The organism is Rhodomicrobium sp. R_RK_3, assembly GCF_002198715.1.
GTDB lineage: Bacteria > Pseudomonadota > Alphaproteobacteria > Rhizobiales > Rhodomicrobiaceae > R-RK-3.
In genome coordinates, this window is record NZ_MWLK01000016.1 from 150001 (window position 1) to 204496 (window position 54496).

Annotated in this window: 46 protein-coding genes (1 of these 46 cut by a window edge); 22 read left to right on the forward strand and 24 right to left on the reverse strand. The window is 66.7% G+C overall.

Features of this window, described 5'->3' with window-relative positions; translation table 11 throughout:
• Positions 1-1492, forward strand: the 3' portion of a protein-coding gene (locus tag BLEFHOIH_RS09085; RefSeq protein WP_088344571.1) for an acyltransferase family protein. Its footprint begins 416 nt before the window's first position; only the last 1492 of its 1908 coding nucleotides appear in the window; its start codon lies off the left edge, out of view; it ends in the stop codon at positions 1490-1492.
• 54 nt (positions 1493-1546) lie between these two features.
• Here the strand turns inward: BLEFHOIH_RS09085 and BLEFHOIH_RS09090 are convergent, their stop codons facing one another.
• From BLEFHOIH_RS09090 to otnK, 3 genes are all read right to left on the reverse strand, one after another.
• A complete protein-coding gene (locus BLEFHOIH_RS09090; RefSeq protein WP_088344573.1) occupies positions 1547-2413 on the reverse strand; it encodes an alpha/beta hydrolase in 867 nt (288 codons plus the stop codon).
• Positions 2414-2565: 152 nt separating this feature from the next.
• Entirely contained in the window at positions 2566-3225 is a 660-nt protein-coding gene (gene otnC / locus BLEFHOIH_RS09095; RefSeq protein WP_088344575.1) for a 3-oxo-tetronate 4-phosphate decarboxylase, read from the reverse strand.
• Positions 3222-4484 carry a 3-oxo-tetronate kinase gene (gene otnK / locus BLEFHOIH_RS09100; RefSeq protein WP_088344690.1) on the reverse strand — a complete coding sequence of 421 codons (1263 nt, stop codon included), beginning with the start codon at positions 4482-4484 and terminating at the stop codon, positions 3222-3224. Before otnK ends, otnC begins: the two co-directional genes overlap by 4 nt.
• Positions 4485-4595: 111 nt before the next feature.
• On the opposite strand from otnK, the gene ltnD reads away from it, so the two are divergent.
• The 3 genes from ltnD to BLEFHOIH_RS09115 all read left to right on the forward strand — a co-directional run bounded on the left by ltnD (position 4596) and on the right by BLEFHOIH_RS09115 (position 8100).
• A complete protein-coding gene (gene ltnD / locus BLEFHOIH_RS09105) occupies positions 4596-5525 on the forward strand; it encodes an L-threonate dehydrogenase (protein ID WP_088344577.1) in 930 nt (309 codons plus the stop codon).
• 10 nt (positions 5526-5535) lie between these two features.
• Positions 5536-6312: a 2-oxo-tetronate isomerase gene (gene otnI / locus BLEFHOIH_RS09110; RefSeq protein ID WP_088344579.1), complete on the forward strand. Its 777-nt coding sequence runs from the start codon at positions 5536-5538 to the stop codon at positions 6310-6312.
• A gap of 159 nt (positions 6313-6471) precedes the next feature.
• Positions 6472-8100, forward strand: a complete 1629-nt coding sequence (locus tag BLEFHOIH_RS09115) for a GMC family oxidoreductase N-terminal domain-containing protein (RefSeq protein WP_088344581.1) — start codon at positions 6472-6474, stop codon at positions 8098-8100.
• A 313-nt stretch (positions 8101-8413) separates the two neighbouring features.
• Here BLEFHOIH_RS09115 and BLEFHOIH_RS09120 read toward each other — a convergent pair whose 3' ends face one another.
• On the reverse strand, positions 8414-9796 hold the full coding sequence (locus BLEFHOIH_RS09120) for an LLM class flavin-dependent oxidoreductase (RefSeq protein WP_088344583.1): 1383 nt from the start codon (positions 9794-9796) through the stop codon (positions 8414-8416).
• Positions 9797-10080: 284 nt separating this feature from the next.
• On the opposite strand from BLEFHOIH_RS09120, the gene BLEFHOIH_RS09125 reads away from it, so the two are divergent.
• From BLEFHOIH_RS09125 to BLEFHOIH_RS09140, 4 genes are all read left to right on the forward strand, one after another.
• Positions 10081-11190, forward strand: a complete 1110-nt coding sequence (locus tag BLEFHOIH_RS09125) for a methionine ABC transporter ATP-binding protein (RefSeq protein WP_088344585.1) — start codon at positions 10081-10083, stop codon at positions 11188-11190.
• On the forward strand, positions 11180-11881 hold the full coding sequence (locus BLEFHOIH_RS09130; RefSeq protein WP_088344587.1) for a methionine ABC transporter permease: 702 nt from the start codon (positions 11180-11182) through the stop codon (positions 11879-11881). The genes BLEFHOIH_RS09125 and BLEFHOIH_RS09130 overlap by 11 nt, the downstream gene beginning before the upstream one ends.
• Positions 11881-12687 carry a MetQ/NlpA family ABC transporter substrate-binding protein gene (locus tag BLEFHOIH_RS09135; RefSeq protein WP_088344589.1) on the forward strand — a complete coding sequence of 269 codons (807 nt, stop codon included), beginning with the start codon at positions 11881-11883 and terminating at the stop codon, positions 12685-12687. The genes BLEFHOIH_RS09130 and BLEFHOIH_RS09135 overlap by 1 nt, the downstream gene beginning before the upstream one ends.
• Before the next feature lie 190 nt (positions 12688-12877).
• Complete coding sequence (locus tag BLEFHOIH_RS09140; RefSeq protein WP_088344591.1) at positions 12878-13714, forward strand: cytochrome c; 837 nt, start codon at positions 12878-12880, stop codon at positions 13712-13714.
• 9 nt (positions 13715-13723) lie between these two features.
• Here the strand turns inward: BLEFHOIH_RS09140 and BLEFHOIH_RS09145 are convergent, their stop codons facing one another.
• The 11 genes from BLEFHOIH_RS09145 to BLEFHOIH_RS09195 form a co-directional block, all read right to left on the reverse strand.
• Entirely contained in the window at positions 13724-14428 is a 705-nt protein-coding gene (locus BLEFHOIH_RS09145) for an ABC transporter ATP-binding protein (RefSeq protein ID WP_088344593.1), read from the reverse strand.
• A gap of 1 nt (position 14429) precedes the next feature.
• A complete protein-coding gene (locus tag BLEFHOIH_RS09150; RefSeq protein ID WP_088344595.1) occupies positions 14430-15185 on the reverse strand; it encodes an ABC transporter ATP-binding protein in 756 nt (251 codons plus the stop codon).
• A complete protein-coding gene (locus BLEFHOIH_RS09155) occupies positions 15182-16171 on the reverse strand; it encodes a branched-chain amino acid ABC transporter permease (RefSeq protein WP_088344692.1) in 990 nt (329 codons plus the stop codon). Before BLEFHOIH_RS09155 ends, BLEFHOIH_RS09150 begins: the two co-directional genes overlap by 4 nt.
• Before the next feature lie 10 nt (positions 16172-16181).
• Positions 16182-17066: a branched-chain amino acid ABC transporter permease gene (locus tag BLEFHOIH_RS09160; protein ID WP_088344597.1), complete on the reverse strand. Its 885-nt coding sequence runs from the start codon at positions 17064-17066 to the stop codon at positions 16182-16184.
• Between the two features lie 277 nt (positions 17067-17343).
• Complete coding sequence (locus BLEFHOIH_RS09165; protein WP_088344598.1) at positions 17344-18594, reverse strand: ABC transporter substrate-binding protein; 1251 nt, start codon at positions 18592-18594, stop codon at positions 17344-17346.
• A gap of 54 nt (positions 18595-18648) precedes the next feature.
• The gene (locus BLEFHOIH_RS09170; RefSeq protein ID WP_088344600.1) at positions 18649-21042 is read right to left on the reverse strand and encodes a xanthine dehydrogenase family protein molybdopterin-binding subunit; all 2394 of its coding nucleotides are present in this window, start codon (positions 21040-21042) and stop codon (positions 18649-18651) included.
• Positions 21039-21524, reverse strand: a complete 486-nt coding sequence (locus BLEFHOIH_RS09175; RefSeq protein ID WP_088344602.1) for a (2Fe-2S)-binding protein — start codon at positions 21522-21524, stop codon at positions 21039-21041. Before BLEFHOIH_RS09175 ends, BLEFHOIH_RS09170 begins: the two co-directional genes overlap by 4 nt.
• Positions 21521-22390 (reverse strand): xanthine dehydrogenase family protein subunit M, encoded by an 870-nt coding sequence (locus BLEFHOIH_RS09180; protein ID WP_088344604.1) that lies wholly within the window; start codon positions 22388-22390, stop codon positions 21521-21523. The genes BLEFHOIH_RS09175 and BLEFHOIH_RS09180 overlap by 4 nt, the downstream gene beginning before the upstream one ends.
• A gap of 213 nt (positions 22391-22603) precedes the next feature.
• Positions 22604-23143 (reverse strand): hypothetical protein, encoded by a 540-nt coding sequence (locus BLEFHOIH_RS09185; protein ID WP_125461636.1) that lies wholly within the window; start codon positions 23141-23143, stop codon positions 22604-22606.
• The gene (locus BLEFHOIH_RS09190) at positions 23136-24308 is read right to left on the reverse strand and encodes a pyridoxal phosphate-dependent aminotransferase (RefSeq protein WP_088344608.1); all 1173 of its coding nucleotides are present in this window, start codon (positions 24306-24308) and stop codon (positions 23136-23138) included. Before BLEFHOIH_RS09190 ends, BLEFHOIH_RS09185 begins: the two co-directional genes overlap by 8 nt.
• 22 nt (positions 24309-24330) lie before the next feature.
• On the reverse strand, positions 24331-25128 hold the full coding sequence (locus BLEFHOIH_RS09195) for an alpha/beta fold hydrolase (protein WP_245296932.1): 798 nt from the start codon (positions 25126-25128) through the stop codon (positions 24331-24333).
• Between the two features lie 104 nt (positions 25129-25232).
• Between BLEFHOIH_RS09195 and BLEFHOIH_RS09200 the strand changes: the two genes are divergently transcribed.
• Positions 25233-25637 carry a carboxymuconolactone decarboxylase family protein gene (locus tag BLEFHOIH_RS09200; protein WP_245296933.1) on the forward strand — a complete coding sequence of 135 codons (405 nt, stop codon included), beginning with the start codon at positions 25233-25235 and terminating at the stop codon, positions 25635-25637.
• A gap of 87 nt (positions 25638-25724) precedes the next feature.
• Here the strand turns inward: BLEFHOIH_RS09200 and BLEFHOIH_RS09205 are convergent, their stop codons facing one another.
• The 3 genes from BLEFHOIH_RS09205 to BLEFHOIH_RS09215 form a co-directional block, all read right to left on the reverse strand.
• Positions 25725-26714, reverse strand: a complete 990-nt coding sequence (locus BLEFHOIH_RS09205; RefSeq protein ID WP_088344612.1) for a tripartite tricarboxylate transporter substrate binding protein — start codon at positions 26712-26714, stop codon at positions 25725-25727.
• Positions 26715-26807: 93 nt separating this feature from the next.
• A complete protein-coding gene (locus BLEFHOIH_RS09210; RefSeq protein ID WP_088344614.1) occupies positions 26808-27626 on the reverse strand; it encodes a response regulator in 819 nt (272 codons plus the stop codon).
• 538 nt (positions 27627-28164) lie between these two features.
• Positions 28165-28557, reverse strand: coding sequence for a hypothetical protein (locus BLEFHOIH_RS09215; protein ID WP_088344616.1), 393 nt, complete (start codon positions 28555-28557; stop codon positions 28165-28167).
• Between the two features lie 406 nt (positions 28558-28963).
• Between BLEFHOIH_RS09215 and BLEFHOIH_RS09220 the strand changes: the two genes are divergently transcribed.
• On the forward strand, positions 28964-30220 hold the full coding sequence (locus BLEFHOIH_RS09220; protein ID WP_088344618.1) for a cyclopropane-fatty-acyl-phospholipid synthase family protein: 1257 nt from the start codon (positions 28964-28966) through the stop codon (positions 30218-30220).
• A gap of 205 nt (positions 30221-30425) precedes the next feature.
• Here BLEFHOIH_RS09220 and BLEFHOIH_RS09225 read toward each other — a convergent pair whose 3' ends face one another.
• Together BLEFHOIH_RS09225 and BLEFHOIH_RS09230 are read right to left on the reverse strand one after the other, a co-directional pair.
• The gene (locus BLEFHOIH_RS09225; RefSeq protein WP_245296934.1) at positions 30426-30974 is read right to left on the reverse strand and encodes an isochorismatase family protein; all 549 of its coding nucleotides are present in this window, start codon (positions 30972-30974) and stop codon (positions 30426-30428) included.
• On the reverse strand, positions 30974-31564 hold the full coding sequence (locus BLEFHOIH_RS09230; protein ID WP_245296935.1) for a TetR/AcrR family transcriptional regulator: 591 nt from the start codon (positions 31562-31564) through the stop codon (positions 30974-30976). Before BLEFHOIH_RS09230 ends, BLEFHOIH_RS09225 begins: the two co-directional genes overlap by 1 nt.
• A 118-nt stretch (positions 31565-31682) precedes the next feature.
• Here BLEFHOIH_RS09230 and BLEFHOIH_RS09235 point away from each other — a divergent pair, with 118 nt between their 5' ends.
• Positions 31683-33206 carry a 4-hydroxyphenylacetate 3-hydroxylase N-terminal domain-containing protein gene (locus BLEFHOIH_RS09235; RefSeq protein ID WP_088344622.1) on the forward strand — a complete coding sequence of 508 codons (1524 nt, stop codon included), beginning with the start codon at positions 31683-31685 and terminating at the stop codon, positions 33204-33206.
• Between the two features lie 238 nt (positions 33207-33444).
• On the opposite strand, the gene BLEFHOIH_RS09240 is transcribed toward BLEFHOIH_RS09235, so the two are convergent.
• Complete coding sequence (locus tag BLEFHOIH_RS09240) at positions 33445-37275, reverse strand: AAA family ATPase (protein WP_170937077.1); 3831 nt, start codon at positions 37273-37275, stop codon at positions 33445-33447.
• Positions 37276-37795: 520 nt separating this feature from the next.
• Here BLEFHOIH_RS09240 and BLEFHOIH_RS09245 point away from each other — a divergent pair.
• Positions 37796-38413 carry a bifunctional 4-hydroxy-2-oxoglutarate aldolase/2-dehydro-3-deoxy-phosphogluconate aldolase gene (locus BLEFHOIH_RS09245; RefSeq protein ID WP_088344626.1) on the forward strand — a complete coding sequence of 206 codons (618 nt, stop codon included), beginning with the start codon at positions 37796-37798 and terminating at the stop codon, positions 38411-38413.
• 199 nt (positions 38414-38612) lie between these two features.
• Here BLEFHOIH_RS09245 and BLEFHOIH_RS09250 read toward each other — a convergent pair whose 3' ends face one another.
• Positions 38613-39554: a Tim44 domain-containing protein gene (locus BLEFHOIH_RS09250; RefSeq protein WP_088344627.1), complete on the reverse strand. Its 942-nt coding sequence runs from the start codon at positions 39552-39554 to the stop codon at positions 38613-38615.
• 329 nt (positions 39555-39883) lie between these two features.
• Here BLEFHOIH_RS09250 and BLEFHOIH_RS09255 point away from each other — a divergent pair, with 329 nt between their 5' ends.
• From BLEFHOIH_RS09255 to BLEFHOIH_RS09300, 10 genes are all read left to right on the forward strand, one after another.
• Positions 39884-40573 (forward strand): cysteine hydrolase, encoded by a 690-nt coding sequence (locus BLEFHOIH_RS09255; protein ID WP_088344698.1) that lies wholly within the window; start codon positions 39884-39886, stop codon positions 40571-40573.
• Between the two features lie 197 nt (positions 40574-40770).
• Positions 40771-42363, forward strand: a complete 1593-nt coding sequence (locus BLEFHOIH_RS09260) for a regulator (RefSeq protein WP_245296936.1) — start codon at positions 40771-40773, stop codon at positions 42361-42363.
• Between the two features lie 423 nt (positions 42364-42786).
• Positions 42787-44403 carry an ABC transporter substrate-binding protein gene (locus tag BLEFHOIH_RS09265; protein ID WP_088344629.1) on the forward strand — a complete coding sequence of 539 codons (1617 nt, stop codon included), beginning with the start codon at positions 42787-42789 and terminating at the stop codon, positions 44401-44403.
• A 179-nt stretch (positions 44404-44582) separates the two neighbouring features.
• Entirely contained in the window at positions 44583-45596 is a 1014-nt protein-coding gene (locus BLEFHOIH_RS09270; RefSeq protein ID WP_088344631.1) for an ABC transporter permease, read from the forward strand.
• Positions 45593-46471 carry an ABC transporter permease gene (locus tag BLEFHOIH_RS09275; RefSeq protein ID WP_088344633.1) on the forward strand — a complete coding sequence of 293 codons (879 nt, stop codon included), beginning with the start codon at positions 45593-45595 and terminating at the stop codon, positions 46469-46471. Before BLEFHOIH_RS09270 ends, BLEFHOIH_RS09275 begins: the two co-directional genes overlap by 4 nt.
• 160 nt (positions 46472-46631) lie before the next feature.
• Positions 46632-48341, forward strand: a complete 1710-nt coding sequence (locus BLEFHOIH_RS09280; RefSeq protein ID WP_088344635.1) for an ABC transporter ATP-binding protein — start codon at positions 46632-46634, stop codon at positions 48339-48341.
• A 14-nt stretch (positions 48342-48355) separates the two neighbouring features.
• Positions 48356-48547 (forward strand): DUF4089 domain-containing protein, encoded by a 192-nt coding sequence (locus BLEFHOIH_RS09285; RefSeq protein ID WP_088344637.1) that lies wholly within the window; start codon positions 48356-48358, stop codon positions 48545-48547.
• Positions 48548-48550: 3 nt separating this feature from the next.
• Positions 48551-49942 (forward strand): AtzE family amidohydrolase, encoded by a 1392-nt coding sequence (locus tag BLEFHOIH_RS09290; protein ID WP_088344639.1) that lies wholly within the window; start codon positions 48551-48553, stop codon positions 49940-49942.
• Positions 49939-50325, forward strand: a complete 387-nt coding sequence (gene hpxZ, locus BLEFHOIH_RS09295; protein WP_088344641.1) for an oxalurate catabolism protein HpxZ — start codon at positions 49939-49941, stop codon at positions 50323-50325. The genes BLEFHOIH_RS09290 and hpxZ overlap by 4 nt, the downstream gene beginning before the upstream one ends.
• On the forward strand, positions 50322-51038 hold the full coding sequence (locus tag BLEFHOIH_RS09300) for a GntR family transcriptional regulator (RefSeq protein WP_088344643.1): 717 nt from the start codon (positions 50322-50324) through the stop codon (positions 51036-51038). The genes hpxZ and BLEFHOIH_RS09300 overlap by 4 nt, the downstream gene beginning before the upstream one ends.
• Before the next feature lie 174 nt (positions 51039-51212).
• On the opposite strand, the gene atzF is transcribed toward BLEFHOIH_RS09300, so the two are convergent.
• Positions 51213-53006 carry an allophanate hydrolase gene (gene atzF, locus BLEFHOIH_RS09305; RefSeq protein WP_088344645.1) on the reverse strand — a complete coding sequence of 598 codons (1794 nt, stop codon included), beginning with the start codon at positions 53004-53006 and terminating at the stop codon, positions 51213-51215.
• Positions 53007-53129: 123 nt separating this feature from the next.
• Complete coding sequence (locus tag BLEFHOIH_RS09310; protein ID WP_210191844.1) at positions 53130-54398, reverse strand: TAXI family TRAP transporter solute-binding subunit; 1269 nt, start codon at positions 54396-54398, stop codon at positions 53130-53132.
• Between the last annotated feature and the right edge of the window lie 98 nt (positions 54399-54496).

A 54496-nucleotide genomic window follows, 5' to 3' on the forward strand; every position in this document is an offset into this window, starting at 1 on the left:
GCTGCTGCATCTCTGGTCGCTTTCGGTCGAGGTCCAGTTCTATGTGCTCTACCCCCTGCTCCTGATCGCCGCCTGCCGGCTGAAGCGGCTGGCCCTGCTGCTGCTCCTGCTGGGCGCGGCGTCGCTGGCCGCGAGCGTCGCCGTTACGCCCCATCACCAGTCGGCGGCGTTTTTCCTTTTACCGGCGCGCATTTGGGAATTCGTGCTCGGCGGCCTCGTCTGGATTTATGGGCGCCACCTCCCGCCCCGGTGGGGGAAGCCGGCCGCCGTCGCGGGCCTCGCCCTGATTTTCCTCAGCATTATGACTTTCCGCGAGGCCATCGCGTTTCCCGGCTGGATCGCGCTTCTTCCCGCCGCCGGGACGGCGCTGGTGATCGCGGCGCGCCAGCAATTCCGGCTGTTCGACTCCCCGCTGACGCAATGGCTCGGGGCAATCAGCTATTCCCTCTATCTGTGGCATTGGCCGGTATGGATCGCCGCCCAGCATTACGGCCTGCCGCCGGCGCCGCTCACCGCCGGCCTGCTGATCCTGGTCTCGGCGGGGCTCGGCGCGGCCTCCTATCATTTGATCGAGCGCCGTCCCCTGGGCTTCCGCCTGCCGGCGCGTCGGATTCCCGGCTTCGCGGTCAATGGCGGCGCCTTCGCGCTGGTCGCCTGCTCGGCCTTCACCGTCACCGCCAATCAGGGATTTCCCGGACGCGTGCCGGAAATGATCCGCGACGTCGTCCCGCATTTCGTTGCCGACCGCGAGAGACTCACCGGCTCGCGCGTCTGCTTCCTGAAACTGGACGAAGGCCCGAGCGCATTCACCGACCGCTGCTTCGAGCGGCGGCATGGCGGTGCGGGGCCGACGGTCTTCGTGTGGGGCGATTCCTATGCCGCCCATATCGGGCTCGGCATCGACGCCGCACCCGGTTTCGACGACATCAACCTGATCGGCACCACCTCGCCCGGCTGTTTTCCGGTGCTGGACGCCCCCGCCAAATTCAACCGCCACTGCACGGAGAACAATGCGCGCACGCTGGCGGAGATCGATCGCGTCAAGCCCGATACGATCATCCTCGGAGGGCGCTGGCTCTACGCCGCGACGGATGGCTTCGACATCGCGCCCGCTTTGGCGAGGACGGCGGATTTTCTGCTGGCGAAGGGCATCAAGGTCGTCGTCATCGGACCGAATCCGGAATGGCTGCCGACGCTGTCGGCGCGCCTGCTGCAGGAAAGCTTCGCCAGGGGCGGGGTCATTCCGGACCGAATGACGGACGCCTCGCAAAAGGACGGCTGGGCGCTCGACAGGCGGATTGCGGAGGCGCTGACCGGGCGCGCCGTGAAATACGTCTCGCTCTACAAGCTGCTCTGCTCGGCCGAGGGCTGCCGCACCACCGTCCCGCGCGAGGGCGAGCGCGAACTCACCGTCTATGATTACGGCCACCTGACCATTCCGGCCGCCGCCTTCATCGCCGCTGCCTCATTCGGCGAAGCCGATCTGCGATAGGAGGTACGCTCTCCGCCGGCGCAAAGGCCGGCGGAGAGGCGTGAGCACCGGCGGTCAGGCCGCCGCACCCGCCATGGGGCGGTCTGCGCTCTGCTTAGCCTCGGCCTGGATGAAAGCGAGGAGGTCCGCATTGACCCTGTCCTTCATGGTCGAGCACATGCCATGCGGACCGCCTTCATAGATCTTCAGCGTCGCGTCCTTGATCAGCTTCGACGACAGCATCGCCGCGGCGGCGATAGGAACGATCTGGTCGTCATCGCCATGCAGGATCAGCGTCGGGACGTCGAATTTCTTCAGATCCTCGGTGAAATCCGTCTCCGAGAAGGCTTTGACGCAATCGTAGACGCCCTTGAAGCCGGCGAGCATTCCCTGCAGCCAGAAGGACTCGCGCAGCCCTTCTGAGACTTTTGCGCCCGGCCGGTTGAAACCGTAGAACGGCATGCTGAGGTCCTTGAAGAATTGCGCCCGGTCGGCCTGGATGCCGTCGCGGATCTGGTCGAAGACCTCGATGGGCGTGCCCTTGGGATTGGCCGATGTCTTCAGCATCAGCGGCGGCACGGCGGCGATCAGCACCGCCTTGGCGACGCGCCCGGTGCCGTGGCGGCCGATATAGCGCGCGACCTCGCCGCCGCCCATCGAGTGGCTCACCAAAATCGCCTTCTTCAGGTCGAGCGTATCGACCAGTTCCGCCAGGTCGTCGGCGAAAGTGTCGTAATCATAGCCGTCCCAGGGCTGGCTGGAGCGGCCATGGCCGCGCCGGTCGTGCGCGATACAGCGGAATCCGCGGGATGCCAGGAAGAACATCTGGTCCTCGAAAGCGTCCGCGCTGAGCGGCCAGCCATGGCTGAAGACGACAGGCTGTCCCTTGCCCCAATCCTTGTAATAGATCCGGGTGCCGTCCTTTGTGGTGATCCTTGGCATGAAGGCTTCCTTCGTCGCTGGGGGTGAATACGACGCCGCTTCGCCCCGGACAGGGGCTGGGGGGAAGCGTAAGCCGACGAGGATGATGGCGATTGCCGATGATTGAGCCGATTTGCCCGATCCTTGCGCGATTTGCGCTGAGAACCGGCGCCTTAAGGCCCGGGCCGCTCCCAGGGCTCGAGGCCGAAATGGTCGACGAGGTCGCGGATCTGCTCGGGCGACAGCAGGCGCGGATTGAGGCCGCGCAGCAGGAGATGCAGCTTGGCGGTCTCTTCCAGCTCTTCGGTGGCGTAGATGGCGGCCTCCAGCGTCTCCCCCGCGACGACCGGGCCGTGATTGGCCAGCAGGACGGCGCTGTGGCGTCCGGCGAGGCCGCGAATGGCGTCGGCGACCGCTGGATCGCCGGGGCGATAATAGGGCACCAACGCCGCCCGTCCGACGCGCATGATCGAATAGGCCGTCAGTGGCGGGAAGACATTGGCCGGGTCGATCCCCGGCAGCATCGAGACGGCGACCGAATGCGTCGAATGCAGATGCACCACGGCGCGTGCGCTGCCCCGCGTTTCGTAGAGCGCGCTGTGCAGCGGCATCTCCTTGGTCGGGGCGGGACCACTGATGAGGCGGCCATCGGCGCCGAGATGCGAGAGTTCGGCCGGATCGAGAAAGCCGAGCGAGGCGTTGGTCGGTGTCGCCAGCAGGCCGCCATCGTCGAGACACAGGCTGATATTGCCGGACGCGCCCGGCGTCAGCCCGCGCTCGAACAGCGAGCGCGCGAAACGCACGATGGCTTCGCGCTCGCGGCTTTCGCTCATGGCGCGCGCCCCGCCAGGGTGGCGGCGGCCTTCTCGAAGAAATCCGCCGCGCCGAAATTGCCGGATTTGAGGGCAAGACCGAGGGGCTGGCCGCGCCTGCCGCTGAGCGCGGGCACGCCGGGATCGATCTCCGGCCCGATGTCGAGGCGGTCGATCTCCAAGGCGCTGACGACGGCGCCCGAGGTTTCGCCGCCCGCCACGACCAGCCGCACGACGCCGCGATCGTTGAGCATAACGGCGAGGTCGCCGAAGAAGCGCTCGATCGCCTCGGCCACCGCCTCGCGGCCATGGCGCTCCTGCATCGCGCGCACCTCGTCGGGCGTCGCCGTCGAATAGCAGATCGGGGCGAGGCCGATGCGCTCCATCATGAACGCATGCGCCTGCTCGGCGGTCAGGCTGCCGCTCATCAGCCGGTCGATTTCGAGGGCGAGGCCGGGATGGCGCGCCGTGTAGATCTTGACCTGCTCCTGCGTCGCGCCCGAACAGCTTCCGGCGAGCACGGCGGCGGGTCCCTCCACTGCCTCGAACGCCGAGCCGGTGTTGGCGAGCAGCCCCGCGCGCGCGAAATTGGCGGGCAGGCCGAGTGCGATGCCGGAGCCGCCGGTGAGGAAAGGCGCGTCGGTTAGCGCCGCACCGATGGCGAGCAAGTCGGCGTCGGTGATGGCGTCGACGATGACCAGCGTTTCGCCACGTCCCGCCGCCTCGCGGAGCGCCGCCGCGATGGCGTCCGCGCCCCGGCTCACCACCGGCCACGGCACCAGACCGACCGGCGTCCGCGTCTGCAAAGCCAGCCAGCGGCGCAGATCGGGATCGGTCATCGGATTGAGCGGATGTTTCTCCATGCCCGACTCCGATAGCAGCCGGCCGTTCACGAACAGATGCCCCTGATAAATCGTCCGCCCCGTCGCCGGGAAGGCCGGGCAGGCGACGACGGCTTTCGCGCCGAGCGCATCCGCCAGCGCCTCGCCGACCGGGCCGATATTGCCCTTGGGCGTCGAATCGAAGGTAGAGCAATATTTGAACAGGAATTGGCGGCAGCCTTGGCGGCGCAGCCAATCGAGCGCCGCGAGCGACTGGCCGATGGCGGCGCTTGCCGGAATCGACCGGCTCTTCAAGGCGACGACCCCCGCCTCGCAATCGGCTGCGGCCTCGCCCGCCGGCACGCCGATGAACTGCGTCGTGCGCATGCCGCCCTTGGCCAGCGTGTTGGCGAGGTCGCTCGCGCCTGTAAAATCGTCGGCGATGCAGCCTAGCAGCATGTCGGTCCTCATCTTTTGGGCAGGCTTTGCCCATTAAATTAGCAGCTATGCAAGCGCTGTCATTGGCCTAATTATGGGCGATGCAGAGTCCATCTTCGTTAAGGAGCGCCGATGCCATCGCCGAACGGGACGCAGAACCGCAAAGCCGCAGTCATCGGGCTCGGCGCCATGGGGCTGGGCATGGCGTCCTCGCTCGTCAGGGCGGGCTTCGATGTGACCGGCTACGACATCGCCGAATTGGCCCTCGACCGGCTGGAGGCAGCGGGCGGCCGCCGCGCCTCATCGCCGGCCAAGGCTGCTGATGGAGCCGACATCGTGGTCAGCGTCGTCGTCAATGCGGCGCAGACCGAGGCGGCGCTGTTCGGGCCGGAGGGCTGCGCGGCGGCGATGCCGGACGGCGCGGTGTTCGTCTCCTGCGCGACCATGTCGCCGGAAGCCGCGCGCGCCCTCGCCGCGCGGGTCGAGGGCGCGGGACGCCTCTATCTCGACGCGCCGATCAGCGGCGGCGCCAAGCGGGCGGCCGAAGGCGCGCTCACCATCCTGACCTCGGGCACGCCCGCCGCCTTCGAAAAAGCCCGCCCTGCCCTCGCCGCCATGGCGCAGACGGTGCATGAACTCGGCGCGGAGCCAGGCATCGCGGCGGCATTCAAGATGATCAACCAGCTTTTGGCGGGGGTCCACATCGCGGCGGCCTGCGAGGCGATCACCTTTGCGGCCAAGCAAGGGCTCGACATCGGCAAGGTCTATGAGGTCATCACCCAGGCCGCCGGCAATTCCTGGATGTTCGAAAACCGCGTGCCGCATGTGCTGGAGGGCGATTACACGCCGCTTTCCGCCGTCAACATCTTCACCAAGGATCTCGGCATCATCATGGATATGGGCCGCGCCGCCAATTTCCCGGTGCCGATGGCGGCGACCGCGCTGCAGCTTTTCACCATGACCTCGGCGTCGGGCATGGGCCGCGACGACGATGCCTCGGTCGCCCGCTTCTACGCCCGGACCGCCGGCGTGACGCTGCCCGAGAAGACGCCCAAGGACTGAGGGACCGCCGATGCCGCGCTTTGCCGCCAATCTATCGATGATGTTCACCGAACTGCCTTTCCCCGACCGCTTCAAGGCGGCGGCGGACGCGGGCTTTACCGCCGTCGAATATCTCTTCCCCTATGAGTGGGACGCCGGTCTGGTGGGCAAACTGCTCGCCGATAACGGCCTGACGCAGGCCCTGTTCAACGCCCCGCCCGGCGACTGGCAGAAGGGCGAGCGCGGCATGGCGGCGATCCCCGGACGCGAGGCGGAATTCCGCGATTCCATCGATCTGGCGCTGCGCTATGCCGAGGCGACCGGCGTGCGGCGCATCCACGTGATGGCCGGGCTCACCGAGGTCAACGACGCGACCAAGGCGACCTTCCGCGACGCTGTGGCCTATGCCGCCGAACGTTTCGCGCCGCAGGGCATCGACGTGATGCTGGAGCCGATCAACGGCCGCAACATGCCCGGCTATTTCCTCAACGATTTTGCCCGCGCCGCCGCGCTGATCGAGGATTTGGGCCGCCCCAATGTCCGGCTGCAATTCGACATCTATCACCGGCAGATCATGCATGGCGATGTCGTCAAGGCGCTGCAGGCGCTGCTGCCGATCACCGGCCATGTGCAGGTCGCCAGCGTGCCGAGCCGCCACGAGCCGGACGATGAGGAGCTGAACTACCCTTTCCTCTTCGCCGAACTCGACCGGCTCGGCTATGACGGCTTCGTCGGCTGCGAATATAACCCGCGCGGCAAGACCACCGATGGGCTCGGCTGGTTCGCGCCCTATGCCAAGGCGCGCTGAGGGGCGGCGGCTACTGTTGAAACGCATCTCCGCCGTCTGACATCTTACGGAAATCAATCCCTGACGTGTATTTTCGCGCCGGGGGCGTCAATGCGGTGATGGGCGAGGCCCGGCGGCGATGATCCTCCCGACATTTGGCATCAAGGCGGCGATACCAGCATGGACCCAGCGCAGCGCGACGCAGAGCTCTTCGATTATGTGATCGTGGGAGCGGGCGCGGCCGGCTCCATCATCGCCGCCCGGCTGACGGAAGACCCCGGCGTCACGGTCTGCGTGCTCGAAGCGGGGCCGAGCGATCTCAGGCCCTTCGTGCAGATCCCGGCGGGGTTCACCAAAACCCTTTCGCAGGAAGCCATCACCTGGCAGTTCAGGACCGAGCCGACGGAAAACACCGGCGGCCGGCGCATCGCGACGACGCAAGGCCGCGTGGTCGGCGGCTCCGGCTCGATCAACGGCATGATCTATGTGCGCGGCCAGCCGGCCGATTACGACCATTGGGCCCAGCTCGGCAATCGCGGCTGGGGCTATCAGGACGTGCTGCCCTATTTCGCCAAGAGCGAGCGCCGCATCGGCCCCGCCGACGACAGGATTCACGGCCGCAGCGGGCCGATCCCGGTCACCGACATGGATTGGGTGCATCCGATTTCCGAGGCCTTCATCGGCGCGGCGGTGAAGAGCGGCCTGCCCCGCAATCCCGACTATAATAATGGCGAGCAGGAAGGCGTCGGCTATTTTCAGCGGACCATCGAGCGCGGTTTCCGGGTCAGCACCGCCGCCGGTTTCCTGCGCCCGGCGATCAAGCGGGGCCGGGTCAAGCTCATCACCAGCGCCCGCGCTACCCGAATCCTCTTCGACGGCAAGCGCGCCGACGGCGTCAGCTATGTGCGCACGCGCGGCGGCATCGAATCGGCGGTCCGCGCCCGCCGCGAAGTCATCCTGTGCGCGGGCACCGTCAACACGGCGCGGCTGCTTCACGTCTCGGGCATCGGCCCAGCCGATGTCCTGCAAAGCATCGGCGTCGAGGTTCTGAACGGCCTGCCCGGCGTCGGCGAGAACCTGATCGACCATTATTCGGCGCGCATGGTGATGAAGGCCAAGCCCGGCCTCGTGACGCTGAACGAGCTGGCGCGCGGCACGAGACTCCTGGCGCAGATCGCGCGCTGGGCGCTGAAGCGTCCGAACATCCTCGCGCTGGTGCCCTCGCAGGTCTACATGTTCGCCAAATCGGACAAGGCGCTCGACCTGCCCGACCTGCAATGCGTCTTCACGCCGGGCAGCTACAAGGAGGGCCGGCATTATGTGCTCGACCATTATCCCGGCGTCACCGGCGGCGCCTGGCAGCACCGGCCGCGCAGCAAGGGCTATGTCCGCACCGTCTCGACCGACATGTATATCGATCCGGTGATCCAGCCGAACTATCTGGAGCACAGCATCGACCAGCAGGTGATGGTGGCGGGCATGAAGCTGGTGCGGGCGCTGCTGCATGCGCCCGAGCTGAAGGAATACCTGACCGAGGAGACCATTCCGGGCCCGGAGGTCGAGACCGAGGAGGATATGCTCGACTTCTGCCGAAACAACGGCTCGACGGGGTACCATTTGGTCGGCACCGCGCGCATGGGTCCGGAGAACGATCCAATGGCCGTGGTCGACGACACGCTGCGGGTGCGCGGCCTGGAGCGGCTGCGGGTGGCGGATGCCTCGGTGATGCCGATGATCCCCTCCGCCAACACCTACGCCGCCACCATGATGATCGCGGAGAAAGCCTCGGACATCATCCGGGGCCGGTAGGGGCTAAGAGCGGCGGCGATATTGCCATCGGTCTCCCCCTCCGGTCGTCCCGGACGCCGCAAAGGGGCGAGCCGGGACCCACTCGCCTTTCCGCGAGCACATCGCCGGATGTGAGGTGATTGGGCCCCGGCTCTACGGCCGGGGCGACAAAAAGAAAGACGGAGGCTGGCGATGAAACCCTCTCCCAGTGGTAGAGGGTGGCGCGCGAAGCGTGCCGGGTGAGGGGTTAAAAACGATCGGTGAGGCATTACCCCCTCACCCTAACCCTCTCACCACGGGAGAGGGGACTTCGCTGCGGCGCGGAGGCATCAGATCACCGCCCCGCCGCACGCACGGCCTCACGCGCCGCATGGGCCGGGTGGCCTGCCGCGATGCGGTCGCCGCGGCCGAACAGTTTTTGCCGCAGCGTGCCCTCGGCATAGTCCTTCTTGAACAAGCCGCGGCGCTGCAATTCCGGCACCAGCAGGTCGGCTACCTGCTCGAATGTCTCGGGCATCACCACCGAGGCAAGATTGAAGCCGTCGACGCCGGTCTCGTTCACCCAGGCCTCCAGCTCATCCGCGACGGTCTTCGGCGAGCCGATGCTGGTCGGACCGCGCCCGCCGATGGCGACCCATTCGGCCATCTCCCGCAAGGTCCATTCGCGCGCCGGGTCGGAGGAGCTGAACGCCTCGACGAAGGATTGCCCCGCATTGGTTTTCACGTAGCGCAAGGGCTCGTCGAGCTGATACTTGCCGAAATCGATGCCGGACCAGCCCGACATCAGCGTCAGCGCGCCTTCATGGCTGATATGCTTGCGGTACTCGGCATGTTTCTCCTGCGCCTCGGCATCCGTCTCGGCGACGATGACCGTGTGCATGTTGTAGATCACGAGATCATCCGCCCGCCTGCCCTGCTCGACCGCGCCGGCGCGTAGCGCATCGACATAGTTCTTCAGCACATGCTTGCTCGGCGCGCCGACGAAGATCGCCTCGGCATGGCGGGCGGCGAACTGGCGGCCGCGCGTCGAGGCTCCGGCCTGGAAGATCACCGGCGTGCGCTGCGGCGAGGGCTCGGACAGATGGATGCCGTCGACCTGGAAATGCGGGCCCTTGTGCCGGATATTGTGGACCTTCGACGGATCGGTAAACACCCCGCTCGCCTTGTCGCGCCGGACCGCGCCATCCTCCCAGCTACCCTCCCAGAGCTTGTAGCAGACCTCCAGATAATCCTCGGCGAGGTCGTAGCGGTCGTCATGCCCGGCGAGCGCCTGCTGACCGGTCGCGCGGGCGCCGCTGTCGAGATAGGAGGTGACGACATTCCAGGCGACGCGCCCCTTGATCAGATGGTCGAGCGTCGAGAAGCGGCGGGCGAAGGGATAGGGATGTTCGTAGCTGACCGATGAGGTGACGCCGAAGGACAGATGCTCGGTCACCAGCGCCATGGCGGGGACGATCAGCAGCGGATCGCCGACGGGGATCTGCGTCGCGTGGCGGATGGGGGAGGTCGGATCGCCGTTATAGACGTCGTAAATGCCGATGACGTCGGCGATGAAGACGGCGTCGAAGCGGCCGCGCTCGAGCGTTTTGGCGAGATCGGCCCAATGCTTCAGGTCGGTGTAATGGCTGGAGCGGTCGCGCGGATGCGTCCACAAGCCCGGCGACATATGGCCGACCGTGTTCATGGTGAAGGCGTTCAGGCGGATTTCTTTGCTCATTCGGCGGCTTTCATGCTGGCTCGCGGTCGCGCTGACCGGTGAGCCTAGCCGGTCTCAACCGCCGCGAGAAACAAGAATATCTGCGATCGATATGCGCCAGCGCGATGAACTTGACCGGCGGATTCTGAATATCGATATCGAAAACAAATCGTAGTCAAACGCCCGGCGAGCGCTAGTTTGATGCTGCAAGGCCCGTGGCGACGCGGCGGCCAAACCTTCAAAACCGGCGGGAATTGATGTCCTAGGCGCAAGCTTTGGACCGGATAATATTGAGGCCCGGATCGATGAACACGCTGCCACGAAGCACCGAACTGATCGCCGCGCCCTTGCGGCCATCGCCGGGCCCCGAACCGCTGATCGCCTTCCGCGAGGTGTCGAAATCCTTTGCCCGGCGCGGCGAAGGGGGAAGCGTGCGCGCGCTCGACAAGGTCAGCTTCGGCGTCGAGCGGGGCGATGTGTTCGGCATTATCGGCCGCTCGGGCGCCGGCAAATCGACGCTGATCCGGCTCATCAACGGTCTGGAGCGGGCGAGCGCCGGCCGCATCGTCGTCGACGGCCATGAGATCACCCGGCTGTCGGAGCGGGCGCTGACCGGGCCGCGCCGCAAGATCGGCATGATCTTCCAGCATTTCAACCTGCTCTCCTCGCGCACCGCTTTCGGCAATGTCGCCCTGCCGCTGGAAATCGCCGGGCGCAGCAAGGCCGAGATCGAAGCCCGCGTCCGTCCGCTGCTTCAGCTCGTCGGCCTCTCCGACAAGCATGACCGCTATCCGGCCGAACTCTCGGGCGGACAGAAGCAGCGCGTCGGCATCGCCCGGGCGCTCGCCACCGAGCCGACCGTGCTGCTCTGCGACGAGGCGACATCGGCGCTCGATCCGGAGACGACGGCCTCGATCCTCGCTTTGCTTGCCGACGTCAACCGGCGGCTCGGCGTCACCATCGTCATCATCACGCACGAAATCCCGGTCATCCAGGCGATCTGCAACCGCGTCGCCGTGCTGGAGGCGGGCCGCATCGTCGAGCAGGGGCCGGTGCTGGACGTGTTTCTCAAGCCCGCCCATCCGACCACGGAAAGCTTCGTCCGCAGCGTCACCGGCCTCGAACTGCCGCCCGGCCTCGCCGACGCCATCGAATCCCGGCCGGTTCCAGGCGGACGCGCCATCCTGCAAATCGTCTTCACCGGCCCGAACGCGACGACGCCGATCCTGAGCCGCCTGACCACGGTCGTCGGCGTCGACATCAACATCCTGGCGGGGCGCGTCGGCACCATCGGCGGCGTGCCGTTCGGGGCGCTGCTGGTCGCGGTGCCGGAGGACGAGGTCGCCCGCTCGGCGGTGCTCGGCGCGCTGTCGCTGCTGAAGCAAGAGGCAAAGGTGGTCGGCTATGTCGCTTAGCATCGTCTGGCTGATCGTCTACGCGACGATCGACACGCTCTACATGGTGGCGATTTCGGCGGCACTCGGCACGCTGCTCGGTCTGCCGCTCGGCATCTTCCTGGCGACCAGCCGGCGCGGCGAGCTGTTCGCGGCGCCCGCCTTCAACCGCATCGCCGGGGCCATCGTCAACGCCACGCGCTCGACGCCCTTCATCATCCTGGTCGTCGCCATCATCCCCTTCACCCGCCTCGTCGCCGGAACCTCCATCGGCACGACCGCCGCCATGGTGCCGCTGACCATCGCGGCGACGCCATTCATCGCCCGCATCATCGAGGCCGCCATCCGCGAGGTCGATCACGGGCTGATCGAAGCCGCCCGCTCGATGGGCGCGACGCCCTTGCAGATCGTGCTGAAAGTCCTGGTGCCCGAAGCCATGCCGGCCATCGCGCTCGGCCTGACGCTCGCCGTGGTGAGCCTGCTCGGCTATTCCGCCATGGTCGGCGCGGTCGGCGGCGGCGGGCTCGGCGACCTCGGCATCCGCTACGGCTATCAGCGCTTCATGCCCGATGTGATGGCCGCCGTCGTCATCGTGCTGATCGCGCTCGTCCAGGGCGTGCAGACGCTCGGCGACTGGCTGGCGCGCCGTCTCAACAAGCGCGCCCCGCAAGGCGCGCCCGAGTTCCAATCGTTAGACAGCAAGGAGTTTTGATGACCAACGAGATCAAGCTTTCCCGGCGCGCGGTTGCCGGACTGTTCGCCTTCGCCGCGCTCGCCGCGCCGCTCGCCGCCTCGGCACAGACGCAAACCATCCGGATCGGCGTGTCGCCCGGCCCGCATGCGCAGATCCTGGAAGTGGTCAAGCCGATCGCCGCCAAGAACGGGCTCGACATCAAGATCATCGAGTTTTCCGACTATGTCGTGCCGAACCAGGCGCTCGATGCCGGCGAGCTGGAAGCCAATTCCTTCCAGAACCAGCCCTATCTGGACAATCAGATCAAGGATCGCGGCTATAAGATCGAGAGCGTCGGGCTGACGGTGAATTTCCCGCTCGGCATCTATTCGAAGAAGCACAAGAGCTGGGCCGATGTCCCCGATGGCGCCAAGATCGCCATCCAGAACGATCCGACCAATGGCGGCCGCTCGCTGCTGCTGTTGCAGGACAAGGGCGTCATCAAGCTGAAGGATGGCGTCGGCTTCAAGCCGACCGTCGCCGACATCACCGAGAACGGCAAAAAGCTGAAATTCATCGAGATCGACGCCGCCCAGACCCCGCGTTCTCTCGACGATGTCGATGCCGCCGCCGTCAACACCAACTATGCCGTCGAGGCCGGCCTGAACCCGGCGGACTCGATCCTGAAGGAAGACCCGAAAGGCCCCTACGTCAACCTGCTCGCGGTGCGCGCCGCCGACAAGGACAAGCCGTGGGTGAAGACGCTGGTCGCGGCCTATCACACGCCCGAGGTGAAGGCCTTCGTCGCGGAGAAGTTCAAGGGCTCCGTCATCGCGAGCTGGTAATGCCAAATCGGGGCGCCGCGCGGGTTCGCGGCGTCCCGCTACGACGGTAATTCTTCAGCGCTCCTTTGACATCACGCGGAAATGCATTTTGACCAGCTTCCCCGCTTATGCGAGGAGGGTCCGCGTCATGCTGCGGCGACGGACTGCCCGACCCGCGGTCCCGGCACCCGCCCATCGAAGGACGACACGAATGCGCGCATTGGCCGTATTGGCGACTACCCTGCTTGCCTTGACCGGAACGCACGCGGCCCGCGCCGCTGAGCCCACACTCGTCATCACCCAGGACGGCAAGCGCCAGGACTTCACCGCATCGGCCCTGCTCGCCAGGCCCGACGCCGCAACGGTCAACGTTCCGAACGACGTCTCCTACGGCAAGGCGATGAGCTATCGCGCGGTGCCGCTCTTGAGCCTGCTCGGCAAGCTCGACGATGCCCGCTTCGATACGCTGGAGGCGCGCGCGACCGACGGCTTCACCGCGCAGATTCCGCTCTCGCTCGTGGCGCGCGGCGCGGCGGGCGGCTCCGTCGCCTGGGTGGCGGTGGAAGACCCGGCGAAGCCATGGCCGCCCCTGTCCCACGCCCCGTCCGCAGGCCCGTTCTATCTGGTCTGGGCGAATCCGGAGCGCTCCGGCGTGCGCGGCGAGCAATGGCCCTATGCCATGGCGAGCCTCACCTTCACCGAGAGCCCGGTGCATCGCTGGCCGCAGCTCGCATTGCCCGACGGCCTTCCGGCGGATGCCGCGCCACGCACCGGCCAGACCGTGTTCCTGACGCTTTGTTTCCCCTGCCACCGGCTCAACGGGGCGGGCGCGGGCGAAATGGGTCCCGATCTCGGCCAGCCGATGAACGCGGTGCGCTATCTGACCGATGCGGGCCTACGCGCCATCGTCCGCGATCCCCGCGCCGTCCGCACCTGGCCGGAGCAGCGCATGGAAGGTTTTGACCAGAAGACGCTCAGCGATGCCGATCTCGACGCGCTGATCGCCTATCTGCATGCGGTGGCCGACAAGACCGCGTCCGCCAAGTGATGGGTGAAGTCAAACCGAGCAGTAGCGCTCCTGAATCTCCGGGTCGGCGAGCAGGTCCTTGGCGCCGCCCGAATGCACGACGGTGCCCTGGTCGATGACATAGACCCTATCGGCCAGCCCCAGCGCCAGCTCGACATTCTGCTCCACCAGCAGGATCGTCGTGCCGGAGTGCTTCAGCGAGCGGAACAGCTCGAACATCTCATCGACCAGCACCGGCATGATGCCTTCGGACGGCTCATCCAGCATGATCAGCTTCGGCCCCGAAATCATCGCGCGGGCGATGGCGAGCATCTGCTGCTCGCCGCCCGACATGGTGACAGCGGTCTGGTCCAGCCGCTCGGCGAGGCGGGGGAAGGTCTCGGCCATCTTGGCGATCAGCTCGGCCTCGCGCTTCTTTTCGGGCGAGGCAACCAGCCCGAGCCGCAGATTCTCCCGCACGCTCAGCCCTTGCACGATGCGCCGTTCCTCCGGCACATAGCCGAGGCCCAGGGCAAAGCGCGCATGGGTCGGCGTCGGCAGCAGGTCCTTGCCCTCGAACGACACGGCCCCGGTGGTCTTGCCGATCAGGCCGATGATCGATTTCAGCGTCGTGGTCTTGCCCGCGCCGTTACGGCCGATCAGGCAGACGATCTCGCCGCGATTGACCTCCAGCGTGACGTCCTGCAGCACATGGCTCGACCCGTACCAGGCGTTCAGCTTTTCGACGCGCAGCATGTCAGTGCTCCCGCTGGCCGAGATAGACGCGCTTCACCGTCTCGTTGCGGCGGATGTCGTCGGGCGTGCCTTCGGCGAGCAGCTCGCCATGGTGCAGCACCAGCAGCCGGTCGCTGATGCCCATGACCAGCTTCATCTTGTGCTCGACGAGGATGACGGTGCGCTCCTCGGCCAGCTTGACGATCAGCTCCATCATCACCCGCGTCTCCTCCGGGCTCATGCCGGCGGTCGGCTCGTCGAGGAGGAGAAGGCGCGGGCGGCTGGCGAGCGCCATGCCGATCTCGAGCGCGCGCTGCTCGCCATGCGCCAATGCCCCCGCGACCCGCTCGCGGCGGTCCCACAGGCCAACGCGTTCGAGGATGGCGTCGGCCTCGTCGCCCAGTTCGGTCAGCCGGGCGCGCGGCCGCCAGATGTCGAAACGCGCCACCCGCGCCTGCGCCGCGACGCGGATATTCTCGTGCGTCGAAAGCTGCGGGAAGACGTTGGTGATCTGGAAGGATTTCGCCACGCCCATATGCGCGAAGCGATGCTGCGGCAGGCCGGTGACGTCGCGGCCCTCGAATTCGACGCGGCCGGTGCTCGGGCGGAAGGCGCCGCAGAGCAGGTTGAAATAGGTGCTCTTGCCCGCGCCGTTCGGGCCGATGATCGCGGTGATGGCGCCGCGCCGGAACTCGGCCGAGACGGCTTTCAGCGCGGTGAATTTGCCAAAGCTCTTGCCGACGCCGTCGGTGCGCAGAATGATCTCGCCCGCGCTCATGACTTGCCCCGCATGGTCAGCGTGCCCCAGATGCCACGCGGGAAAAACAGCACGCAGATCATGAACACCGCGCCTACAATGAGCTGCCAGTGGACGGTCCAGAGCGAGACGAGATTTTCCAGCATCAAAAACACCGCCGCGCCGACGAAAGGACCGAAGAACGTCCCCATGCCGCCGAGCAGGCACATCATTACGGCAAGGCCCGAGGTTTCGTAATGCATGATCTCGATGGGGACGGTTGAGAGCTGCAGAGCATAGAGCGCGCCGGCGAGGCCGCAGAAGGCGCCGGACAGGATGAAGGTGATGAGGCGCACCAGCGTGACATTGTAGCCCGACGCGCGCGCACGCTCCTCATTCTCGCGCACGGCCTCGATGACGGCGCCGAAGGGCGAGGCGAGAATGCGCGACAACACGATCAGCGCCAGGATGACGAAACCGGCGACGACGTAATAGCGCGTCATCGGATTGATAAAGTCGAAGCTGATGCCGAAGATGCCGATCTCGCGGACATTGATGCCGCGCAGGCCGTTTTCGCCGCCGGTCCAGTCCACCGCCTGATAGAACAGGTAATAGACGCATTGCGAGAGGGCGAGCGTGACCATGGCGAAATAGATGCCGCGCGTCCGCGTCGCCAGCGCGCCGATGGCCGCCGCCGTGATGACGCCGCCGAGGACGCCGATGGCGATGGCCGCGAACCAGGGCATGCCGAAATGCACGATGGCGATGCCGCAGAAATACGCCCCTGCCCCGAGCAGCGCGGCATGGCCGAAGGAGAGCAGGCCGAGATAGCCGAACAGCAAATTGAAGCCGAGCGCGTAAAGCCCGTAGATCAGGATGTTGATGGCCAGCGCCGTGAACGGCATGACCAGCGGAAAGGCCAGCAGGAAGGCCGAGACCAGCAGCACGCGGTAGCGCGTCGCCAGCTCCCGCCAGTCGAGATTGGCGTCCCGCGCGCGCGCCAGGGTGGCCTGTGATGCCTGGTTCATCGCCATGTCCTCAGCTCATCAGTCCGGCGCGGCCGAAGAAGCCTTGCGGCCGCACCAGCAGCACCACGGCCATCAGCGCGAAAATCGAGACCTTCGCCATTTCAGGCGCGAACAGCGAGGTGATGCTGACGACGATGCCGACCAGCAGTCCGGCCAGCACCGCCCCGAGCAGCGATCCCATGCCGCCGACCACGGTCACGACGAAAGCCTCCGCCAGCACCGGGCCGCCCATTTCGGGGATGACGCCTTGCAGCGGCGCGGCGAGCAATCCGGCCAGCGCGGCGATGCCGGTTCCGAGGCCGAAGACGACCAGCCAGACGCGGCGCACATTGACGCCGAGCACGCGGATGATTTCGGGGTCGCGGGCGCCGGCGCGGATGATGAGGCCGAAGCTGGTTCGCTCCAGGAACAGCCAGAGCCCGAACAGGATCACCGCCGTCGCGCCGATGACGAACAGCCGGTAGAGCGGGAAATAGCCGACGCCGATATCGACCGCGCCTTGCAGCAGCTCCGGCGTGTCGACCGGATAGCCGGTCTTGCCGAAGCCGATGCGGACGAGCTCGACGATGACATAGGAGAGGCCGAAGGTCAGCAGCAGCGGATAGTCGATGCCGCGCCCGTAAAGCGGGCGGATCAGCACGCGCTCGACGGCGAGGCCGATGCCGCCGACGAGCAGCGGCACCAGCAGCAGGCAGACCCAGAAATTCACCCCTTGCGTCATGAGGAAGAGGCCGGCATAGGCGCCGAGCATGTAGAAGGCGCCATGGGCGAAATTCACCACCGTCAGCATGCCGAAGATCAGCGAAAGGCCGATCGCCAGCAGCACGTAGACGGCGCCGAGCGCGACGCCGGTAAAGAGCTGCAATGCGATCAGATCGAGGGTCAAGCCTGCCATGCGTCACTCCCCGGCGCCGCTTTTGGGCCAACGCCAGCGTTGCATCGAATTAAATCCCGTCGCTCACAGTCCACGCTGACCTCGGCACAGTTCGAGCGCTTGAAGCGCAGCGTTGCAACTGGTTCCCTCTCCCTTGGGGAGAGGGACAGGGTGAGGGGTTGCGCCCTATCGATAGTCTACAACCCCTCACCCCCCGCCCTCTCCCCAAGGGAGAGGGGGCCGATCCGTCGCGCCTTGGCACGGAGAAAGACCGCACCGTTGCGCAGTCATCATCCGATCACGCCTTATGGCCGAGTTCGTCGCAGGTGCGCAGGTTGGCCTCGTTCGGCGCTTCGGTGGAGATCACCTCGAAGACGTCTGACGGGTTGCGCTGGCCTTGCGCCTTGGACTGGATGATGAACACCGACTGCACCGACTGGTGGTCGCATTTGCGGTAATATTGCGGGCCCTTGTAATAGTCGTATTTCAGGGCCTCCATCGCCGCGATCACCTTGTCGGTCTCGACGCTGCCCGCCGCCTTCGACGCTTCCAGCAAAGTGCGCACGCCGGCATAGCCCATGGCGCCGTAATCGGAGGGATATTTGTTGGCGTAGAGCTTGCCGAAGGCCTCGTTCAGCGCCTTGGCCGAGGCGACCTGGTCGCCGACGCCCCAATAATAGGACGTGCCGCCGATGACGCCCTGAAAGGCCTGCGCGCCCGCTGCCTGACGGCCGGTATAGAGCAGGATCGGCGCGACGATCTGGATGGATTTCTTCAGCCCGAAATCGGTCGCCTGTTTCAGCGCGATCTGCTGGTCGCGGCCGAAATTGGAGATGATGAGCACGTCCGGCTTCATCGCCTGGATGCGCGGCAGGAGCGTCGAGAAATCGGTGGTCGCGAGCGGGTGGCGGATGTCCTCCAGCGGCTCGATGCCGAAAGCCTCGCCCGCCTTCTTGAAGCCGCGCACCATCTCATGGCCATAGGCGTAATCGGCGGTGAGGAAGGCGACTTTCTTGCCGAATTTGGGGAACACGTAACGGCCGACCGCGCCCGCCGTCAGATGCGGGGTCATCGCCTCGTGGAAGGTGAATTTGCTGAAATCGGCGGCTTCGTTGATGGCGTCGGACTGGCTGATCGAATTGTAGATGATGCCGCGTTCCTTGGTGACGTTGTTCACCGCGAGCTGCACCGAGGCCGACAGGCTGCCGACGATGAAATTGACCTTCTCGTTCTCGATCAGCTCCAGCGCCCGCGTCGCGCCCTCGCCCGGATTGAGCTTGTCGTCGCGCACCACCAGTTCGGCCTTGCGCCCGTTCAACCCGCCGCCCGCATTGAACTCGGCGATGGCGAGCTGCGCGCAATTGACCTGGTCCTGGGCTTCGGTGCCATAGGGGCCGGTCAGCGGCACCGGGAAGCCGATCCGGATCGGTGCTTCCTGGGCGCGGGCGAGGTTGATGCGGAACGGCGAGACGGCCAGCACCGCGCCGGCGCCCGCCGCGCCGATCAGGCCGCGCCGCGAAATGCCGGGCTGCTTGGGTTTGCGAGACATGAATTCCTCCCTTATCGTTCTCTTTGATTATTCCGTGCCCTCTTGCCGAGGGTCTCAGATGCGCCCCAGCGCGGTCAGGATCAGCTCAGGCGTCAATGGGATTTCGGTGATGCGCGCGCCGAACGGCGACAGCGCGTCGTTCACGGCGTTCGCCACGCAGGCGGCCGCGCCTGCCGTGCCCGCCTCGCCCGCGCCTTTGGCGCCGAGTTCGCCGTCCTTGGTCGGCGAGACGATGTGGCCGACATCGATATCGGGCATCTCCGCAGCCATCGGCACGAGGTAATCGGCCATGGTCGCATTGGTGAGCTGGCCGCGCTCGTCATAGCGGCAATGTTCGAACAGCGCCGCGCCCAGACCCTGCACCACGCCGCCGCGGATCTGCTCGTCGACGAGCTGCGGATTGATGATGGTACCGCAATCCTCGACCACCCAGTGGTTCAGCAGCGTGATGAAGCCGGTTTCGGTGTCGACTTCGAGCCAGGAGGCCTGGATGCCGTTGGTGAAGGCGAAGGGGAAGTCGCGCGGCACAAAGTGGCGCACGGCCATCATCTCGGCCTGGAAGCCGGGCGGCAGCGTGTCGGGGCGGTAATAGACGATGCGGGCGAGCTCCTCGAGCGGCACGCGCTCGGCGCCGGTCGCGGCATCGATGATCTTGCCGTCGCGGATGTCGAGCGTGTCCGGGTCGGCCTGCAGGATGCTGGCGGCGGCGGCGAGGATGTTGCGGCGGAGCTGCTTGCCGGCCTGCAGCGCCGCTTCGCCGCCGATGCCCGCGCCGCGCGAGGCCCAGGTGCCGCCGCCATAGGGCGTGTTGTCGGTGTCGCCGAGGGTGACGCGGACGCGGCTCATCGGCACGCCGAGCATGCTGGCGACGATCTGCGCGGTGAGCGCTTCGGAGCCCTGGCCCTGCTCGGTGATGCTGGTCTGGCAGATGATGGCGCCGGTCGCGTCCATGCGCACCGCGACGCCATCCTGCGACGAGATCCGCGCGCCGCCGACGCCGTAAAAGGCAGGGCTCGGATTGGTGACTTCGATGAAGCTGGCGAGGCCGATGCCGCGATGGATGCCCTTGGCACGCAAGGCGGCCTGTTCGGCGCGCAGAGCCGAATAGTCCATCATCGCCAGCAGCTTATCGAGCGCGGCGTGATGCGACAGCGCCTCGAAGCGCAGGCCGGAGGGCGAGGCGCACGGATAGGCGTCGTCGGCGATCAGGTTGCGGCGGCGGATGTCGGCCGGGTCCATGCCGATGGCGGCGGCGGCCAGATCGACCAGCCCTTCGGTCACGGAGCAGGCGATGGGATGGCCGACCGCGCGGTATTGGCAGGTGACGTTCTTGTTCTGGAAGACGACGCGGGCCCGCGCCCGGTAGTTCGGCGTCGTGTAGGGGCCGCCGACGAGGTTCACCACCTGGTTGGCCTCGATGGCGCTGGTGCGCGGATAGACCGAATAGGGGCCGATGCCGGTCAGGTCGTCGATCTCGAAGGCTGTGATGGTGCCGTCGGCCTTCACGGCGGCGCGGCCCTTGCAGCGATGGTCGCGGGCGTGGATGTCGGTGTTGAAGCTTTCGAGGCGGTCGGCGACGAATTTCACCGGACGGCGCAGCAATTTCGACAGCGCCGCCGTGGCCATGTCGTCGGCATAGACATGCACCTTGATGCCGAACGAGCCGCCCACGTCCTTGCAGACGACGCGCACCTGCGATTCGTCGAGCGCCAGATGCTTGGCGAAGATGTTCTGCATCATATGCGGGGCTTGTGTGCCCTGGTAGACGGTCAGGCGCTCGTCGCCGGGGTTCCAGTCGGCCAGGATCGAACGCGGCTCCAGGGTCACGCCGGTATGCCGTCCGAAGACGAATTCGGCCTCGACGACATGATCCGCCTCGGCGAAGGCGGCGTCGACAGCGCCTGCGTCGAGATTGCGCTCGAAGGCGAGATTGTCGCCGAGTTCGGGGTGGATGACCGGCGTCGCCGCATCGAGCGCCGTGCGCATGTCGGCGACCGGCTCCAGCTCCTCGTAATCGACCATCACCCGCTCCGCCGCGTCCTCCGCCGCCGCACGGCTCGTCGCGACGATGGCGGCGACCGCCTCGCCCTGCCAGCAGGCGCGATCAACGGCGATGGGATATTGCGGCGCCGATTTGAGGCCCTTCAGATGCGACAGCACGCCGACCCAGGGCGTGCAGACTTTCGCCAGCTCGGGGCCGGTGACGATGGCGATGACGCCGGGCATCGCCGCCGCCTCGGCGCTGTCGATGCCGAGGATGCGGGCATGGGCGTAGGGCGAGCGCAGGAAGACGACATGCGCCATGCGCGGCAAACTCATGTCGCTGACATATTGGCCGCGCCCCTGCATCAGGCGCTTCAAGTTCGGACGCGGTACGGCGCGGCCGATATAGGAATTGGGCCGGTCCAATTCGCTGAGGCCGGGGCGGGTCGTCGGTGCGTCCGTCATGATTTGGCTCCGGCGCGGGCGCGGGCTGCGATCTCCACCGCGTCGATGATGGCCTGATAGCCGGTGCAGCGGCAGTAATTGCCGGACAGATGCTCGCGGATGGTGGCGCGGTCGGGCGTCGGATTGCGGGCGAGCAGCTCATGCGCGGTCAGCAGCATGGCGGGGGTACAGTAGCCGCATTGCAGCGCGTTGCGGTCGCGGAAGGCGGCTTGCAGCTCGTCGAGCGCGCCGCTGTCGGACAGGCCCTCGATGGTCTCGACGGACTTGCCGTCCGCCTGCACCGCGAGCACCAGGCAGCCGCGCACGATCTCGCCATCGAGGCGCACGGTGCAGGCGCCGCAAACGCCATGCTCGCAGCCGATATGCGTGCCGGTCAGGCCCAGATTTTCGCGCAGGAAATCGGTTAGATGGATGCGCGGCTCGACCTGCGCCGCGACGGTTTCGCCATTGACGGTGAGGGTGATGGGGGTTGGGGCGATCATGCGGACGCCTCGGCGCGGCCGAGCAATTCGTTGACGCAGCGAGCCAGCAGCGTGCGTGCGAGGTGGAGGCGCATGGCGGCGGAAGCCTGATGATCGTTCTGCGGCTGAAGATCCGCCGCGAGCGCTGCCTGCGCCTCGGCGAGGATGGCGGGGGAATGGCGCTGCTGTAGGATGCGCGCGGCGGCGGGGCACGACCCGGCGCGCTCGCCGACGCCGAAATAGACGAGACGCAGCGCATCGATGCGGTCGCCGGCCGGCTTTCCCTGCGCGGCGAGGCCGACGATGGCGTAATCCCCCATGCGGCGCGCATATTCGTGAAAGAAGGCGCGTTCGCCGGAGGCGAGGGCCGGGAGTTCGATGGCGATCAAAATCTCGTCCGGCGCAAGCGCGGTCTGGTAGAGGCCGAGGAAGAAATCGGCGGCCTGAACGCGCCGCTGGCCGGACGGGCCCTGGATCACCAGCGTCGCGCCGAGTGCCAGCATGCAGGCGGGGAGTTCGGAGGCAGGGTCGGCATGGGCGAGGTTGCCGCCGATGGTGCCGCGATTGCGGATGGCCGGATGGGCGACATGCGCGATGGCCTTGGCGAGGAGCGGCGCGTGCGCGGCGATCTCCGGTGAGGTCAGAAGGTCGGCGTGCCGCGTCATGGCGCCGATCTTCAGCGTTCCACCCTCGACGCGGATGCCGCGCAAGGCGGCGATCCCGGTAATATCGACCAGCAAATCCAGCGACATCAGCCGCAGATTGAGCGCTGGCAAAAGGCTTTGTCCGCCCGCGAGGAGCTTGGCGCCCCCGCCGCCACGGACGAGCATCTGAACGGCCTCATCGACGCTGGCCGCGCGGGCATAATTGAAAGCCGCAGCTTTCATTAGGCATTTCCCTCTCCAACAGCGATCTTTGCCGCATTTCCCTCACTACAGCGTGCGGAATTGGCTTCGTCAAGGCTTATTTATCGACTGATTAATATTGCGCCACAGAGGTTTAGCTGCGCGGCGCGATGCACCCCGGCGGAACCGCCCTGGTCGGAGAGAGTGACGAGCGACGCGGCCAGCCGAAATGCCCCCGCGCGTGCCGGATCCACGCTAGATGCAGCCGGACCTGACGAGGCTTTTCAACAGCCGGTGCGAGGCGCGGTTGAGCAAGGTGTCCATCTCGACCAGGTCGAAGACGGGGCGGGAGCGGAAATAGGAGCGGGCGGAGAATTTTTGCAGATATTCGCCCCAGCCGGTGCGCTCGGTGACCAGGTAGGTCTGCAGCGTCTTGTCGGCATCCAGCCTGTACAGCCGGGCGCGCAGCTCGATCTTGGTCCTGAGCAAAAGCGGCAAGCCGATCGGACCGAGGGTCAGATCGCCGTAAGAGCCGCCGCGCGCGGAGAGGAAAATATCGACGGCGCAGTCGCTGCCGTCGCCGGCGGTCCTCTCCGCCGCAGGCGGGAGCGCAAAAATCTGGCCGAGGCGGGTCAGCAGGAAATTGTCGCGCTCCTGCTTTGGCTGCTGGGTCAGGAGCGCGATCAGGCCGCCGATATCGGCGCTCGGGACGATGGCCAGACGGCCGAGATACAAACGCTGTACTGTCATGTGAGCGAGTTGAGCCGCCAGCGACTGCCCGGCGGGCTCAATCATTTTTCTCAAGCCATGCCGTCAGACGCCCCATGGCCTCGCGGAGCGCGGCGGGCGAGCGCTGATAGCAGATGCGGAAATAGCCCTCGCCTCCCGGGCCGAAGGCGCTGCCGGGGGCAAGGCCGATATTGGCCTCATCGACCAGCCGCATGGCGGTATCGAGCGAACTCGTCACGCCGTCAATGCCGAACATCAGATAGAACGCGCCCGCCGGCCAGGCGAAGCTGACATTGCCGAACGGCTCGATGGCCGAACAGACGATGTCGCGGCCCGTCCGCGCCCGCGCGATCTGCCCGCGCGCGTCCGCATCGCCCTCGGTCAGCGCGAAGGTGCCGGCGGGCTGCAGGAAGCTCGCCACGCCCGACGTGTTGTACTGAATCAGGTTCTCGATGGTCTGGCCGAGTTCCGGCGGCGCTTGCAGCCAGCCCATGCGCCAGCCGGTCATCGCCCACATTTTGGAAAAGGTCTGCACGAACAGAATGCGGTCGCCCGGCTCGCGCAGGGTCTGGAAGCTCGGAGCGAGATCGCCGTCGTAATAGAAGCGGCCATAGATCTCGTCGGCGATGATCCAAAGGCCCCGGTCGCGCGCGAAAGTAAGGATGGCGCGCAGCTCCTCCTCGCTGGCGACCCAGCCGGTCGGGTTGGAGGGCGAATTGATGAACAGGGCGCGCGTCCGCTCGGTGCAGGCGTCGAACAGGCGGTCGAGGTCGAGCGTCCAGCCGGTCTTGCCGAATTGCATCGGCACGAAACGCGGCACGCCGCCGCGCGAGAGAATGGCGCCGGCGAAATTCGGCCAGCTGGGGCCGGGCACGACCACCTCGTTGCCATGGCCGACCAGCATCTGCACGCAGATCTGGATCGCTCCCATCCCGCCGATGGTGGAAAAGAATTCCTCCGGCTGCATCGGCCGGTCGTAGAGGCGCGACATATAGCCGGCGATCGCCTCGCGCAGCGGCGGGATGCCGCGCTGATAGGTGTAGAAGGTCTGCCCCTCGGCCAGCGCTGCGCTCGCCGCCGCGCGGATCGGCTCGGAGGTCGGCGTCTCGCCTTCGCCGGCCCAGAGTGCGATCAGCCCGTCGCGGTTGCGGCCATAGTTGAACAGCTTGACGATGCCGCTTTCGGGAATGGTCCGGGCGGATGCGGCAAGCTGGCTGATGAGGTCCGACATGCAGTCTCCCTGAATGATTGCGTCAGCGATGCGCGTCGAGCCAGGCTGCGATCTGGCCGACGACGGTGCTCTCTATTCCGAAATAGCCATGCGGCGATTGTGAGCCGCAATTGCCCGAGCGCTTTTCGCCGCCTTCGACATAGAGCAATTTGGCCTCCGGCGCGTGCGACAAAGCGGCCGCGATGCGAGGCGCATCCTCGGCGAGCGCCACGCGGCAGCGGCTGTCCCGATTTGCGACGATGAGGGCCGGAACGGTGACGCGGCCGGGCGAGGCGTCGAAGACGGTTTCGCCGCTTTTGCTCTCCCGGGTGACGGATTCGGTGAGGACGACACCGGCGATTTGGCCCTTGGGCAGATGGGCGGCGCCGTTCATGGCGGCGATGGAGCCCTGGCTGGTGCCGAGCAGGAAGACCGGACCCGGCGCCTCCTTATGGGCAAAGCGGACGAGATCCTCGATGACGCGGGCATAGTCGGGCGAGCTGCGCTCTCCGCGCATATTCTCCCCGTCCAGCGCGTCCGGGATCACCACCGCATAGCCATGCGCCAGCCACATCTCGCGGGTGCGGACGACGAAATTCTTGCCATGGGCGAGATCGCCATCGTCCTCGATGCCGAGATCGCCGGCGCCGCCTGGCAGCATGACGATGGTGCCGCGCGGCGCGGCCGGGCGGGCATAGAGCACGCGCTGCGTGCCGCCGCCGCTCAGCGCCAGATCGCGGACGGCGCCGGACTGGGCTTCAGCCGCCCGGACCGGGCACGGCATGGAGAGAAGGAGCGCCGCGCCCATCAGGAGAGCGAAGCGGAAAGGCATTTTCGTCATGGACAGGCCCCGTTGTTGCAGATGTCATCCAGCGGACGTTGAACGCGGAGCCGAGGATGCTACCTTCGAGGCAACCTGTCCAACCCGCAACCCCGGTATCAGCCATGCGCCTCCTCACCGACCGCGAACTCTCCCCCGAAGCCGCAGCCATCTTCGCCGACATCCGCGCCACGCGCAAAACCGAATATGTGAACAATTTCTGGCGGGCGCTGGCGCATGATCCGGCCGCGTTGAAGCGCACCTGGGAGAGCATCAAGCAGATCATGGCCCCCGGCGCGCTCGACGCCAAGACCAAGGAGCTGATCTATATCGCCGTGTCGGTCGCGACGGGCTGCGATTATTGTATCGCCTCGCACACGGCCTCGGCGCGGGCCAAGGGCATGAACGAAGCGGAATATCTGGAGCTGGTCTCCGTCATCGGCATGGCCAGCGAGACCAACCGCCTCGCGACCGCGCTCCAGGTGCCGGTCGACGAGGTGTTTCTGATCGTAAATGAGGCTGGCCGGTAACCGTATCGTTTCCGGGCCCGGCGCATCGGGCAGGCCCTCTCCCCGGCCATGGGAGGCGGCCTGCCATCTTCCGCGCGATCCCCTCCCCTACTCGACCTTGCCGATACGCTGGACGGCGGCGATCAGGCGGGCGCCGTCGGCGTCCATGAAGCGCTTGAAGGCTTCGGCATCGAGATAGGCGGGCGGGCTGCCGGCCGACTCGAAGGCTTTGGCCGTCTCCGGCTGGGCCATGGCCTGCTTCACGGCCTCGCCGAGCCGCGCCTTGATGGGGCCCGGCACATCCTTCGGCGTGAACAGGCCGGCCCAGATGTAGAACTCCACATCCTTGAAGCCGAGTTCCTTGAAGGTCGGCAGCTCGGGGAAGCTGTCGATGCGTTCGCCGCCCCAATTGGCCAGCACCCGCACCGTCCCCGCATTCACATGCGCTTTCAGCACGCCCGGCGCCGAGGCGAGCGCCTGCACTTCACCGCCGAGCAGCGCCTTGACCGCCGGTCCGGCGCCCTGGAAGGGCACATGCAGCAGCTTGATGCCGGCGGCGAAGGCGAACATCTCCATCGACACATGCAGCGTGCCATAGGCGCCGGATGAGCCATAGGGGATGATGCCCGGGCGCTTGCCCGCATCGTCGATCAGATCCTGCAGCGTCTTCCACGGCGCGCTGGCGGGCACGGCGAGCAAGGTCGGATCGGCGAGGATGCGGGCGATGGGCGTGAACTGGTCGACCTCATAGGGAGGTTTGCGGCCGTAAAGGCGTTCCGATTCCGGTAGCACCAGCAGCGATGACAGCGACATCAGCAGCGTATAGCCGTCGGGCGCCGCCCGCGCCGCCGCCGCATTGCCGATGGAGCCGCCGCCGCCGCCCCGGTTCTCGACGATCACCGGATGGCCGAGAATCTTTTCCAGCGCGTTCGAGACCGGGCGGGCGGCGAGATCGGCCTGTCCGCCCGGCGGAAAGGGCACGATCATGGTGACGGTGCGCGTCGGCCAGTCCGCCGGAGCGGCGGCACGCGCGAAAGGCGCCCCGGCCGCAAGGGCCGAGGCCGCGCCGAGCCCTTTCAATATGTCTCTGCGATGCATTGTTTGTTCCTCCCTGTCTTATGCATGCACAGCACAAGACAGCTCCGGCGCGATGTCAAATCGTTTGCCGGAGGGGGAGGAACGAGAGCCAAATCAAAAGGTCTCGACGGGAATGGCGAAGACATAGCCGACGCCGCGCTCGGTGAGGATGAAGCGCGGCGCGCTGGGGTCGGGCTCGAGTTTCCGCCGCAGGCGCAGCACGTGTACATCGATGCTGCGGTCGAAGACGTCCTCATGCATCCGCGTCGCATGTAGAAGCTGCTCGCGGCTGAGCGCGCGCTGCGGCGCGCCGAGAAAGGCAACCAGCAGCGCATATTCGCCCTTGGTCAGCGTCACCGGCTGGCCTGTGGGGTTGAACAGGCGCCGGCTGCGCCGCTCCAGCCGCCAGCCGTCGAAACGATAGCCGCCCTGCTCCGGCTCACGCCGCGCCGAGATCCGGCCAATATCGTAGCGGCGCAGGACGGCGCGGACGCGGGCCAGCAATTCCCGCATGCAGAACGGCTTGGTGACGTAGTCGTCGGCGCCCAGTTCCAGCCCGACGATGCGGTCAACTTCGTCGAGCCGGGCCCCGGTGGTGATGATGACGGGGACATTGCGCGAGGTGCGGATCTCGCGCAGCAGGTCGAAGCCATCCTCGCGGCCGAGCCGAAGGTCGAGCAGGATGAGGCTCGGTTCCGACGACGCGAAATGGGAGAGCAGGTCCTGCCGCGACGAGGCGGTGGCCGCCACCAGCTCGTTCGCCTCGAAATATTCAACGAGCATCTGGCGCGTCGCCTCGTCGTCATCGACGATCAGGATCCGCGGAGGCTTGGTGATGACCGGCTCGCTCACGACAGGCCGGCTGCCGGAATGCGCCGTCCCGCTGGGCTCATCCGACGCATCATGCAGAACCGCGCAGCTAGACAACGCCATGGCTCGCTTCCCTTCGCTTTGGACCCGTACCGGCATGACCGGGGCGGCCTGCCGAGCGCCGCCCGGCCGACCGCCGGTCAACCATATCTGTGCCATCGTTGCGCCTAGGCCTACTAGGGTCAGTTAGGATCATCTGTTTCCATATGAAAGAAGGCACCATTGTGTGCGATGCAAAATGAACGGAAGCGATCGAGACTTTGACCGAAGCTGGGCGCAGCCGCATCACCCTCAGGGGCGACTGGGAAGGCTTGTGCGAAGATGCTGTGCAGGATTACGGGCAAATCGCCGCTTTTGATGGCGCACCGGCGGTTATGCTCGCCGCTTTGGGAGCGTCGCCGGGACCGAGGGCCACCGGGTGATAACGCGCGAGGTCCGCCGCCGGATTCCGCCGCGCGGCGATATCATCGCGGGCGGCCCGTGCGGTTGACGCTTGCCTTGTCAGGCCGCCATTCACCGGAAGGGGCGTTGGAGTGGGTAAGGCTGATGCTTCTGCAAGCCTCGGAGCGGCGAGGCGGGGCGGGCGGAGACGGCGTCCGGCTCAGTTGAATTTCGGCATTTCGACGCTGCCCGACCGGCTCTTGCCGAGCGCATCGCCGAAATCGCGCATTTGCTTCTCCCCGAGTCCGAAGGACACCGAAAACCCGTCCGAGGTTTCCATCGTGACGATGAAGGTGGTGCCGTCGGACGCCTGCTCGATGCGCAGCGTCTGGGCGGGGTAGACCAGACGCAGGCTCTCGTCGCGGTAGCGCAGCCGCAGCGCCTGCTCCATCAACTGCGGCAGCGTCAAAATCAGCGACTGCAAGCATTCGACGGGAAAGTTCAGCGTGCCCAGGTCGCCGTCCGGCTGAGTAAACCCCATGCGGAGCCGGCATCCATCGGCCGAGATCTCCAGGGCGACCAGTTTCTCACCGGTAATGTCCTTCTGCGTCATCGCTCCACGGCCTCCTGCGGGGGACCAGCGCGGCGGGCCTTAGCGATGCGGCCGGTCGCCCTTAAGCGCGAAGCTGGCCGCGGTCGATGTCCCGGGCATGTCACCAGGCGCGAAGTCAGGTTTCATTCGTAGTTTTGGCGGGCAATGCAGCCCAAGTGGCACGTCTTACTTTCGTAACACGCTTAACCCGTCTTGAAATGGTGACGTAGCGCGGCGCGGCAAACCTTAGGGATCGTTAGGCTTGGAAGGCCGATGGCGGCAGACAATCCGCCGGCGGCGGGCGAAGACCCGGTAAGGCCGGCCGCTTACGCCCTGTCAGGCCTCATTAAGCTGAGCGGCGCATTGGCGTTGCCGTACCCGCGCCGTGGAAACGCGCATTCTCCTCATTCTATGCAGACATCACACCATGCATTCGATGCTTCGTCTCCTTCTCAGCCTTGTCGTGCGGCATGGCCATCTCGAGGTCGAAACCGCCGGTGGCGCACGCTTTACGGTCGGCGACGGCAGCGGAGGACCGCTGACCATGCGCTTCACCGACCGCGGCGCCGAGTTCCGCTTCATGACCAATCCCGAACTCGCCTTCGGTGAGCTGTTCATGGACGGGCGGCTGATCGTCACCGGCGGCTCGATCTACGACCTGATCGCGCTCTTCCTGTCGAATATGGGCTCGCGAAAGCCCATCGGCTTCATCAAGCTGCGCCGCGCGCTGCGAACGATTTTCCGTCCCTTGGCGCAGTTCAACTCGAAGCGGCGGGCGCGGCGCAACGTCGCCCACCATTATGATCTCGACGGCCGCCTCTACGACCTCTTCCTTGATTTCGACAAGCAATATAGCTGCGCCTATTTCGAGCATCCGGACCAGGGGCTGGACGAGGCCCAGCTCGCCAAGCGCCGCCATATCGCGGCCAAGCTCCTGGTCGAGGAGGGGCACCGGGTACTCGATATCGGCTGCGGCTGGGGCGGCCTTGCGCTTTATCTCGCCGAGCATTGCGGCGCCCGCGTCACCGGCGCCACCTTGTCGGAAGAACAGCTCGGCGTCGCGCGGGCGACGGCCCGCCAACAGGGGCTCGCTGGCCGCGCCGAGTTCCGTTTGCAGGATTACCGCGCCGTGACCGAGACGTTCGACCGCATCGTTTCGGTCGGCATGTTCGAGCATGTCGGCGCCGGCTATTACGACACCTTCTTCCGGAAGGTGTCTGAATTGCTCACCGATGACGGCGTCATGCTGCTGCACTCGATCGGCCGCGTGGACGGACCGGGCAGCACCAATCCCTGGGCCGCAAAATACATTTTCCCGGGCGGCTACGCGCCCGCGCTCTCCGAGGTGATGGCCTCGATCGAACGCTGTCGCCTGGTGGTGACGGATATCGAAATCCTGCGTCTGCATTATGCCGAGACCTTGCAGGCATGGCGGGCGCGTTTCTTGGCCCGTCGCGAGGCGGCGAAGCAGCTTTATGACGAACGCTTCTGCCGCATGTGGGAATTCTATCTGGCGTCGGCCGAGGCCAGTTTCCGCTATGATGGGCTGGTGGTGTTCCAGATCCAGCTCGCGAAGCGCCAGGAGGCGGTCCCGCTCACTCGCGACTATATTGCCGCGCGCGAAGACGCATTGCGCGGCAAGGACCAGCGCCACCGCCCCGGCTTGCGCATCGCGGGTGAATAAGCGGCGTCCGCCCCCGCCGCAGCCCCGCGAGCGGGGATCCCAAATGCTCTCGGCGACGCTATCGGTTCAGCCCCGAAACCGGGGAACGAGGCTTGCATGGCACGAAGCGCGGCGGGTGTCAAAGCGAGTGTGACGCAAACAGGGCGGGGGTAACGCGCTTCGGGCCGGGATGCCGATCCTGCGGCCCGCTCCGCTCACCGCCGGCTCATTTCATCAGCACGACGGCTTCGCGGAAGCGGGGATGCTCCGCCGTCTCCAGCCATTCGAAGATCGCCATTTCCGTGGTGATGGTCTCGGCACCGGCCCGCGACATCCGCTCGATGGCGGCTTCCTTATTCTCCGCCTTGCGCGAGCCGAGCGCGTCGCGCACCACGAAAACCCGGCGATCCTCGTCGAGCAGCCCCATCACCGTCTGCAGGACGCAGACATGCGCCTCGCAGCCCACCACCACGACCGTGTGACGGTCGGCGGGCAGGAAGGTCCTGAAGGCTTCTTCTCGGGTGGCGTCGAAACTCTGCTTGTGCAGGGTCGGGTAACCGCGCTGCGCGATGGCGGGAACGCTGGGGCCGAGCCCGGCCGAATTCTCCTCGGTGACGAAAGCCGGGATTTCGAGCAGGGCCGCCGCGTCCATCAGCCGGCCCGCATTGGCGAGCGCGGTCTCGGCCTCATGGATGGCGGGCATCAGCCGGGCCTGGAAATCGATGATCAACAACAGCGAGCGGCGCGCATCGAGCAGCATTCCGGTTCCCTTCATCACGCCCCCTCCAGCTCCGCAATCACCCGGCCGACCTGACGCTGCATCAAAGCGCGCGGCGCCACGTCGAACATGCGGATCCGGCGCGTATGCATCAAGAGCAGCAGGCCCGTCGCATGGGCGAAGAGATCCGCCATCGCCGCCCGCGCATTGTCCACCCCGCCGCCCATCGCCGCAACAGCTTCGCCGACGGGCATGAGGCTCGCCTCGAGCGCGGCGTTGAGCTCGCGGTCCCGGTCGCGGCCGAGCCCTTTGGGCCGCATGCCGCCGCGAAACAGGTAGAAGCCGAGATCGAGGTCGCGCGGATGGCGGGCGTAGAAGTCGAAAAAGGCGAGCGCCGCCGCTTGCAACCGCTCGGGGGGCGTGGTTGCCGCCGCGACGGCCCGGTCGACCTCCGCTTTCAGCCGGGCGAGCGAATCCATCAGCATTTCGGCGTAAATGGCCTCCTTGGACTCGAAATGGAAATAGAGCGCGGCAGGCGTATAGCCCGCCTCGGCCGCGATGGCCCGGAGCGAGGCGCCGTCCAGGCCTTCGGTCTCGAACACGCGGCGCGCGGCCTCAAGAATGAGGTCACGCCGGAGCGCGCTCACTGCCTGCTTCCGCTTCGATCCCCGCTCGACGCCAGCCAAATTCCCGCCTCCGCTTGAACTGCAATTCTAACAGTGTTAGATTTTTCATTCAAGCGTTTGAATGAACCGGAGTTCCGCCATGCTGATGAGCGCCGCCGACTTTCGCGACTCGCTTCGCCGCTACAGGCCGCGGGTCTTCGTCAATGGCACGGCGGTCGCCAGCGTCGCCGATGAGCCGCTGCTTGCCCCCGGCATCAACGCCATCGGCGTCACCTATGATTTCGCGCGGCAGGCCGAGCACGCGGCGCTGATGACGGCGCGGCAGGGCACCTCCGGCAAGACCGTCAACCGGATGCTGCATATCGACGAGAACGCGACGGATCTCCTGCGCAAGCTCGAGGCCATCCGGCTGGTCTGCAAGACCTCCGGCTGCGCCCAGCGCTACCTGTCGCATGACAGCCTGAACGCCCTGTACCAGGCAACGAAGCGCACCGACGACGCGCATGGCACCGATTATCATCAGCGCTTCCTCGCCTATCTGCACCGCGTCCAGGACGAGGATCTGACGCTCGGCGTCGCCATGACCGATGCCAAGGGCGACCGCTCCAAGCGCCCGGGCATGCAGGCCAACCCGGATGTCTATGTGCATATCAAGGAGCGGCGGCCGGACGGCATGGTCATTCGCGGCACCAAGGCCATCGTCACCGGCGCGCCCTATATGCATGAATTCCTGGTGATGCCCTGCCGCAGCCATACGCGCGAGGATGCCGAATTCGCCGTCTGCTGCGCGGTGCCGGTCGATGCGCCGGGCGTGACCATCGTGGCGCGCCCCGCCGGGCGTCCGGGAGAGGCGGCGGCGAAATTCTCGGCGAAATACGGCCAGTCGACCGGCGTCGTCCTGTTCGACGACGTCTTCGTGCCGCATGACCGGGTGTTCCTCGCGGGCGAATATGAGGAAGGCGGCTTCCTCACCACCTCCTACGCCACCCATCACCGCCATTCCTGCATCGGCGCCCGGGCCGGATTCGGCGACCTCCTGATCGGCGCGGGCGTGCTGATGACCGAGGCGAACGGCCTCGACCCCGACCGCCACGGCCATATCCGCGACGCCATGGTCGAGCTCATCACCATCGTCGAGGGTTTTTTCGCCTGCGGCGTCGCGGCGTCGGTCTACTGCCAGGCCGATGCCGCCGGGTCGGTGATGCCGGATGCGGTGTTCTCCAACATCGGCAAGCTGCTGCTCGCCACCAAGATCTACGACATGCACCGTCTCGCCCATTACGTCTCCGGCGGCCTGATCGTCGCCCTGCCCGGCCCCGATGAGGACCACAATCCGGAAACGCAAGGCTCGCTCGCCGCCGTGCTCGCCGGTCGGCCCGACATCCCGGCCGAGCAGCGGCTGGAAGTGTCGCGGCTGATGGAGGACCTGACCGCCTCGCATCAGGGCGGCTGGTATTCGGTGATTTCGCTGCATGGCGGCGGCTCGCCCGAGGCGATGAAACGCGAGATCTGGCGCAACTATCCGGTCGCCGAGCGCAAGGAGCTGGTCGAGCAATTGCTCGATCGCGGAATCCTCGACACCGGCCAGCGCGTCTCGAAACAGCCGGGGCGCTGCTGCCCGACAGGCTGCGAAGCGCCCAAGCCCGCGATTGCGGCGGAGTGATGCGCGGCGTCCCGCGCACACAATTGTCATCCCCGCGCAAGGGGGATCCAGTAAAGGGCAACATTCGCGGTGACACGCCGTTTGAGACGCGACGGCCGCGGAGGCCTGGATTCCCGCTCTCGCGGGAATGACAAGAGTTTTGGTCAGTCGTCTCGATATAAACTGGCCGACGACTCTTCGAGCATCAGCACGAATCTGGGAGTGTCGCGCCGACGGCGGCGGCCCTCCCTTCCCTACCCTAGATCTCGATCTTGGCAAGCCGCGCGATCTCGGCGCGGGCGCCCTGGTGTTCGGCGACGGCCATGGCCTGGGCCAATTCCTCGCGCGCGTCGGCCAGCCGGCCCAGGGCGATCAGGATCTCCACGCGCTGCCGCCGCAAGACCGCCTCGGATTGCCGCTCGCCGGTGACCGCCGACATCGCTATCGCCGCGTCCACCTCGGCGAGCGCCTGCTCCGGATTGCCCTGCTTGAGATGCACCTTGGCCATGCAGCCGAGCTGGTAGGGCCGGAACATGCGGCTGCGCGACTCGTCCGCCGCTGCCATCGCCGCCTTCATGATCTCGACGCCGAGCTCCACCTGCCCGTGCTTGACCAGCAGGAAACCCTCGTTGAAGCGGAACCACTCTTCGTAGAATTTCAGCCCATGCTCCTGGCAGAAGGCGATGCCCTCGGCGAACAGCGTGGTGGCCTCATTGACCGATTGGCGGTGGGTCGAGACGAACAGCCGCATCAGCAGCACGATGGCGCGGGTCACGGAATTCGAGGCCTGGCGGGCGCGGTTGGTGGCCTCGGCGACGGCGGCGATGGCCTCGTCATAGAGGCCGAGCGCCCAGAGCACGTTCGACATGTTGGCCAGCGCCAGCACCAGCTCGTCGACGCCGAAGGTGATGTCGTCGCCCGCCTTGCGCGCATCCTCGAACGCGTCGATGACGGTTTGCAGATGCACGCGGGCCGGCTTGTACTCGCCCATCAGATTGAGCGTCTGCCCCATCATGCAATGCGCCAGCAGCAAGCCGTTGCCGGAGGCGCGCGCGACGTCCAGGAATTCCTCCGCCAGCACCAGCGCCGCCGGCAATTGCGAGCGGCCGAGCAGCACGTTCCACAGGCCGCATAAAATGGCGAAGCGTTCCGGAAGCGGCGTCGCCTCGTCGATCAGCTCGTGGGCGCGCTCGAAAACGCTCTGCCCCTCCTCGGCGGCATAGCCATGCACGGCCATCACCGCCGGGCCGACGGTGGTGAGAAGCTGGCGCTCCCAGCGGTTGCGGTCCTCCTTGGTCAGGGACGGCGCGTTGCGCAGCAGCTCGAGGCCCTTGGCGAGATGCGCGGTCGCCTCGCCATTGGCCGAGCGCTCGACGGTCAGCTTGGCCGCCGTCAGCCAATAGCCGAGGGCTTCGCTCGGCATATTGGCGGCGGTGTAATGATGCGCGAGCAGCGCCGGGCGGCCTTCGGCCTCGTTCGGCAATTGCTGCAAAATGGCCTCGGCGGCGAGCGCATGGAGCTGCTGGCGGCGGCTTTTCAACAGGCTCTGATAGGCCGCCTCCTGCACCAGCGCATGGTTGAAGGCGAATTCCCGGTCGGCGGGGGGCGGCCGCTTGGCGATCAGGCCCGCCTCGGTCAGCTTAGCGAGCGCGGCCTGCAATTCCTGCGGCGGCTGCTTGGCGACGGCCTCCAGCAGCGGCTGCGAGAATTCCCGGCCGATGATGGCGGCGATCTGCGCCGTCTGCTTGGCCGAGCCGAGCCGGTCGAGGCGGGCGGTGAGCGCGTCCTGCAAGGTGGCGGGAATGATCTCGGGCGCAAGGCGCGCGTCCTCGCCCTGCCGCGCGCAGTCCTCGAGCATCGACTTGGTCAGCTCCTCGACGAAGAGCGGCACGCCGTCGGTGCGGGCGGCGATCCGGTCCGGCAGGTCCGCCGGCACCTCCGCCTCCGGGCTGAGCGATGCCACCATGGCGCGGACATCCTGCGCGGTCAGACCGGCGAGCGGCAGCGTATGCACATGGTCGAGGCAGTCCCAGGCGGGCGCAAAGCCGGGGCGGGAGGTGATCATCAGCAGAATCGGCAATTCGCTGACGCGCTCGGACAAGAGGTCGAGCAGCTCGAGCGAACTCGGATCGGCCCAATGCGCGTCCTCGAAGATCATCAAGAGCGGCTTCTTGCGCGACAGGTGCTCGATCTGGCTGAGCAGGGCGGCAAAGGTCTTGCGCCGCTGCTGCGACGAGGTCAGGCCGAGCGGCGGATGATTGTCGTCGAGCGGCAAGGCCAAGAGATCGGCAAAGAGCTGCACCCGCCCGCTGACGCGCGAGGAGGCGTCGGCCAGCAGGGCCTCGAGCTTGTCGAGCCGCTGCCTCGGCTGGTCGTCGCTGCGGAAGCCGGCGGCGTGCTCCAATTGCTGGATGAAGGGGTAAAGCGCGATCTCGGCGTGAAAGGGCGAGCATTGATAATGCAGCGCGTGATGCCGGGCGTCATCGCCATTCTGCCGGCCAACCATGCGGGCGAGCCGCGATTTGCCGATGCCGGCGTCGCCGGTGATGACGTGAATCTGGCCGTGGCCCGCCTGCGCCTCCTCCCAGGCATCAAGCAGGCGCTTCAGCTCGGCCGTCCGGCCGATGAAAGGCGTCATCGCCGCGGTGCGGGCGCCGAAGCGGCTGGCGGCGCGCCGCTCGCCCAGCACCAGCCAGGCCTCGATGCGCTCGTCAGGCCCCGCCGCGACCGGCGGCAATTCCCGATAGTCGAACAGCGTGCCGACCAGCGCGCGCGTCTGCGCCGACACCACGACCCCCTGCGCATCCGCCGCCGCCTGCAGAAGCGCGGCGTGGCGCGGCGCCTCGCCGATCAGCGCCGGGACATAGTCGTCCGGCGCGCCGTCGAACTCACCCGCCACCACCGGGCTGGTGGCGATGCCGATCTGCAGCCGAGCCGACTCGTTCAAGCGGCCGCCAAGGCGCGGAAATTGCGCGATCAGCGCCAGCCCGGCGCGGATGGCGCGCTCGATGCCGTGTTCGTCGGCCTCGCGGTAGCCGAAATAGATCATGGTGCAATCGCCCGACAGCGGCCCCATCACGCCGCCGAAGGGCGCCACGATCTCGGCGCAATGCCGCCGGTGCGCGGCGATGGCGGTGTGCAGCTCCTCGGGATCCATCCGCCCCGCCAGCGCGCCCACGCCCTGCAAGCCGCAGGCAAGCACCGTTATTTGCCGGCGCTCAAGGCTCGGCGCGGGGCGCTGCGACCGCCGCGCCGGCGGCGGCGTCTCCGGCAATTCGGGCATTCCGCCCCTGGCATCGACGTCCAGCACCGGATGGGTGCGCAATTCGCGGATGCGCCGGTAGAGCGCCGTCGTCGACGCCTCGGGCTTGACGTTCAGCTCGCGCGACAGCGTATCGGCGCAAAGCCGGTATTGCTGCATGGCGGCGGCGTAGCGACGCTGCTTGCCGTAAAGCTCCATCAGCGCGCGATGGGCATCCTCGCGCAAGGGATCGAGCGCCAGGATGCGCGTGGCGATCGAGATGCCGCCCTCGATATTGCCGGCGGTGGTGTGATGGGCGAGCAGACGGCCGAGCACGTCGAGCGCCTTCTCGCGGAATTGCTGCCGCACGAGCCGCAGCCAGCTTTCGAAGGCCGGGGCGCGCAGATCGAGCCCGTCCAGGAACACGTCGCGATAGAGGCCGGCGGCCTTGGCGGTGTCGGCGATATCAGGACTGTAGGCCAGGAGGTCGAACTGGATGACATCGACGGAGACCCCGGCAAGGTCGAGCGCGATGGTGTCGCCTTGCGTTGCGATCCAGCGTCCGCCGATCGCGGGCAGGCTCTTGCGCAGCAGGCTGAGCGTCTGGCGCAGGCTCTCCCGCGCCTGCTGCTCGGCGCTATCCTCCCATAACAGCGCCGCCAGCTTCGCGCGCGGCTGCGGCTGGCGGTTGTTCAAGGCCAGATAGGCCAGCAGCGCGGCGGCTTTCTTCGTCGGCAGGCGGATGACACCGCCATTTTCCGCTTCCAATTGCGGGACGCCGAACAGCCGCAGGACCAATCCCTCCACCTCAATCACCCCGATATTTTTTTCCGCAATCTCGATTTTCACGAACTTATCACGCTGGCTTTGCGGCATCGGTGACGGTCACCGCGTAGGACTAAAGTGCAAAGCCGGTGATAATTGCAAAATCAGTATTCAGAGACTTTCTTGCCGCGAGCCCGTTTTCATTACCTATCAATATTGCATGCTTTTTTCCCGTAGGCGCCCTGTGGCCAGGCTAGCCCACCAATAATAAGACCGCCTTCGGCTGCCAGCGCAAAGCGGGTAGACGGAGGCGGCTCAATAATGACAGGCACGAACTCTCCGTGCCCGGCCGCGCCTCTCGGCGTGGCAGGATGCAAGACTCTCCAATAGGCCCGCAGTGTAGTCGAGCCGAGGAAGAATGAATCGTGAAATCTATACACGAATTATTCTTGGCAGGTTTTAGGCGCTGCAGGTTGACGACGGCCTTGGCATGTCATGCGCGCTGCCGCCAAGGCGTCCAAAGTGTCGTTTGACCTCGACAGCGTACGGCGGCGCGTGGCAGTTTGGCGCCAGGATCAATCAAGCCTCGATGCGAGATAAAGCGATGACCAGCCTGGATCATCTGGCCGGCAAAGCCATCCCGGTCGTCCGGTTCGATGCCGCGTCCGATGCGCGCATCGCCGTGGACTGGCTGCGCGAAGGCGGCCTCACCATTTTCGAAATCACCGCAACGGTGCCAAATTTTACGGCGCTGATTGCCGAACTCGCCGCGCGCCCGGATCTGCTGATCGGGGCGGGGACCTTGCTCGACGCCGAGACCGCCGCCGCCGCCATCGAAGCGGGGGCGAAATTCCTGGTCTCGCCCTGCTTCGTCGCCGAAGTCGCGGAGGCGGGCGCCCGGGCGGCGCTGCCGGTTTTCCCCGGCGCGGCGACGCCGACCGAAGTGCTGAACGCCCACCGTGCCGGAGCGGCGGCCGTAAAAGTGTTCCCGGCCAAGCAGCTCGGCGGTCCGGGCTATATCAGCGCGCTGCGCAGCGTGTTTCCGCACATCCCGCTGATGCCGACCGGCGGCATCACCCTGGACGATGCCGGGGATTATCTCCGCGCCGGTGCGGTCGCGCTCGGCATGGGCGGCCAATTGGTGACGGTGGCCGACATCCGCGCCGGCCGCCGGGACGAGGTGGTGGCCCGCGCAGCGCGGCTGGCGGGGCTGAAGGCGTAGATTCAATTTGGTGGAGGCGTGGGCGCTGCCTCCGGGCACGACCCGAGGCGTACTCTTAAAGAGGTCAGCCAGACCCAATTTCTCGAATCCCGCGAAGGCGGGGATCGAGTATGCCGCAGCGTAAGCGTTTGGCAGAACGCCAATTTCGAGCTTGCGAATATGGATCCCCGCCTTTCGTGGGGATCCATCGCAACACGCCTTACGCCGCCTGCTGGATCGCCGAGAGCTGCCAGCCATCCTGGCGGGCGCGGTCGTCGCGGCGGAAGGTCCACAGCTCGGTGGCCTCGGTCGGATGGCTGCGGTCGCCGGAGACGACGTGGTTATCCTTGCGGTCCACCATCGCGTCGACCAGCGAGAAGCGCATCGCCACGGTGGCGTAATCGGAGCCGTTCTCGCGCCAGGCTTCGGACAGGTCGCCCTGCAGCAGCTTGACGTCGGAGATCTCGTTGCGCACGCCCTGCTGCGCGTTGTCGTGGAGCTCCTTGCTGAAATAGGAGAACATTTCCGGCGTGGTCTTGGAGCCGAGTTCCTCGGTGTCCTCGCGGCCATAGGCCAGTTGGATCTCGCCGAGCAGCCGCTCGAAGGAGTTGAAATCCTCCTCGCCGAGGGCAAGCGTCGCCGTGGACGGGGCAGCGCCGCCGCCCGCACCGAAGGAAGCCGGCGTCGTGCCGCCCTGTGGACGCCCGCCGGCGCCGTAGGTCGCGCGGGCGAGCGCGGGCTGGCTGCGGCTGCGGATGAAGGCGACCACCAGGTAGATGGCGCCCGCGATCAGCGCGAATTGCAGGACGAAGCCCAGAACGCTGGCGAGCGCGCCGAAGCCGAAAATGCCCGCGAGACCGGCGGCGAACAGGCCGCCGAGCAGCAGGCCGCGAAACCCGCCGAAGCGCGAGGGCTGAGCCACGCCGGTCTGCGCGCCCGGCTGCGCCGACTGTGCCCCTGGCGACGGCTTTTGCGTCATCGACCGCTCGATCGGCGCCGCTTTCGGGGCGGTGGTGGTGGCGGGCGGCGCGGTATAGGTCCGGCCGGCGCGGCTGCCAAAGCTCCCGCCGCGCCCAAGGCGCGCTTCGGCCGTGTCGGCCGTAACCATGGCGAGCCCCGTCGCCAGGCCAAGCGCTGCGACGGTCAAACGTGGGAATGACATGCGAACCCCTTTTGTCGGGCGCGAGCCGGCCGAAGGGCCGCCGCGCTAAGCGTGATATAGGGAGGGCTGACGCATATGTCACCTCGCTTGCTCTGCGTCTAAGCTTTCCTGACCTCATTCCTTGCGTGCACTCGGCCGTCGCCCCGCCCAACGGCAATGGATGCGACATTTCTGCTCGTAATTTAGGCAACGCGGGCCGCCGCCGCGCGCGGCCATTTCGCCGGTGATTGATCTGTCAGCATTATTTCCGCCGCGCCGGTGAGCGACGCCGCGGCACCGCTTGGCATGGCGTTTGCTTCGACCCGATGGGGGAATATGGGAGCGCTGCCATGCCTGTCCTGACCATTCATGCGCAACCGGCACCGATCAGCCTCGATCCGGCCAGGCTGGCGCTGGTCATCATCGACATGCAGCGCGATTTCCTCGAAGCGGGCGGTTTCGGCGAAGCGCTCGGCAATGACGTCTCCCAGCTCCGGCGCATCGTTCCGGCCTGCGCGGCGCTGCTCAGCCATCTGCGCGCCGCCGGCATCCCGATCATCCACACCCGCGAGGGCCACCGCCCCGACCTGTCCGACGCGCCGCGCGCCAAGGTGGAACGCGGCGCGCCGTCCCTGCGCATCGGCGATGACGGCCCGATGGGGCGCATCCTCATTCGCGGCGAGGCCGGGCACGACATCGTCGCCGAGCTGGCGCCGCTCTCCGGCGAGCCGTTGGTCGATAAGCCCGGCAAGGGCGCCTTCTACCAGACCGACCTCGATCTGATGCTGCGCAATGGCGGCATCGACACGCTGCTTGTCTGCGGCGTCACGACGGAGGTCTGCGTCCATACCACTATCCGCGAGGCCAACGATCGCGGCTATCGCTGCATCGCGGTCGCCGATTGCTGCGCGTCGTATTTCCCTGAGTTCCATGAAGTCGGCCTGAAGATGATTTCCGCTCAGGGCGGCATCTTCGGCTGGGTCGCAGAGTCGGGAGCAATTTTCAGCGCCTTGGACGAGGCGGGCGCTTTGAGCCGGTAACGCGCGGGCAGCGCTTCTCTTTTCGTCGTCCCGGACGACGCGCAGCGCCGAGCCGGGACCCAATGGCCCCTCCGCGAGCACTGCGGCAAGAGGAGAGGCGAGTAGGCCCCGGCTCTGACGGCCGGGGCGACGAGATGGAAACGCTTAGGACATAAACCGGGCGCCGTATCGGCGCCGCAAAGCGAGTGGGGTGGAGCATGGCAAGGCAGGCAGGCACGGCGCCGGCACTCTGGACGCCCGGCGACTGGAACGCATTCTTCGGCTTCGGCACCAATATCCTCGTCAATATGCTGGTGCTGACCGGCCTCCTCCGCTTCGTGCTGAAGCTGCCCGACGATCTCGTCTTCGGCCGCATCCTGCCGGCGCTCGGGCTGATGATGTTCCTCTCCACCGGCTATTACGCCTGGCTCGCTTACCGCCTCGCCAGAAACACCGGCCGCAGCGATGTCTGCGCCCTGCCCTCGGGCGTCAGCGTCCCGCATATGTTCGTCGTCACCTTCGTCATCATGCTGCCGATCCTCGCCCGCACCGGCGACCCGGTCAAAGCCTGGGAAGCCGGACTCGTCTGGGTGTTCTTCCAGAGCTTCATCCTGATGATCGGTGGGTTCGTCGCGCCCTATATCCGCAAGATCACGCCGCGCGCCGCCCTGCTCGGCACGCTCGCCGGCGTCTCGGTCGCCTTCATCTCCATGCGGCCGGCCATGGAGATCTACACCACCCCCGCCATCGGCCTGACCTGCTTCGCCATTATCCTGGCGAGCTGGTTCGGCGGCGTGCGCTATCCACGCGGCATTCCCGCCGGGCTGGTCGCCATCGCGGTCGGCATGGTGATCGCCTGGGGCGCGGCGCTGCTCGGCCTCGGCGTCGGCGGCATGGGGCTCGGCAAGCTGGCGGATTCATTTGCCAATTTCGGCTTCTCCGTGCCGCTGCCGGCGGTCGACCACGTCTTCTCCGGCTTCGAATTCCTCGGCATCATCCTGGTGACGGCCATCCCCTTCGGCGTCTACGACCTCGTCGAGGCCATGGACAATGTCGAAAGCGCGGAAGCGGCAGGCGACCATTACCCGACCACCCGCGTGCTCACCGCCGACGGCGTCGTCAGCCTGATCGGCTGCCTGATGGGCAACCCCTTCATCAACGCCGTCTATATCGGCCATCCCGGCTGGAAGGCGATGGGCGGCCGCATCGGCTATTCCGCCGCGACAGGCCTGATGGTCATCGTGATGACCTGGTTCGGCATCATCTCGCTGCTGCTGGCACTCATCCCGGTCGTCGCGATCTCGCCGATCCTGCTCTATATCGGCATGCTGATCGGCGCGCAGGCCTTCCAGACCACGCCCATCAAGCACGCCCCTGCCATCGTGCTGGCGCTGACGCCGCATCTGGCCGCCTGGGCCAAGGTGCAGATCGACGGCGCGCTGGCGGCGGCGGGCACCAATGCCGCCACCGTCGGGCTGGACAAGCTCGGCAATGTCGGCGTGCTCTATCACGGGCTCGAATTGATGGGCGGCGGCGCGATCCTCACCGGGCTGGTGCTGGGGGCCATCGGCGTCTTCGTCATCGAGAAGGATTTCGTCAAGGCCGCCGCCTTCGCGCTGGCGGGAGCGGTGCTGACCTTCTTCGGCTTCATGCATGGCGAGGCGGTCGGCATCGGCGCCGGTTATGGGGTCACGCCCTCGATCACGCTCGGCTATCTGATGGTGGCGGGCGTGTTCCTGGCCTGCGACCGCCTGCAGCGCGCGGAGGAAGGCCAGACCGAGCCCAGCGCGCAGCCCGCCGCCGCTGAGTGACGGGCGGCTGAACAAGAACGCCTTTTTCCGAAATCCCCGCGGAGGCGGGGATCTAGTACACCGCAGCCTTTCGGTCATCCGCTAGGGTCGCCTGCGGCTTTGCCCTTTACTGGATCCCCGCTTTCGCGGGGATTTCGTCTGAGTGCGTGGCGGCGGACTGATCTCATTGGATCGCCCTTTGTACCGGCAGTGCCGGTCCGCCGTCTCTCGGCGCCCCCTATCCCCCACATCCCTCACCCCTAGTGCGAGCGCCGCTCGTGCCTATTCCCTGCGCTTGCTGCAAATTTTGTATGCAATCCTGTATGCAATATTCAATGCCTTCGACGTCCGAACCCGCTCCCACGCCCGAATTGCTAGTCCACCCCTCCTGGCACGGCTCTTGCAATTCTCTCTGTTGCGTAAGGTCAGCCGAGGGGCCCAAAAATGAAGCGACGCGATTTCCTGAAGACCGCAACAGCCACCGCCGCCGTCAGCCTGCTTCCAGCCCCCGCGATCCGAACCGCCTGGAGCCAGTCGCGCCAGGAGACGCTGCTGTTCCTGACCGAAAGCGGTCCGAACAATTTCGACATTCACGGCGTCGGCACCAACCGTCCCGGCTACGAAGTCTCCTGGAACTGCTATGACCGGCTGATGAGTTACGGCTCGAAAACGCTGCCCGACGGCACGCTGTCCTATGACCGCGACAAGCTGGTGCCGGAACTGGCCGAGGAATGGACGGCGGGCGACATGTCGGCGACCTTCAAGCTGCGCAAGGACGCCAAATTCCACGACGGCACGCCGATCACGGCGAAGGACGTGAAATGGTCCTTCGACCGCGCGGTGACGGTCGGCGGCTTCCCGACCTTCCAGATGAAGGCCGGCTCGCTGGAGAAGCCGGAGCAGTTCGTCGCCGTCGACGACCACACGTTCCGCGTCGATTTCCTGCGCAAGGACAAGCTGACCATGCCGGACCTCGCCGTCATCGTGCCGGCGGTCTACAACTCCGAGCTGATCAAGAAGAACGCCACCGAAAAGGACCCCTGGGGGCTCGAATATACCAAGGTCAACACGGCGGGCGGCGGCGCGTATAAGGTCACCCGCTCCCAGGCCGGCACCGAGGTCGTCTATGAGCGCTTCGAGGAATGGAAATCCGGGCCGCTGCCCAAGATCAAGCGCGTGATCTGGCGCATGGTACCCTCCGCCGGCAACCGCCGGGCGCTGATCGAGCGCGGCGACGCCGACATCTCCTTCGACCTGCCGTCCAAGGACTTTGCCGAGCTGAAGGCGGCGGGCAAGGTCAACGTGACTTCGACGCCGATCGGCAACGGCATCTGGTATCTCGGCATGAACGTCAAGAAGGCGCCCTTCGACAACGTCAAGGTGCGCCAGGCCGTCGCCTATATCCTGCCCTATCAGAAGATCATGGACGCGGTGATGTTCGGCCTCGCCAAGCCGATGTACGGCGCGGCCAGCAATTCAGCTTCCGCGCCGGTCTGGCCGCAGCCGCACGGCTACAAGCCGGAGATCGAGAAGGCCAAGGCGCTGCTCGCCGAAGCCGGCATGGCGAACGGTTTTGAGACCACGCTCTCCTTCGATCTCGGCCTCGGCGTCATCGGCGAGCCGGTCAGCGTGCTGATCCAGGAGAGCCTGGCTTCCATCGGCATCAAGGCGACCATCAACAAGATCCCTGGCGCGAACTGGCGCGGCGAACTGGTCAAGAAGGAGCTGCCGATGATCGTCAACTTCTTCTCGGGCTGGCTCGACTATCCGGAATATTTCTTCTTCTGGGCCTATCACGGCCAAAACGCCGTCTTCAACACGATGAGCTACCAGGACGCCGCCATGGACGCCCTGATTGACGGCGCGCGCAAAGCCGCCGCCGAGGGCGACGCCGCCGCCTACGAGACGGACGTGAAGGGCTTCATCGACAAGGCGTTCGCCGAGGTGCCGCGCGTGCCGCTGTTCCAGCCGTATTTGAACGTCGCGATGCAGAAGACCATCACCGGCTACCAATACTGGTTCCACCGCCAGCTCGACTACCGCACGCTCGTCAAGGGGTGAGCTGTCAGAGCGGGACCGGATTGGAGGCCGTCAATGCAGTCTTCAGACGAAATCCCCGCGAAGGCGGGGACCCAGTACGCCGCAGCATCCGAGGTCAGGCAGAGCGCCAGTCCTGAGTTTGTAAATACTGGATCCCCGCCTTCGCGGGGATTTCGGTCGCGATCCGAGGAAGCCGCTCCATGCTGATGATGGTGCTGAAACGCCTTGCGACGACCATCCCGAGCCTGATCGGCGTGGTCATCGTCACCTTCCTTCTGACGCGGGCGCTGCCGGGCGATCCCGCCGCCTATTTCGCCGGGGCAGCGGCCACCCCTCAGGCCGTCGAGGAGGTGCGCAAGCAGCTCGGCCTCGACCAGCCCTTGCCGCTGCAATTCGTCCGCTATGTCGGCGACCTCGCGCAAGGCGATCTCGGCACTTCGCTGACCACCGGCCAGCGCGTCTCAGCCGACATCGCCGCGCGCCTGCCCGCCTCCGCCGAGCTGACGCTGCTCGGCCTGTTGTTCTCGCTCTCCATCGCCGTGCCGCTCGGCGTCTTCGCGGCGCTGAAGCCGGGCTCGCTGATCGACCATGCCTGCCGCGTCATCGCCACGGCGGGCGTCTCCCTGCCGGTGTTCTTCACCGGGCTGATCCTGGTCTATGTGTTCTATTACCTGCTCGGCTGGGCGCCCGCCCCGCTCGGCCGCCTTGACATCTTCTTCAGCGCACCGCCAACCGTCACCGGCTTCTACCTCATCGACAGCCTGCTGGCCGGCGACGGCGAGGTGTTCTGGGCCGCGCTGAAGCAGCTCGTGCTGCCGGTTTTGACGCTCGGCATCTTCTCCATCGCGCCGATCGCCCGCATCACCCGCGCCTCGATGCTGGCGGTGCTGTCCTCGGAGTTCGTCCGCACCGCGCGGGCGAGCGGCCTCGCGCCGTCGACCGTCGTCATCACCTATGCGCTGCGCAACGCCCTGCTGCCGGTCGTGACGACGCTCGGCATGGTGTTCTCCTTCCTCCTCGGCGCGAACGTGCTGGTCGAGAAGGTTTTCGCCTGGCCGGGCATCGGCTCCTATGCGGTGGAGGCGCTGATCGCCTCCGACTTCGCGCCGGTGCAAGGCTTCGTGCTGACCATGGCCGTGCTCTATGTGGCGCTCAATCTGATGATCGACATTCTCTACCGGGTGATCGATCCGCGCGTGAGGATCGAAGCATGAGCGACATGACCGCCAGCCAGCAGACCGGCTTCGCCGCCGGCCTCGCCCATGCGCGCTACGTGCTCGCCGCCAATCCGGTGACGGGCTTCGCCTTCGGCCTCTTCGTGCTGATCGTAATCGCGGCGGCGTTCGGGCCGTATATCGTGCCCTACGATCCGCTCGCCAGCGACACTGCCGCCGCACTGCAACCGCCCTCCGCCGTCCACTGGTTCGGCACCGACCAGCTCGGCCGCGACGTCTTCAGCCGCGTCATCGTCGCGACCCGGCTCGACTTCCTGATCGCCGTCACCTCGGTCGTGCTGGTCTTCCTGATGGGCGGCCTCGCGGGCGTCGCGGCCGGCTTCTTCGGCGGCTGGACCGACCGCATCTTCAGCCGCCTCGCCGACACCATCATGGCCTTCCCGCTGTTCGTGCTGGCGATGGGCATCGTCGCCGCGCTCGGCAACGAGGTGGAAAACATCGTCCTCGCCACCGCGATCGTCAATTTCCCGCTCTACGTCCGCATCGCCCGCGCGGAAGCCAATGTCCGGCGCGATGCGGGCTACGTGCAGGCCGCGCGGCTGTCGGGCAACAGCGAGGCGCGCATCCTGCTGGGCCATATCCTGCCGAACATCATGCCGATCATGGTGGTGCAGATGTCGCTGACCATGGGCTACGCCATCCTGAACGCCGCCGGGCTCTCCTTCATCGGCCTCGGCGTCCGCCCGCCGACGCCCGAATGGGGCATTCTCGTCGCGGAAGGCGCGGGCTTCATGGTCTCCGGCGAATGGTGGATCTCCTTCTTCCCCGGCCTCGCGCTGATGGTCGCCGTGTTCTGCTTCAACCTGCTGGGCGACGGCCTCCGCGACATCGTCGATCCGCAGCGCCGCACCTAGAGGGGATAGGTTTGGATGGAATCAATGCACCCCTCAGATGAAATCCCCGCGAAGGCGGGGATCCAGTACGCCGCAGCGCAAGCGGTGAAGCTGAGAGCGAATATCGAGTTTGTGAATACTGGATCCCCGCCTTCGCGGGGATTTCGGAAAGGAGCCGTCCATGACCGCGATCCCTCTGCTTGACATCCGCGATCTGACGGTGGAATTCGAAACAAGGCGTGGGACGGTGCAGGCCGTCAAACAGATCGACATCTCCGTCGCAAAGGGCGAGACGCTGGCCATCGTCGGCGAGTCCGGCTCGGGCAAATCCGTCACCTCCTACGCGGTGATGCGCATCCTCGACCGCGCGGGCAAGATCGCCGCCGGCTCGGTGACGTTCTCCGGCGTCGATCTCGGCGCCGCGAGCGAGAAGGCCATGCGCGACCTGCGCGGCCGCGAAATCTCGATGGTGTTCCAGAACCCGCGCGCGGCGCTGAACCCCATCCGCAAGGTCGGCCACCAGATCGAGGACGTCCTGCGCGAGCACGCGCTCGCCGGCTCCGACACCGCCAAGGCGATGGCCATCGACATCCTCGCCAAGGTGCGCATCGCCAACCCCGAGGAGCGCTATCACGCCTATCCGTTCGAGCTGTCCGGCGGCATGTGCCAGCGCGTCGTCATCGCCCTGGCGCTCGCCTGCCGTCCGCAACTGCTGATCGCCGACGAGCCGACCACCGGCCTCGACGTCACCACGCAAAAGACCGTCATGGACCTGATGACCGAGCTGACGCGCGAGCGCGGCATGTCCACGATCCTGATCACCCACGATCTCGGCCTCGCCGCCGCTTATTGCGACCGCGTCGTGGTGATGGAGAAGGGGCATGTGGTGGAAACGGCGTCGTCCAAGACCATCTTCAAGGCCCCCGCGCACGCCTATACGCGCAAGCTGATGCGGGCAACGCCGCGGATCGGCGCGACGCTGCATGATCTGCTGCCCGAGGACAGCCCGAACGGTGCGGCCAAGCCCACGCCCGCTAAGACCAACGGCGCCGCCCCCACCAACGAGCCGCTGCTGCTGGTCGAAAATCTGGTGAAGGAATATCCGCGCAAGAACGGCGCGGGCGTCTTCGCCACGCTGTTCCGGCGCAAGAGCGCGGAGGCGCTGCCGCCGTTCCGCGCCGTCGACGGCATCAGCTTTTCCATCGCGCGCGGCGAGAGCGTCGGACTGGTCGGCGAATCCGGCTGCGGCAAGTCCACCACCTCGACCATGGTCATGCGCCTGATCGACGCCACCGGCGGCCGTATCCTGTTCGACGGCGACGACATCGGCCAGATCCCGGCGCGGCGTTTTGCCCGCCTGCCGCAGCGCAAGCGCATCCAGATGGTGTTCCAGGACGCCAGCGACAGCCTCAACCCGCGCTTCACCGCCGAGCGCGCCATCGCCGACCCCATCCTCCAGCTCGGCGAGGAAAAAGGCGCCGCCGCCATCCGCGCCCGCTGCGAGGAACTGGCGCGGCAAGTCGGCCTGCCGCTGGAACTGCTCGGCCGCTTCCCGCACCAGCTCTCCGGCGGCCAGAAGGCGCGCGTCGGCATCGCCCGCGCCATCGCCCTGCGCCCCAGCCTCGTCATCCTCGACGAGCCGACCGCCGCGCTCGACGTTTCCGTGCAGGCGGTGGTGCTCAACCTCTTGCAGGAGTTGAAGGATGAGCTCGGCATGAGCTATCTCTTCGTCTCGCACGACCTGAATGTCGTGCGCCTGCTCTGCGACCGTGTGATCGTGATGCGCGGCGGCGTCATCGTCGAGCAAGGCCCGTCCGAGCAGGTGATGTCGGCGCCGCAGCACGATTATACGCGCGCGCTGCTTTCGGCCATTCCGCATCCGCCGATGTGAGGCGAGGGAGAGAGATGAGCGAGATCGACGATAAGGGGCTCGACGCCATGATCGAGGCGGGGGCGAAGGCGCTGGATTTGCCGATCGATGCCTCGCGGCTGCCGGCCATCCGCGCCAATCTCAAGGTCACGCTCGGCCATGGCGCGCTGGTCGCCGGCTTCGCCCTGCCGGACGAGTCCGAACCCGCTCCGATTTTCAGGGCCTGAGCCATGACCGATTGGGATACAGCCGGAGTCATTGCGCGCGCCGTCAACGCCGGGGACACCACCGCCGTCGCCGTGACGGAGGCGGCGCTGGCGCGGATCGCTGCGGGCAACGGGCAGCTCAACGCCTTTACCGCGATCACGGCGGACCGGGCGCTGGCCAAGGCGCGCGCCGTCGATGAGAACCGCGCCGCGCAGGCAACGCCGCTGCCGCTGGCGGGCGTGCCCTTCGCGGTCAAGAACCTGTTCGATGTCGCCGGACTCCCTACGCTGGCAGGCTCCAAAATCAACCGCGACCGCGTGCCCGCGACGGCCGATTCCCCGCTGATCCAGCGGCTCGAAGCCTCCGGCGCCGTCCTCGTCGGCGCGCTGAACATGGGCGAATACGCCTATGATTTCACCGGCGAGAACGTGCATGACGGACCTTCGCGCAATCCGCATGACCCGTCGCGCATGTCCGGCGGCTCGTCCGGGGGAAGCGGCACGGCGGTCGCGGCGGGCTTCGTGCCGCTGGCGCTCGGCTCCGACACCAATGGCTCGATCCGGGTGCCGTCCTCCTTCTGCGGTTTGTTCGGGCTGAAGCCGACCTATGGTCGGCTGTCGCGGGCGGGCAGCTTCCCCTTCGTCGCGAGCCTCGACCATCTCGGCCCCCTGGCGCGCTCGGCGCTCGACCTCGCCCTGGCCTATGACGCCATGCAGGGCTATGACCCCGGCGATCCCGCCTGCGCCGACCGCCCCGCCGAGCCGACTGTTTCCCTGCTCGAGCAAGGCGCGGAGGGCCTGCGCATTGCCGTCGCGGGCGACTGGTTCAAGCGCGGGGCCTATCCGGAGGCGCTGACGGCATTGGAAACCGTTGCCAACGCGTTGGGCGTGACCCAGGAGATCATCATCCCCGAGGCCGAACGCGCCCGCAGCGCCGCCTATGTCATCACCGCGACCGAAGGCGCCGCCCTGCATCTGGATCGCCTGCGCCATCGCGCTGCCGATTTCGACCCCGCCGTCCGCGACCGCCTGACCGCCGGCGCACTGATCCCCGCGCCGCTGGTCGCCGAGGCGCAGAAATTCCGGCGCTGGTATCGCGACGCGGTGCTGAAACTGTTCGAGAGCGTCGACATCATCCTGGCGCCGGCAACCCCCTGCACCGCGCCGCTGATCGGCCAGCAGAGTTTCGTCATCGACGGCGTCGAGCTGCCGGTGCGCCCGAATATCGGCCTCTATACGCAGCCGATCTCCTTTATCGGCCTGCCGGTGGTCGCCGTGCCGGTGCCGCTGAAGCCGCTGCCGATCGGCGTGCAGATCATCGCCGCCCCCTGGCGTGAAGACCTGGCGCTCCGCACGGCCCACGCCCTCGAACAAGCCGGCATCGCCGCCGCGCCCCGGCCGATGGAGAACGCATGATCGTCGATCTGCCCGAGATCGTGGCCGAGGTCCGCGCAGCCTTCGAGCGCTACGAACAAGCGCTCGTCAGCAACGACGTGCAGACGCTCGACTCCTTGTTCCGCGACGATCCGCGCACCATCCGCTATGGCGGCGGCGAAAACCTCTATGGCTTTGCCGAGATCGCCGCCTTCCGCGCGGGGCGCTCGCCCGAGGGCCTCGCCCGCGACCTGTCGCGCACCGTCATCACCACCTATGGCCGCGACTTCGCCATCGCCTCGACGCTGTTTCACCGCGCCGCCAATTCCGGCAAGATCGGGCGGCAAATGCAGAGCTGGGTGAAATTCGACGGCGAATGGAAGATCGTCGCCGCCCATGTGAGCCTCATTGACCGGACCGGATGAAGCCTTCCCCCGCTGACCTGACCATCCGTAAAAAGCGTGAGCGCAAGCCGGCCGAGCGCGGCGCGCCGGGCGCGGCGAAGACGCTGGCCGAGCGGTTGCGCCTGCGGATTTCCGACGAGATCGTGCGCGGCGCCCTGGCGCCCGGCAGCACGCTGGATGAGATGGAGCTGGCCAAGCGCTTCGGCGTCTCCCGCACCCCGGTGCGCGAGGCGATCCGCCTGCTCGCCGCGAGCGGTCTGGTCGACGCGCGGCCCCATCGCAGCGCGGTGGTCGCCCGGCCGGACCGGCATCAGCTCGTCGGCATGTTCGAGGCGCTGGGCGAATTGGAGATGATCTGCGCGGGGCTCTCCGCCGAGCGCATGACCGAGGCCGAGCGCAGCAAGCTGGAGCGGCTGCACGTGGCGCTGCTGGCGCCGGTCCGGCAGGGCGACACGCTGCGCTATTATGAGCTGAACATCCCGTTCCACCTCGCCATTTATGCCGGCACGCATAACGCCTATCTGGAAAAGATCACCACCGAGACGCGCTCGCGCATCGCCCCTTTCAGCCGGGCGCAGTTCACGACGATGGGCCGGCTGGCAGAGTCCTACAGCGAGCATGAGGCGATCGTGAAGGCGATCATCTCCGGCCGCCGCGCCGAGGCCGCCGCCGCCATGGGCTGCCACATCGAAACGGTGCACGCGGCCTATGAGACGTTTTTGCAGGGCGTTTGATAAGGGTCTGATGAGATCGGACGGACCCAATCTCGAAATCCCCGCGAAGGCGGGGATCCAGTACGCCGCAGCGCAAGCGGTTGTTCAGAAGCCTAAATTCGAGTTTGTGAATACTGGATCCCCGCCTTCGCGGGGATTTCGTTGGTTTTGGGAGGCGGCCAGACCAATCCAATCTCAGCCCGCGTGGGCAAGTGACGCCAGAAACGCCCGCCAGCCGCCGAAATGCGTGATGTCCTCGGCATTGGCGACGGCTTCGGTCTCGGCAAGGAAGCCTTTGACCTGACGGCCATCGGCGAGGCTGATCGTCCCGATGGCCATCGGCGAGGGCACCGAAGCGACGAAACGGCCGAAATTCTCAAAACTCAGCGCCCACAGTTCGAGCGCGATCGATGCGCCGCCGCCATGCGGGACGCGGATGAGGCCGGGTTTCTCCGGCCGCGTCTCGAGCGCGAAAAGTCGGTAAATCTCGGCGGTCGCGGCTTCTTCAAGGAAGCGGGCTCCCAAATCCTTCAACTCGTGATTGAGCGGCAGGCCGGACAGATGCGCCCCCACGACCGCCACCGCGACTTCGCCCGCGCGCAGGCCGGCGGATGGCGAAGGCAGCGGCTCCGGCTGAATGCCGAGCGCGCCGAGCGGCAGGCCGGTTTGGGCGTGGAAGACGCTGGCGAGGCTGGCCAATTCAGCGTCGCGCCCGGCGGGGGCGAGGAAGGTCACGCCATGCGCGCGGCCGTCGGCGCCGATGCTGGCGGGAACGGCGAAACCGGCCATGTCGAGCAGGTTGACGAAATTGGTGTAGGTGCCGAGCCGCGTGTTCAGCCCGACCGGCTCCGCCTCCAGCTCGGCCAAGGTGACGGGACCGGGGATGGTCGGCACCATGAGCGCGTCGATATCGCGGAAGGTCTGGCCGGCTTCGCGCGCGATTTCCCGCAAGCTGTAGATGGCCCGGAAGGTCTCGACGGCGGATTTTGCCGCGCCCTGGCCGATGATCGCCTTGGTGATCGGATGCACCGTGTCCGGATGCGCCTCGATGAAATCCCAGACGGCGGCGGTGCGCTCGGCGACCCAGGGCCCGTGATAGAGCAGAGCCGCCGCGTCGAAGAACGGCGTCAGGTCGATCTCGGCAAGGCTCGCGCCCATGATGCGCAGCCGTTCGACGCCCGCGCGGAACGAGCCCTCCGCATCCGCATCGCCGAAGAAATACAGATCCTGCGCCCTCGGAATGCCGACGCGCAATCCCGGCGGGATGGCGCCCATGACACCGAGCGGGAGCGCCCGCGAATAGGCATCGGCCGCGTCGAACCCGGCCATCACCTGCAGGGCGCCGAAGGCATCCGCCGCCGTCAGCGCGAAAATCGAAATGCAGTCGAGCGAGCGGCAGGCCGGCACGACGCCGGAGCCGGGCATCAGGCCGAGGCTCGGTTTCAGCCCGGCGATGTTGTTCAGCCCGGCGGGCACCCGCCCGGAGCCCGCCGTATCGGTCCCGAGCGCCAGCGGCACGATGCCCCGCGCCACGGCCACCGCCGAGCCGGAACTCGATCCGCCTGGGATCAGATCGGCGCGCAAGGCGTTGCGCGGCACGCCGTAAGGCGAGCGCGCGCCGACAAGGCCTGTCGCGAATTGATCCAGATTGGTCTTGCCGATAATCAGCGCGCCGGCCGCCCTGAGCCGCGCCACCGCTGTAGCGTCCTTGTCAGGCAGGTAGGAGAATCCCGGACAAGCGGCGGTCGTCGGCAGGCCGGCGACGTCGATATTGTCCTTCACCGCGACGGGGACGCCGTAGAGCGGCAGATCGCGGCCATCGCCGAGCGCCTCGGCCTCGGCGACCAGATCGGCTTCATCGCGCAGGGTGATGAAGATGGCCGGATCGGCGGCGGCTTCAAGGCGGGCGAAGCTGCGCCTGATCGTGTCACGCGGAGAAAGGCTGCCCGACCGGTGCGCGGCGGCAAGATCTGTCGCTGTCTCTGTCATGAAGCTCCGCTCGCGGCAAGACGCAGAATGAGGCCAGGGGCCATCCCGGAAGCTCCAAGATAGCTTTGGGCCTATGTCCGCGCAAGGCGATGCGCGCTTATGCGGCGGCGCGGCGGCGCCGGCTCATTTCGCCTGCGACTTCTTCCAGGCGTCGTAGGCCTGCAGCAGTTTCAGGCGCGCTTCCTCGTCGCCGCCGGCCGCCTTGCCGCCGGAGGTCTCGGTCAGGAAACGCTCGAAGGCGGCACGGTCGCCGTCGGACTTGCCGGGAGAGGCGGTGGTCGCGACGGCGCGCCTCAGCCAGTCCTCGGCGGCGGGGAAGCGCGTCCAGGCGGGCACCTTGGCGACGAGATTGACCTCCTGCCATTTCGGGTGCCGGGGCGGCTTTTGCAGTTGCTCGAAATTGGTGAAGAACAGATCGACGAAGCGGGCGACCTTGTTGTAGCGCCAATGACCCGGCTCCCAGCCGTAGACCACCATCACCGCGCCGACCGCGATGGTCTCGACCCTGGCGTCGGCGGCGATCAGGTTCGGGTAGTCCCTGGCGGTCAGCGTGCTCGGGAAATAGATCTCGCTCAGTTCCAGGCTCGGCGGCACGGCCAAGAACCTGACCTTGTCCTCGGGTTTCAGCCCGTCATAGAGTTTTGCCGGCTTGCCGTAGACGCCGATGCAGGCGGCGATCTCGCCCTGTTTCAGCTTCTCGAGCGCAATGGCCGGGTCGTCATAGACCGGCTCGACCTTGATCTTCAGCAGGTCGAAGACGATCGAGGCGGTGATGGCGATGCCGCTGCCCTGGGTGCCGAAATTCACCTTCTGGCCGCGCAGGTCCTCGAGCTTGCGGATGTCGGCGCGGGCCAGCAGATGAAACTCCTCATTGTAGAGTTTCGTGATGTATTGCAGCCGGTTGACGGCGTCGGGAAGCAGGCCCCGCTTCTTGATATAGGCCAGCACGTCGGATTGCACGATGCCGAGATCGATGCCGCGCACCTTCATGATGTCCTCGACATTTTGCATCGAGCCCTTGCCGAGCACGGCCAGGATGCGCAGCTTGCCCGGGCTGTCGAGCAGGCTGCTGAGGTCGGAGGCGAACTGGATATAGGTGCCCGACACGGTGCCGGTGACGATGCCGACGGTATTGTCGTTGATGTCGACGGGCTGGGCTGTGGTGGTCGGCGACGGCTGCGCGTAGGCGGCCGGCAGGCAGGCGGCGAGGGCGAGGCAGGTAGCGGCGACGGCGCGGAGCCAACGGCGCGCCTTCGAGAGAGCGTGACGGTCGCAGGCTTTTGATCCAATCCGCAGACAAGTCCCCTCTCCCGTGGCGAGAGGGCTAGGGTGAGGGGTTCGTGCCTTAGCCGTGAGGTAACAACCCCTCACCCGGCGCACTTCGCGCGCCACCCTCTCCCCATGGAGAAGGTTGCGTAAGTCGCCAGCGCTTGGCCCGAAAGCGTTTGGCGGGGTCTTTGCGACTGGGTAGGCTTCCGCGGCCGGCACTG

Excerpts from the sequence above, each read along its gene's own strand:
- BLEFHOIH_RS09090 (WP_088344573.1), bottom strand. The coding sequence starts at position 2,413 with ATGCCAAGGATCACCACAAAGGACGGCACCCGGATCTATTACAAGGAT.
- otnC (WP_088344575.1), bottom strand. The coding sequence starts at position 3,225 with ATGAGCGAAAGCCGCGAGCGCGAAGCCATCGTGCGTTTCGCGCGCTCG.
- otnK (WP_088344690.1), bottom strand. The coding sequence starts at position 4,484 with ATGCTGCTAGGCTGCATCGCCGACGATTTTACAGGCGCGAGCGACCTC.
- ltnD (WP_088344577.1), top strand. The coding sequence starts at position 4,596 with ATGCCATCGCCGAACGGGACGCAGAACCGCAAAGCCGCAGTCATCGGG.
- otnI (WP_088344579.1), top strand. The coding sequence starts at position 5,536 with ATGCCGCGCTTTGCCGCCAATCTATCGATGATGTTCACCGAACTGCCT.
- BLEFHOIH_RS09115 (WP_088344581.1), top strand. The coding sequence starts at position 6,472 with ATGGACCCAGCGCAGCGCGACGCAGAGCTCTTCGATTATGTGATCGTG.
- BLEFHOIH_RS09120 (WP_088344583.1), bottom strand. The coding sequence starts at position 9,796 with ATGAGCAAAGAAATCCGCCTGAACGCCTTCACCATGAACACGGTCGGC.
- BLEFHOIH_RS09125 (WP_088344585.1), top strand. The coding sequence starts at position 10,081 with ATGAACACGCTGCCACGAAGCACCGAACTGATCGCCGCGCCCTTGCGG.
- BLEFHOIH_RS09130 (WP_088344587.1), top strand. The coding sequence starts at position 11,180 with ATGTCGCTTAGCATCGTCTGGCTGATCGTCTACGCGACGATCGACACG.
- BLEFHOIH_RS09135 (WP_088344589.1), top strand. The coding sequence starts at position 11,881 with ATGACCAACGAGATCAAGCTTTCCCGGCGCGCGGTTGCCGGACTGTTC.
- BLEFHOIH_RS09140 (WP_088344591.1), top strand. The coding sequence starts at position 12,878 with ATGCGCGCATTGGCCGTATTGGCGACTACCCTGCTTGCCTTGACCGGA.
- BLEFHOIH_RS09145 (WP_088344593.1), bottom strand. The coding sequence starts at position 14,428 with ATGCTGCGCGTCGAAAAGCTGAACGCCTGGTACGGGTCGAGCCATGTG.
- BLEFHOIH_RS09150 (WP_088344595.1), bottom strand. The coding sequence starts at position 15,185 with ATGAGCGCGGGCGAGATCATTCTGCGCACCGACGGCGTCGGCAAGAGC.
- BLEFHOIH_RS09155 (WP_088344692.1), bottom strand. The coding sequence starts at position 16,171 with ATGAACCAGGCATCACAGGCCACCCTGGCGCGCGCGCGGGACGCCAAT.
- BLEFHOIH_RS09160 (WP_088344597.1), bottom strand. The coding sequence starts at position 17,066 with ATGGCAGGCTTGACCCTCGATCTGATCGCATTGCAGCTCTTTACCGGC.
- BLEFHOIH_RS09165 (WP_088344598.1), bottom strand. The coding sequence starts at position 18,594 with ATGTCTCGCAAACCCAAGCAGCCCGGCATTTCGCGGCGCGGCCTGATC.
- BLEFHOIH_RS09170 (WP_088344600.1), bottom strand. The coding sequence starts at position 21,042 with ATGACGGACGCACCGACGACCCGCCCCGGCCTCAGCGAATTGGACCGG.
- BLEFHOIH_RS09175 (WP_088344602.1), bottom strand. The coding sequence starts at position 21,524 with ATGATCGCCCCAACCCCCATCACCCTCACCGTCAATGGCGAAACCGTC.
- BLEFHOIH_RS09180 (WP_088344604.1), bottom strand. The coding sequence starts at position 22,390 with ATGAAAGCTGCGGCTTTCAATTATGCCCGCGCGGCCAGCGTCGATGAG.
- BLEFHOIH_RS09185 (WP_125461636.1), bottom strand. The coding sequence starts at position 23,143 with ATGATTGAGCCCGCCGGGCAGTCGCTGGCGGCTCAACTCGCTCACATG.
- BLEFHOIH_RS09190 (WP_088344608.1), bottom strand. The coding sequence starts at position 24,308 with ATGTCGGACCTCATCAGCCAGCTTGCCGCATCCGCCCGGACCATTCCC.
- BLEFHOIH_RS09195 (WP_245296932.1), bottom strand. The coding sequence starts at position 25,128 with ATGACGAAAATGCCTTTCCGCTTCGCTCTCCTGATGGGCGCGGCGCTC.
- BLEFHOIH_RS09200 (WP_245296933.1), top strand. The coding sequence starts at position 25,233 with ATGCGCCTCCTCACCGACCGCGAACTCTCCCCCGAAGCCGCAGCCATC.
- BLEFHOIH_RS09205 (WP_088344612.1), bottom strand. The coding sequence starts at position 26,714 with ATGCATCGCAGAGACATATTGAAAGGGCTCGGCGCGGCCTCGGCCCTT.
- BLEFHOIH_RS09210 (WP_088344614.1), bottom strand. The coding sequence starts at position 27,626 with ATGGCGTTGTCTAGCTGCGCGGTTCTGCATGATGCGTCGGATGAGCCC.
- BLEFHOIH_RS09215 (WP_088344616.1), bottom strand. The coding sequence starts at position 28,557 with ATGACGCAGAAGGACATTACCGGTGAGAAACTGGTCGCCCTGGAGATC.
- BLEFHOIH_RS09220 (WP_088344618.1), top strand. The coding sequence starts at position 28,964 with ATGCATTCGATGCTTCGTCTCCTTCTCAGCCTTGTCGTGCGGCATGGC.
- BLEFHOIH_RS09225 (WP_245296934.1), bottom strand. The coding sequence starts at position 30,974 with ATGAAGGGAACCGGAATGCTGCTCGATGCGCGCCGCTCGCTGTTGTTG.
- BLEFHOIH_RS09235 (WP_088344622.1), top strand. The coding sequence starts at position 31,683 with ATGCTGATGAGCGCCGCCGACTTTCGCGACTCGCTTCGCCGCTACAGG.
- BLEFHOIH_RS09245 (WP_088344626.1), top strand. The coding sequence starts at position 37,796 with ATGACCAGCCTGGATCATCTGGCCGGCAAAGCCATCCCGGTCGTCCGG.
- BLEFHOIH_RS09250 (WP_088344627.1), bottom strand. The coding sequence starts at position 39,554 with ATGTCATTCCCACGTTTGACCGTCGCAGCGCTTGGCCTGGCGACGGGG.
- BLEFHOIH_RS09255 (WP_088344698.1), top strand. The coding sequence starts at position 39,884 with ATGCCTGTCCTGACCATTCATGCGCAACCGGCACCGATCAGCCTCGAT.
- BLEFHOIH_RS09260 (WP_245296936.1), top strand. The coding sequence starts at position 40,771 with ATGGCAAGGCAGGCAGGCACGGCGCCGGCACTCTGGACGCCCGGCGAC.
- BLEFHOIH_RS09265 (WP_088344629.1), top strand. The coding sequence starts at position 42,787 with ATGAAGCGACGCGATTTCCTGAAGACCGCAACAGCCACCGCCGCCGTC.
- BLEFHOIH_RS09270 (WP_088344631.1), top strand. The coding sequence starts at position 44,583 with ATGCTGATGATGGTGCTGAAACGCCTTGCGACGACCATCCCGAGCCTG.
- BLEFHOIH_RS09275 (WP_088344633.1), top strand. The coding sequence starts at position 45,593 with ATGAGCGACATGACCGCCAGCCAGCAGACCGGCTTCGCCGCCGGCCTC.
- BLEFHOIH_RS09280 (WP_088344635.1), top strand. The coding sequence starts at position 46,632 with ATGACCGCGATCCCTCTGCTTGACATCCGCGATCTGACGGTGGAATTC.
- BLEFHOIH_RS09285 (WP_088344637.1), top strand. The coding sequence starts at position 48,356 with ATGAGCGAGATCGACGATAAGGGGCTCGACGCCATGATCGAGGCGGGG.
- BLEFHOIH_RS09290 (WP_088344639.1), top strand. The coding sequence starts at position 48,551 with ATGACCGATTGGGATACAGCCGGAGTCATTGCGCGCGCCGTCAACGCC.
- hpxZ (WP_088344641.1), top strand. The coding sequence starts at position 49,939 with ATGATCGTCGATCTGCCCGAGATCGTGGCCGAGGTCCGCGCAGCCTTC.
- BLEFHOIH_RS09300 (WP_088344643.1), top strand. The coding sequence starts at position 50,322 with ATGAAGCCTTCCCCCGCTGACCTGACCATCCGTAAAAAGCGTGAGCGC.
- atzF (WP_088344645.1), bottom strand. The coding sequence starts at position 53,006 with ATGACAGAGACAGCGACAGATCTTGCCGCCGCGCACCGGTCGGGCAGC.